At 55.6% G+C, this 54,421-nt stretch carries 61 protein-coding genes (2 of these 61 only partly in view); 34 read left to right on the top strand and 27 right to left on the bottom strand.

Annotated features, from left to right (window positions below; genetic code table 11):
• Nucleotides 1-829: the 5' portion of a polyprenyl synthetase family protein gene (locus tag PH7735_RS14365; RefSeq protein ID WP_058312085.1), read on the bottom strand. 173 nt of this gene lie to the left of the window's left edge; only the first 829 of its 1,002 coding nucleotides appear in the window; the start codon lies at nucleotides 827-829; its stop codon lies beyond the left edge, outside the window.
• A gap of 55 nt (nucleotides 830-884) precedes the next feature.
• Here PH7735_RS14365 and PH7735_RS14370 point away from each other — a divergent pair, with 55 nt between their 5' ends.
• The 3 genes from PH7735_RS14370 (at nucleotide 885) to PH7735_RS20355 (ending at nucleotide 2,218) form a co-directional block, all read left to right on the top strand.
• On the top strand, nucleotides 885-1,100 hold the full coding sequence (locus tag PH7735_RS14370; RefSeq protein WP_058312086.1) for a putative signal transducing protein: 216 nt from the start codon (nucleotides 885-887) through the stop codon (nucleotides 1,098-1,100).
• Between the two features lie 6 nt (nucleotides 1,101-1,106).
• On the top strand, nucleotides 1,107-1,856 hold the full coding sequence (locus PH7735_RS14375) for a tRNA1(Val) (adenine(37)-N6)-methyltransferase (protein WP_058312087.1): 750 nt from the start codon (nucleotides 1,107-1,109) through the stop codon (nucleotides 1,854-1,856).
• A gap of 191 nt (nucleotides 1,857-2,047) precedes the next feature.
• Nucleotides 2,048-2,218, top strand: coding sequence for a YdcH family protein (locus PH7735_RS20355; RefSeq protein WP_082645251.1), 171 nt, complete (start codon nucleotides 2,048-2,050; stop codon nucleotides 2,216-2,218).
• On the opposite strand, the gene yddG is transcribed toward PH7735_RS20355, so the two are convergent.
• Nucleotides 2,215-3,078: an aromatic amino acid exporter YddG gene (gene yddG / locus PH7735_RS14380; RefSeq protein WP_058312088.1), complete on the bottom strand. Its 864-nt coding sequence runs from the start codon at nucleotides 3,076-3,078 to the stop codon at nucleotides 2,215-2,217. The genes PH7735_RS20355 and yddG overlap by 4 nt on opposite strands.
• Entirely contained in the window at nucleotides 3,075-4,025 is a 951-nt protein-coding gene (gene gcvA, locus PH7735_RS14385; RefSeq protein WP_058312089.1) for a transcriptional regulator GcvA, read from the bottom strand. Before gcvA ends, yddG begins: the two co-directional genes overlap by 4 nt.
• Nucleotides 4,026-4,135: 110 nt before the next feature.
• Here gcvA and PH7735_RS20735 point away from each other — a divergent pair, with 110 nt between their 5' ends.
• Nucleotides 4,136-4,294 carry a hypothetical protein gene (locus PH7735_RS20735; RefSeq protein WP_158503241.1) on the top strand — a complete coding sequence of 53 codons (159 nt, stop codon included), beginning with the start codon at nucleotides 4,136-4,138 and terminating at the stop codon, nucleotides 4,292-4,294.
• A 154-nt stretch (nucleotides 4,295-4,448) separates the two neighbouring features.
• Here PH7735_RS20735 and PH7735_RS14390 read toward each other — a convergent pair whose 3' ends face one another.
• From PH7735_RS14390 to PH7735_RS14405, 4 genes are all read right to left on the bottom strand, one after another.
• Nucleotides 4,449-5,567 (bottom strand): DcaP family trimeric outer membrane transporter, encoded by a 1,119-nt coding sequence (locus PH7735_RS14390; RefSeq protein ID WP_058312090.1) that lies wholly within the window; start codon nucleotides 5,565-5,567, stop codon nucleotides 4,449-4,451.
• A 231-nt stretch (nucleotides 5,568-5,798) separates the two neighbouring features.
• A complete protein-coding gene (gene phbB, locus PH7735_RS14395) occupies nucleotides 5,799-6,524 on the bottom strand; it encodes an acetoacetyl-CoA reductase (protein WP_058312091.1) in 726 nt (241 codons plus the stop codon).
• Between the two features lie 193 nt (nucleotides 6,525-6,717).
• On the bottom strand, nucleotides 6,718-7,893 hold the full coding sequence (locus PH7735_RS14400; protein WP_058312092.1) for an acetyl-CoA C-acetyltransferase: 1,176 nt from the start codon (nucleotides 7,891-7,893) through the stop codon (nucleotides 6,718-6,720).
• Between the two features lie 149 nt (nucleotides 7,894-8,042).
• Entirely contained in the window at nucleotides 8,043-8,885 is an 843-nt protein-coding gene (locus tag PH7735_RS14405; RefSeq protein WP_058312093.1) for an EAL domain-containing protein, read from the bottom strand.
• 100 nt (nucleotides 8,886-8,985) lie between these two features.
• Here PH7735_RS14405 and PH7735_RS14410 point away from each other — a divergent pair, with 100 nt between their 5' ends.
• The gene (locus PH7735_RS14410; protein ID WP_058312094.1) at nucleotides 8,986-9,573 is read left to right on the top strand and encodes a DNA-3-methyladenine glycosylase I; all 588 of its coding nucleotides are present in this window, start codon (nucleotides 8,986-8,988) and stop codon (nucleotides 9,571-9,573) included.
• 1 nt (nucleotide 9,574) lies between these two features.
• Here the strand turns inward: PH7735_RS14410 and PH7735_RS14415 are convergent, their stop codons facing one another.
• Both PH7735_RS14415 and PH7735_RS14420 read right to left on the bottom strand, forming a co-directional pair.
• Nucleotides 9,575-10,504, bottom strand: coding sequence for a sterol desaturase family protein (locus PH7735_RS14415; protein ID WP_058312095.1), 930 nt, complete (start codon nucleotides 10,502-10,504; stop codon nucleotides 9,575-9,577).
• Nucleotides 10,501-10,890 carry a hypothetical protein gene (locus tag PH7735_RS14420; protein WP_058312096.1) on the bottom strand — a complete coding sequence of 130 codons (390 nt, stop codon included), beginning with the start codon at nucleotides 10,888-10,890 and terminating at the stop codon, nucleotides 10,501-10,503. The genes PH7735_RS14415 and PH7735_RS14420 overlap by 4 nt, the downstream gene beginning before the upstream one ends.
• A gap of 178 nt (nucleotides 10,891-11,068) precedes the next feature.
• On the opposite strand from PH7735_RS14420, the gene PH7735_RS14425 reads away from it, so the two are divergent.
• Complete coding sequence (locus PH7735_RS14425) at nucleotides 11,069-12,091, top strand: hypothetical protein (RefSeq protein ID WP_058312097.1); 1,023 nt, start codon at nucleotides 11,069-11,071, stop codon at nucleotides 12,089-12,091.
• A 3-nt stretch (nucleotides 12,092-12,094) separates the two neighbouring features.
• Here PH7735_RS14425 and PH7735_RS14430 read toward each other — a convergent pair whose 3' ends face one another.
• Nucleotides 12,095-12,694, bottom strand: a complete 600-nt coding sequence (locus PH7735_RS14430; protein WP_058312098.1) for a TlpA disulfide reductase family protein — start codon at nucleotides 12,692-12,694, stop codon at nucleotides 12,095-12,097.
• Nucleotides 12,695-12,721: 27 nt separating this feature from the next.
• On the opposite strand from PH7735_RS14430, the gene argH reads away from it, so the two are divergent.
• The 6 genes from argH to PH7735_RS14450 all read left to right on the top strand — a co-directional run bounded on the left by argH (nucleotide 12,722) and on the right by PH7735_RS14450 (nucleotide 15,359).
• Entirely contained in the window at nucleotides 12,722-14,113 is a 1,392-nt protein-coding gene (gene argH / locus PH7735_RS14435) for an argininosuccinate lyase (RefSeq protein WP_058312099.1), read from the top strand.
• Nucleotides 14,110-14,301, top strand: a complete 192-nt coding sequence (locus PH7735_RS14440; RefSeq protein ID WP_058312100.1) for a hypothetical protein — start codon at nucleotides 14,110-14,112, stop codon at nucleotides 14,299-14,301. Before argH ends, PH7735_RS14440 begins: the two co-directional genes overlap by 4 nt.
• A 48-nt stretch (nucleotides 14,302-14,349) precedes the next feature.
• The gene (locus PH7735_RS20740) at nucleotides 14,350-14,487 is read left to right on the top strand and encodes a hypothetical protein (protein ID WP_158503243.1); all 138 of its coding nucleotides are present in this window, start codon (nucleotides 14,350-14,352) and stop codon (nucleotides 14,485-14,487) included.
• Nucleotides 14,487-14,633, top strand: coding sequence for a hypothetical protein (locus PH7735_RS20745; RefSeq protein ID WP_158503245.1), 147 nt, complete (start codon nucleotides 14,487-14,489; stop codon nucleotides 14,631-14,633). The genes PH7735_RS20740 and PH7735_RS20745 overlap by 1 nt, the downstream gene beginning before the upstream one ends.
• A gap of 76 nt (nucleotides 14,634-14,709) precedes the next feature.
• Nucleotides 14,710-14,907: a hypothetical protein gene (locus PH7735_RS14445; protein ID WP_058312101.1), complete on the top strand. Its 198-nt coding sequence runs from the start codon at nucleotides 14,710-14,712 to the stop codon at nucleotides 14,905-14,907.
• A 134-nt stretch (nucleotides 14,908-15,041) separates the two neighbouring features.
• Entirely contained in the window at nucleotides 15,042-15,359 is a 318-nt protein-coding gene (locus tag PH7735_RS14450) for a DUF2834 domain-containing protein (RefSeq protein ID WP_058312102.1), read from the top strand.
• 38 nt (nucleotides 15,360-15,397) lie between these two features.
• On the opposite strand, the gene PH7735_RS14455 is transcribed toward PH7735_RS14450, so the two are convergent.
• Together PH7735_RS14455 and PH7735_RS14460 are read right to left on the bottom strand one after the other, a co-directional pair.
• Nucleotides 15,398-15,769, bottom strand: coding sequence for a glycine zipper family protein (locus tag PH7735_RS14455; protein ID WP_058312103.1), 372 nt, complete (start codon nucleotides 15,767-15,769; stop codon nucleotides 15,398-15,400).
• A gap of 24 nt (nucleotides 15,770-15,793) precedes the next feature.
• Complete coding sequence (locus PH7735_RS14460) at nucleotides 15,794-16,192, bottom strand: DUF8051 family protein (protein WP_058312104.1); 399 nt, start codon at nucleotides 16,190-16,192, stop codon at nucleotides 15,794-15,796.
• Between the two features lie 127 nt (nucleotides 16,193-16,319).
• Here PH7735_RS14460 and PH7735_RS20570 point away from each other — a divergent pair, with 127 nt between their 5' ends.
• The 3 genes from PH7735_RS20570 (at nucleotide 16,320) to PH7735_RS14475 (ending at nucleotide 20,888) form a co-directional block, all read left to right on the top strand.
• Nucleotides 16,320-16,913, top strand: coding sequence for a TetR/AcrR family transcriptional regulator (locus tag PH7735_RS20570; RefSeq protein WP_058312105.1), 594 nt, complete (start codon nucleotides 16,320-16,322; stop codon nucleotides 16,911-16,913).
• A 108-nt stretch (nucleotides 16,914-17,021) separates the two neighbouring features.
• Nucleotides 17,022-18,287, top strand: a complete 1,266-nt coding sequence (gene lysA / locus PH7735_RS14470; protein ID WP_058312106.1) for a diaminopimelate decarboxylase — start codon at nucleotides 17,022-17,024, stop codon at nucleotides 18,285-18,287.
• Between the two features lie 33 nt (nucleotides 18,288-18,320).
• Nucleotides 18,321-20,888: a TIGR02302 family protein gene (locus tag PH7735_RS14475; RefSeq protein WP_058312107.1), complete on the top strand. Its 2,568-nt coding sequence runs from the start codon at nucleotides 18,321-18,323 to the stop codon at nucleotides 20,886-20,888.
• An 18-nt stretch (nucleotides 20,889-20,906) separates the two neighbouring features.
• Here PH7735_RS14475 and PH7735_RS21050 read toward each other — a convergent pair whose 3' ends face one another.
• A complete protein-coding gene (locus PH7735_RS21050; RefSeq protein ID WP_082645252.1) occupies nucleotides 20,907-22,094 on the bottom strand; it encodes a zinc-ribbon domain-containing protein in 1,188 nt (395 codons plus the stop codon).
• Between the two features lie 151 nt (nucleotides 22,095-22,245).
• Between PH7735_RS21050 and PH7735_RS14485 the strand changes: the two genes are divergently transcribed.
• Genes PH7735_RS14485 through PH7735_RS14500 form a run of 4 tightly spaced genes read left to right on the top strand, consistent with a single transcriptional unit; the run spans nucleotide 22,246 to nucleotide 25,157 of the window.
• Complete coding sequence (locus tag PH7735_RS14485; RefSeq protein ID WP_058312269.1) at nucleotides 22,246-22,923, top strand: cell division ATP-binding protein FtsE; 678 nt, start codon at nucleotides 22,246-22,248, stop codon at nucleotides 22,921-22,923.
• On the top strand, nucleotides 22,920-23,825 hold the full coding sequence (locus PH7735_RS14490; RefSeq protein WP_058312109.1) for a cell division protein FtsX: 906 nt from the start codon (nucleotides 22,920-22,922) through the stop codon (nucleotides 23,823-23,825). Before PH7735_RS14485 ends, PH7735_RS14490 begins: the two co-directional genes overlap by 4 nt.
• On the top strand, nucleotides 23,825-24,565 hold the full coding sequence (locus tag PH7735_RS14495; RefSeq protein WP_058312110.1) for a lysophospholipid acyltransferase family protein: 741 nt from the start codon (nucleotides 23,825-23,827) through the stop codon (nucleotides 24,563-24,565). Before PH7735_RS14490 ends, PH7735_RS14495 begins: the two co-directional genes overlap by 1 nt.
• Nucleotides 24,552-25,157, top strand: coding sequence for a pyridoxamine 5'-phosphate oxidase family protein (locus PH7735_RS14500; protein ID WP_058312270.1), 606 nt, complete (start codon nucleotides 24,552-24,554; stop codon nucleotides 25,155-25,157). The genes PH7735_RS14495 and PH7735_RS14500 overlap by 14 nt, the downstream gene beginning before the upstream one ends.
• 322 nt (nucleotides 25,158-25,479) lie before the next feature.
• Here the strand turns inward: PH7735_RS14500 and lpdA are convergent, their stop codons facing one another.
• The 10 genes from lpdA to mdh all read right to left on the bottom strand — a co-directional run bounded on the left by lpdA (nucleotide 25,480) and on the right by mdh (nucleotide 38,247).
• Nucleotides 25,480-26,877 carry a dihydrolipoyl dehydrogenase gene (gene lpdA / locus PH7735_RS14505; RefSeq protein ID WP_058312111.1) on the bottom strand — a complete coding sequence of 466 codons (1,398 nt, stop codon included), beginning with the start codon at nucleotides 26,875-26,877 and terminating at the stop codon, nucleotides 25,480-25,482.
• 63 nt (nucleotides 26,878-26,940) lie between these two features.
• Nucleotides 26,941-27,210 carry a hypothetical protein gene (locus tag PH7735_RS14510; protein WP_058312112.1) on the bottom strand — a complete coding sequence of 90 codons (270 nt, stop codon included), beginning with the start codon at nucleotides 27,208-27,210 and terminating at the stop codon, nucleotides 26,941-26,943.
• 166 nt (nucleotides 27,211-27,376) lie between these two features.
• Nucleotides 27,377-28,867, bottom strand: a complete 1,491-nt coding sequence (gene odhB / locus PH7735_RS14515) for a 2-oxoglutarate dehydrogenase complex dihydrolipoyllysine-residue succinyltransferase (protein ID WP_058312113.1) — start codon at nucleotides 28,865-28,867, stop codon at nucleotides 27,377-27,379.
• A 3-nt stretch (nucleotides 28,868-28,870) separates the two neighbouring features.
• Nucleotides 28,871-31,831, bottom strand: coding sequence for a 2-oxoglutarate dehydrogenase E1 component (locus PH7735_RS14520; RefSeq protein WP_058312114.1), 2,961 nt, complete (start codon nucleotides 31,829-31,831; stop codon nucleotides 28,871-28,873).
• Complete coding sequence (locus tag PH7735_RS20580) at nucleotides 31,828-32,256, bottom strand: hypothetical protein (protein ID WP_145865341.1); 429 nt, start codon at nucleotides 32,254-32,256, stop codon at nucleotides 31,828-31,830. The genes PH7735_RS14520 and PH7735_RS20580 overlap by 4 nt, the downstream gene beginning before the upstream one ends.
• Before the next feature lie 121 nt (nucleotides 32,257-32,377).
• The gene (sucD, locus tag PH7735_RS14525) at nucleotides 32,378-33,259 is read right to left on the bottom strand and encodes a succinate--CoA ligase subunit alpha (RefSeq protein ID WP_058312115.1); all 882 of its coding nucleotides are present in this window, start codon (nucleotides 33,257-33,259) and stop codon (nucleotides 32,378-32,380) included.
• Nucleotides 33,260-33,263: 4 nt separating this feature from the next.
• A complete protein-coding gene (gene sucC, locus PH7735_RS14530; protein ID WP_058312116.1) occupies nucleotides 33,264-34,460 on the bottom strand; it encodes an ADP-forming succinate--CoA ligase subunit beta in 1,197 nt (398 codons plus the stop codon).
• Nucleotides 34,461-34,992: 532 nt separating this feature from the next.
• Nucleotides 34,993-35,676, bottom strand: a complete 684-nt coding sequence (locus PH7735_RS14535) for a competence protein CoiA family protein (protein ID WP_058312117.1) — start codon at nucleotides 35,674-35,676, stop codon at nucleotides 34,993-34,995.
• A gap of 234 nt (nucleotides 35,677-35,910) precedes the next feature.
• Complete coding sequence (locus tag PH7735_RS14540) at nucleotides 35,911-36,459, bottom strand: hypothetical protein (protein ID WP_058312118.1); 549 nt, start codon at nucleotides 36,457-36,459, stop codon at nucleotides 35,911-35,913.
• A gap of 825 nt (nucleotides 36,460-37,284) precedes the next feature.
• Nucleotides 37,285-38,247: a malate dehydrogenase gene (gene mdh, locus PH7735_RS14550; protein ID WP_058312120.1), complete on the bottom strand. Its 963-nt coding sequence runs from the start codon at nucleotides 38,245-38,247 to the stop codon at nucleotides 37,285-37,287.
• A gap of 206 nt (nucleotides 38,248-38,453) precedes the next feature.
• On the opposite strand from mdh, the gene PH7735_RS14555 reads away from it, so the two are divergent.
• On the top strand, nucleotides 38,454-38,663 hold the full coding sequence (locus tag PH7735_RS14555; protein WP_058312121.1) for an SHOCT domain-containing protein: 210 nt from the start codon (nucleotides 38,454-38,456) through the stop codon (nucleotides 38,661-38,663).
• A 46-nt stretch (nucleotides 38,664-38,709) separates the two neighbouring features.
• On the top strand, nucleotides 38,710-39,450 hold the full coding sequence (locus PH7735_RS14560; protein WP_058312122.1) for a sulfite exporter TauE/SafE family protein: 741 nt from the start codon (nucleotides 38,710-38,712) through the stop codon (nucleotides 39,448-39,450).
• Nucleotide 39,451: 1 nt separating this feature from the next.
• Here the strand turns inward: PH7735_RS14560 and PH7735_RS14565 are convergent, their stop codons facing one another.
• Nucleotides 39,452-39,763, bottom strand: a complete 312-nt coding sequence (locus PH7735_RS14565; protein WP_058312123.1) for a hypothetical protein — start codon at nucleotides 39,761-39,763, stop codon at nucleotides 39,452-39,454.
• A 183-nt stretch (nucleotides 39,764-39,946) separates the two neighbouring features.
• On the opposite strand from PH7735_RS14565, the gene PH7735_RS14570 reads away from it, so the two are divergent.
• From PH7735_RS14570 to PH7735_RS14625, 12 genes are all read left to right on the top strand, one after another.
• Complete coding sequence (locus PH7735_RS14570) at nucleotides 39,947-40,801, top strand: HpcH/HpaI aldolase/citrate lyase family protein (protein WP_058312124.1); 855 nt, start codon at nucleotides 39,947-39,949, stop codon at nucleotides 40,799-40,801.
• Nucleotides 40,802-40,838: 37 nt separating this feature from the next.
• The gene (locus tag PH7735_RS14575) at nucleotides 40,839-41,387 is read left to right on the top strand and encodes an NnrU family protein (protein ID WP_058312125.1); all 549 of its coding nucleotides are present in this window, start codon (nucleotides 40,839-40,841) and stop codon (nucleotides 41,385-41,387) included.
• 4 nt (nucleotides 41,388-41,391) lie between these two features.
• On the top strand, nucleotides 41,392-41,595 hold the full coding sequence (locus PH7735_RS14580) for a DUF1737 domain-containing protein (protein ID WP_058312126.1): 204 nt from the start codon (nucleotides 41,392-41,394) through the stop codon (nucleotides 41,593-41,595).
• Nucleotides 41,596-42,627 (top strand): MaoC family dehydratase, encoded by a 1,032-nt coding sequence (locus PH7735_RS14585; protein WP_058312127.1) that lies wholly within the window; start codon nucleotides 41,596-41,598, stop codon nucleotides 42,625-42,627.
• Nucleotides 42,628-43,004: 377 nt separating this feature from the next.
• Nucleotides 43,005-43,388, top strand: coding sequence for a succinate dehydrogenase, cytochrome b556 subunit (gene sdhC, locus PH7735_RS14590; protein ID WP_058312128.1), 384 nt, complete (start codon nucleotides 43,005-43,007; stop codon nucleotides 43,386-43,388).
• A gap of 13 nt (nucleotides 43,389-43,401) precedes the next feature.
• On the top strand, nucleotides 43,402-43,773 hold the full coding sequence (gene sdhD, locus PH7735_RS14595; RefSeq protein ID WP_058312129.1) for a succinate dehydrogenase, hydrophobic membrane anchor protein: 372 nt from the start codon (nucleotides 43,402-43,404) through the stop codon (nucleotides 43,771-43,773).
• Nucleotides 43,774-43,788: 15 nt separating this feature from the next.
• Nucleotides 43,789-45,594 (top strand): succinate dehydrogenase flavoprotein subunit, encoded by a 1,806-nt coding sequence (gene sdhA, locus PH7735_RS14600; RefSeq protein WP_058312130.1) that lies wholly within the window; start codon nucleotides 43,789-43,791, stop codon nucleotides 45,592-45,594.
• A 15-nt stretch (nucleotides 45,595-45,609) separates the two neighbouring features.
• Nucleotides 45,610-46,446 (top strand): hypothetical protein, encoded by an 837-nt coding sequence (locus tag PH7735_RS14605; RefSeq protein WP_058312131.1) that lies wholly within the window; start codon nucleotides 45,610-45,612, stop codon nucleotides 46,444-46,446.
• A 51-nt stretch (nucleotides 46,447-46,497) separates the two neighbouring features.
• Nucleotides 46,498-47,277, top strand: a complete 780-nt coding sequence (locus PH7735_RS14610; RefSeq protein WP_058312132.1) for a succinate dehydrogenase iron-sulfur subunit — start codon at nucleotides 46,498-46,500, stop codon at nucleotides 47,275-47,277.
• Nucleotides 47,278-47,298: 21 nt separating this feature from the next.
• A complete protein-coding gene (locus tag PH7735_RS14615) occupies nucleotides 47,299-49,119 on the top strand; it encodes a calcium-binding protein (RefSeq protein ID WP_058312133.1) in 1,821 nt (606 codons plus the stop codon).
• 154 nt (nucleotides 49,120-49,273) lie between these two features.
• Nucleotides 49,274-49,432: a hypothetical protein gene (locus PH7735_RS20750; protein ID WP_158503247.1), complete on the top strand. Its 159-nt coding sequence runs from the start codon at nucleotides 49,274-49,276 to the stop codon at nucleotides 49,430-49,432.
• A 156-nt stretch (nucleotides 49,433-49,588) separates the two neighbouring features.
• Nucleotides 49,589-50,443, top strand: a complete 855-nt coding sequence (locus PH7735_RS14625; RefSeq protein ID WP_058312135.1) for an urea carboxylase-associated family protein — start codon at nucleotides 49,589-49,591, stop codon at nucleotides 50,441-50,443.
• 71 nt (nucleotides 50,444-50,514) lie between these two features.
• Here the strand turns inward: PH7735_RS14625 and glyA are convergent, their stop codons facing one another.
• Complete coding sequence (gene glyA, locus PH7735_RS14630; RefSeq protein ID WP_058312136.1) at nucleotides 50,515-51,837, bottom strand: serine hydroxymethyltransferase; 1,323 nt, start codon at nucleotides 51,835-51,837, stop codon at nucleotides 50,515-50,517.
• 99 nt (nucleotides 51,838-51,936) lie between these two features.
• Between glyA and PH7735_RS14635 the strand changes: the two genes are divergently transcribed.
• A complete protein-coding gene (locus tag PH7735_RS14635; protein WP_058312137.1) occupies nucleotides 51,937-52,812 on the top strand; it encodes a LysR substrate-binding domain-containing protein in 876 nt (291 codons plus the stop codon).
• Here the strand turns inward: PH7735_RS14635 and deoD are convergent.
• Together deoD and PH7735_RS14645 are read right to left on the bottom strand one after the other, a co-directional pair.
• Complete coding sequence (gene deoD, locus PH7735_RS14640) at nucleotides 52,792-53,496, bottom strand: purine-nucleoside phosphorylase (protein ID WP_058312138.1); 705 nt, start codon at nucleotides 53,494-53,496, stop codon at nucleotides 52,792-52,794. The genes PH7735_RS14635 and deoD overlap by 21 nt on opposite strands.
• 139 nt (nucleotides 53,497-53,635) lie before the next feature.
• On the bottom strand, nucleotides 53,636-54,421 hold the 3' portion of the coding sequence (locus PH7735_RS14645) for an ethylmalonyl-CoA mutase (RefSeq protein ID WP_058312139.1). Its footprint extends 1,182 nt past the window's final position; only the last 786 of its 1,968 coding nucleotides appear in the window; its start codon lies beyond the right edge, outside the window; it ends in the stop codon at nucleotides 53,636-53,638.

Here is a 54,421-nt window from a genome sequence, read left to right on the forward strand (position 1 = left end):
CACCCTCGTCTTGCTTGCCTTTTTCGATGGTCTTCACCCAAAATGCCCGCTCTGCGTCATCCGCCTTGGCGACGGCCTTGATCACGGGCAGGGTGAGCTTGCGCTCGCGGAAATCATCGCCAACATTTTTGCCTGTGGCTTTGGTGTCCCCTTGGTAATCCAAAAGGTCGTCGACAATCTGGAACGCAATTCCGAGTGCATCGCCATAGTCAAATAGGGCCTGCACGATTTCAGGGTCGGCATCTGCAATAACACCACCGACTTCGGTCGCCGCCGAAAATAGCGCTGCGGTTTTGCCGCGTACAACTTGAAGATAGATGCTTTCATCAGTGCGCAGATCGGTTGCCGCGGTGAGCTGCAAAACTTCGCCTTCGGCAATGGTGGCCGAAGCGTTTGACAGGATGCGCAACACATCAATCGAGCCAGTTTCGGTCATCAACTGGAACGAGCGCGAAAACAGGTAGTCACCCACCAGCACCGAAGACTTATTGTCCCACAGCAAGTTCGCCGTTGGGCGGCCGCGCCGTTGGGCGCTTTCGTCGACAACATCATCATGAAGCAGTGTCGCCGTATGGATAAACTCGACCGTTGCCGCAAGGTGGACGTGGTAGGGGCCGTCATATCCGCAGAGTTTCGCTGCAGCCAGCGTCAGCATGGGACGAAGCCGTTTCCCTCCGGCGCCAACCAGATGCGCCGTGACCTCGGGTATGCGCGGGGCATGTCTGCTTGCCATACGCGCGGTGATCAGGTCGTTCACTAAGGTCAAATCGTCTGCCAGAATGGCGCTAAGAGCCTCGTGAGGTTTTGTTGCTGCTTGGTCCAGACCCATCAAATTCCCGTCACAGGCCTCGACATTGCCGTCGGCCTGCCCTTACATCCCCAGTATGAAAGAGCTTTTGCGCAGCAACGACCCGACGATCATTGCCTTTGCCTCGGCCCTGCTTCGAGGTGAGGGTATAGACTGCTTTGAAATGGACGTAAATATGAGCGTACTAGAAGGATCAATTGGTGTTTTCCCACGCCGGTTGATGGTTCCAAGTAATGACCATGCCGCCGCCCTTGTCGTCATGAAAGACAACGAGATTCCGTTAGGGAAATAGGCACCAATGCAGGTCAGTGAAAATGCGTTCCTGGACGGTCGGCTGACGATCACCCAGCCGTTGAACGGATATCGCGCGGGCGTGGATCCGGTGTTTCTTGCGGCGTCTGTGCCTGCACGTGCGGGGCAATCCGTGCTTGAGCTGGGATGTGGTGTCGGAACGGCCTCACTGTGTCTCGGGTGGCGGGTGCCAGATCTAGAGCTGAGCGGTGTTGAATTGCAGGTGCCTTATGCGGACTTGGCCAAAGCCAATGCCCAAAGGAATAACCAAACATTACAGGTGGTCTCGGCGGACCTGTCCGCTTTGCCGGATGAGTTGAAACAACGGCAGTTCGATCACGTAATTGCCAACCCCCCGTATTTTGACAGAACCGCCAGCACCGCGGCACGCGATTCCGGACGAGAGGCGGCCTTGGGTGAAAACACGCCGCTGGCGGTCTGGGTCGATACGGCGTCCCGTCGGCTTGTGTCCAAAGGCTATGCGACATTCATTCATCGCGCGGAACGCTTGCCGGATTTGCTTTTTGCGATGTCGGGGCGTCTTGGGTCTGTTCAGGTGTTGCCGTTGCAGCCCCGGATCGGGCGTGATGCGAATCTGGTTTTGGTGAGGGCGCGCAAGGGCGGGCGGGCTGATTTTCGCCTACATGCCCCTGTTCTGCTACATGATGGCGCGCATCACGAAAGTGACCGCGAAAGCTACACAGCTGCAATCAGAGACGTTCTGAGACACGGTAAAGCTCTGCCATTTCCCGCGTAAGCAGCCCGAAAACAACGGGAATCGCAAAATTCCTGAAATGCATAGAAACAAGACAGCTATGTGAACTGGGATATGCCGCTCTGCAATTTAGGCAAACTGCCGCCAAATTGATGCGGTTGCAGCGTGACAGCCGAGTTTTTTTGTGCTGCACTACATGTGTTGATTTTACTTTTCTGAGAGGAGGACTGCCAATGAGCGTGAGCTCGCATCTGGAAGAACTGAAAAGGAAACACGAAACCCTCTCCGAGCAGGTTGAAGCCGAACAGCGCGCACCCGCTTCGAGCGATTTCGATATTGCAGAAATGAAAAAGCAGAAACTCAAGCTCAAGGAAGAGATCGAGCGACTTTCGGTCTCGGCTTAACTCTTCAAGCTGGCGCGCGCAGCAATAACTGCGCCGCCGGTGATCAAAAGGGTTGCTGCCCCCAACAACCAACTGGGTTCAGCAATTCCAACAGCTACCAGAACCAGTGTCGACAACAGAGGCGCCGCATAGGATGCCGTGCCCAGCAATTGAATGTCGCCACGTTTCACACCGATATCCCAGACATAAAAAGCAAGACCAACAGGGCCAAGGCCCAGTGCGATTGCAGATGCCCAGCCCATTGCGCCAACTGGCCAGACCGTGTCTTCGAAAGCAACGTGCGTGATCGCCGAAAGAATCGCCGTTGCGATGCAGAACACAGCAACAGTTTCGGTCGGCGCATCCCCAAGACGGCGCGAAAACACCGAGTATCCGGACCAGGTCAGCGCACACAACAGGGCCAGAACATATCCGGGCAGTGCTTCTGCGTTGAACCCGTTGCCGCCCCCCTGAATGATCAGGGCCGCGCCGAAGAAACCGCATAAGGCCCCGATAAGATGGCCCGCTTTCAAATGTTCTCCGGGAAGAAGCCCTGAAAACAGCACGATGAGTAGCGGCCAGAGGTAGGCGATTAATCCCGCCTCGGCCGCGGGCGCCAGTCGAAGCGCGCTAAAATACAGGGCGTGATATCCAAAAAGCCCGAGCGTGCCAAAGACATACACTTTCCAGCTGACAGCGCGCAGAACAGAAAAGCCGCCATTGCGCATGGTCCAGATCAGCCCGATCGTTCCGCCGATGGTAAAGCAAATCGCATTCAGCAACAGGGGCGGGGTGGGGGCCGTGCCCACCGTGAACAAAGCCAGCAAGGCCCAAAGAAGGACCGCGACAAATCCTATCGCCGTTGCGCGCGTGCGGGTCATGGTGGGGGAATGTCCTCAATTGGGGTGATATTTAATGTGCGGGTTACAGATGATAGTTTGCCAATTTCGTCAAGCACCCATTCACGGAAAGCAGCAATATGCGGACGGTCTTCTGTGCCTTCCTGACACAGGAACCGAAACCGGGCCTGAAGCCCGATTGCGCGCCCGTACGGGGCGATCAGACGCCCTTCACTGATGTCTTTGACGACCAGGGCGCGGCGGGCCAAGGCGACACCTGCGCCGGCCAGCGCGGCATCTACCGCGTGATCGGCACCTGTGAACCTTGGTCCATGGGTTGCATCAATGTCCAAATCCATCATCCGAAACCATGCCGCCCAGTCGCTGCGGGGGGTTAGAAACGAAATTGAATCATCGTGGATGAGATTTGCGTCCTTGAGGCTGTCTGCGGTTGGGTAGCGTTCCGCCAACTCAGGCGTCATAACGGGTGTCACCCATTCGTTTGCCAAGGGCAAAGACCATAGTCCCGGCTCCGGTTTTTCCATCCCGAAACGGATCGCAACATCCACTTCGTCACGCCCGAAATCCAAGGCGCGCAACGTGGCCGAGAATCGCAGGTCGATATCAGGATAGGCGCGCACGAATTCATAAAATCTCGGGGCCAGCCATTTGGCTGTGAAAGCAGGGCCCGCGGTGACGATGAGAGTCGTTTCGTTTGTAATCCTTCGGGTCGCACGCCACGCGTTGTGCAGGGTTTGAAACCCTTCTGACATCCCCGGGGCCAGCGTGCGACCGGCCTCGGTCAATTCAACAGCGCGGTTCAGGCGTCGAAACACAGGTGTGCCCAGATGCTCTTCCAGAGATTTGATCTGAAAGGACAGCGCAGCCGGGGTCACATGCAGTTCCTCTGCGGCTTTGGCAAAGGACATGTGTCTGGCAGCGGCTTCAAAGGCGCGAAGGGCGGTGAGCGGCGGAAGGTGATCAGTCATTTCAGTTAAATACAATTTAACTGAAGGGGTGAAAAGTCTCGTTTGTATGAATTGAACCGCATCTGCATATTGGTATCAGTTCAATGATACTTGCCCCAGGAGGTTCCGCCATGATTGAATCCGCACAAAACGCCCGTATGCAAGAAGCTTTTGAAATTGCTCATGCGGAACGCGCACAGGCCTTTGCCAACATTTTCTCTTGGTTGTTCAAGTCACGCTCTGCCCCGCTGAACCAAACGGTTCTTACGGAGCCTTCCCGCTGCGCCTAAACCGCCAGGCACTTACGGGATTTTACACGGGGGACATCCCAAGGGTGTGCCCCGTGTGCTGTTTCAAACGCATACTAGACTGTTAAACCGGCGAGTTTTGGGACCACTGGCGCCCTAACAGCCAAATCACAGTCTGATTTGCGAACAGATCGATTTAGAAGTCATACTTCACAGCGAACTGAACCCTGTTGGCTTCAAAACTGTTTCCGTCACCCTGTTTGCGATCTCCGGTAAAATACTCGAGCATCAGCGTGGTGTTCTTTTGCACTTTGTAAAACGCGGATAGGTGAACCGACGTCAAGCTATCCGTGTCTGTTCCCGATGATTGATCCAAGGACACCCAGCTGCCTGTTGCGGCGAGTTTCAGCTTATCATTCACTTGGTGCGCGACGGTTACGGCGACCGCATCCGTGCCAACGGCGTTGCCGCCAATCGAAAGGGCCGTTCCGGTGAGACCCGCCGCAAGAACGTCGGCAATCCCTTCACCCGTGGTGTAGTTCAGCTTGACGGTGCCGCCATGCCAAGGGTTCAGCACGGTTGAAAGATTAAGACCCCAGCCGTCAACTTGGGAGCCGCCGACCATCGTATCGCGGGTCATGGCCGAGGCGCGGACCATTCCGGACTTGAAGCCATATCGGGCTGCGATGGTCAGCATATAGTCGTCATCGTTGCTGACATCTTCTTCGATTGAGGCAGACAGCGTGGTATTCTTGATGCCGCTGTAAGTGTATCTGATTTGGGGAAGGCGCGCGAAAGGCACGGCACCAGAGCCTTGGAAATCTACAGTGTCCGCGAGGTTTTCAACGGACATGAAGTTGGTCCAGTTCTGGCCCACGATGACGCCGTACCAATCGATATAGGCATGGCGCCAGCGCAGGCTGGTGTCCGCGCCGTAAAAATCCCCTTCCAGCCGTGCGAAAAATCCGTTCGGCCCGTCCACTTTCAGGCCGATGCGGGTTTCGTCCAACTGTTGATTGTCAAAGCTTCCGGCGGCTGGCCCACCGGGAAGGCCGATCGATTTGATGGACGAGGTCGTGCGCCCAAGATCGTAGCCGTCATCCCAGAGGAAGTCCGCTTTGACATAGCCATACAGAGTTGCGGAATACCCGCTGCCTAGATTGAAGGTCAGAGGCGATTTTTCTGCGTCAGAGGCGGCGGCGTTCTGGGGTGTCGACAATAAACAAACCGCTGACAGGGCCAGTGCGGAGCCGGTTTGAAGGAAACGGAAAGGGGTTGGGTTTTGTCCGCTAAACGGTGTGCCTTTATGCGTCACGACAGAGCCTCCTTGTCAAAGCGATTGGTCATTCCCAAAAGCCTAGGCGGCAAAACCAGCTTCACAAAGGACGAAATATCTTAATTTTCGTGCAGTGTTGTTTCTGCAATCGCGGGACAGCAGCAAAAACTGGGCCATTCCAAGAGCGACCAGCGCGAAACCTCTTGTCCAAAAAATGAAAAAAGGCCGCCCAAACGGGCGACCTCAAATGCGTTTGGCTTGTCTTCGAAATTAGACGAAGAACTGTGCGCCGTTGGCCGAGATGGTCGAGCCAGAGATGAAGCCCGCGTCGTCAGACACAAGGAAGGCCACACAGCGTGCGATTTCTTCCGGCTCACCCAGACGACCAACGGGGATCTGTGGGATGATGGCTTCGTTCAGGACCTTCTCGGGGATCGCGCGGACCATTTCGGTGCCGATGTAGCCAGGGCAAACAGCGTTGGCTGTGATGCCTGCGCGTGCGCCTTCCTGAGCCAGCGATTTGATGATGCCAAGGTCACCAGCTTTGGTTGCGGCATAGTTCACCTGAGCGAACTGACCTTTTTGACCGTTGATCGACGAGATCACAACGACGCGGCCAAATTTGCGCTCGCGCATGCCGGGCCAGATCGGGTGAACGGTGTTGAACACGCCGGTCAGGTTAGTGTCGATGACTTCCTGCCACTGTTGTGGGGTCATCTTGTGGAAAGGGGCGTCACGGGTGATGCCAGCGTTGGCAACAACAACTTCGATGGGGCCCAGTTCTTCTTCGACCTTGGCAATACCTGCAGCGGACGATTCGTAATCGCCAACGTTCCATTTGTAGGTCTTGATGCCGGTCTCTTCGGTGAACTTTGCCGCGGCTTCGTCGTTGCCAGCATAGGTGGCTGCAACTGTGTAACCTTCAGCTTGCAGTTTCTTCGAAATGGCTTCGCCGATACCGCGCGAACCGCCGGTTACGAGTGCTACTCTTCCCATGGTATTCTCCAGTCTGGTGTGGGTCTTCAGGTAATTCTGTTACGCAGAAAAAGCGGAATGTGCAATATTGTTGCGCGAGCATTTTGCCGCAATGCAGCTTTTTCTGGCAAATTGATGTGAAAAAAACGTGTCACTGGTAAAAGAAAAGGCGCCGATTTCGGCGCCCTTTCAAGAATCATCTTAATAAGGGCACTTAGGGGCGCTCAAGGCACATGGCCACGCCCATGCCGCCACCGATGCAGAGGGTTGCGAGACCCTTTTTGGCACCGCGACGTTTCATTTCGAACAACAGCGTGTTCAGAACGCGCGCACCGGACGCACCGATCGGGTGACCGATCGCAATGGCGCCGCCGTTTACGTTCACAATCGCCGGATCCCAGCCCATGTCTTTGTTGACTGCACAAGCCTGTGCCGCGAACGCTTCGTTAGCTTCAACAAGGTCCAGATCGCCAGCCGACCAGCCTGCTTTGTCCAGAGCTTTGCGCGAGGCATAGATCGGACCAACACCCATGATGGAAGGGTCAAGACCAGCAGTTGCATAAGACGCGATGCGGGCCAATGGCTCGATGCCGCGCTTTTCTGCTTCTTCAGCGGTCATCAGCAACGCACCAGCAGCACCGTCGTTCAGGCCCGAAGCGTTAGCAGCGGTTACTGTTCCGTCTTTGGTGAAGGCCGGGCGCATTTTTGCCATCGCTTCAAGAGTTGCGCCGTGACGGATGTATTCGTCCTGATCAACAACGATGTCGCCTTTGCGTGTTTTCACGGTAAACGGCGCGATTTCGTCAGCGAATTTGCCAGCTTTTTGAGCGGCTTCCGCTTTGTTTTGCGATCCAACAGCGAATTCGTCCTGCATGTCGCGGCTGATCTGCCACTGCTCTGCAACGTTTTCGGCTGTTTGACCCATGTGATAGCCGTTGAAGGCATCCCACAGACCGTCGCGGATCATCGAGTCGATGTATTTTACATCACCCATTTTTGTGCCGGCACGCAGATGGGCAACGTGGGGCGAAAGGGTCATGTTTTCTTGTCCACCAGCGGCTACAATCGCGGCATCTCCCAGTTGGATGTGCTGTGCTGCAAGAGCAACGGCACGAAGGCCCGAACCACAAACCTGGTTGATACCCCAAGCGGCGCTTTCTTTTGCAAAGCCTGCATTGATGTGCGCCTGACGTGCAGGGTTCTGGCCTTGGCCACCGGTCAACACTTGACCCAGAATGGTTTCTGACACTTCGGTTGCGTCGACACCTGCGCGCTCGACCAGTGCTTTCAGCATGGTTGCGCCCAGATCATGTGCGGGAGTGTTGGCGAAAGATCCGCCAAAGCTGCCGACAGCTGTCCGTGCTGCCGAGGCGATAACTACGTTGGTCATATGTTTTTCCTCTACCAAATGACTGGCCAAAAGGTGTTGGGAATGCGCTCGGAATGCAAGCGATCATTCCCGCCTTTGTCGCGTTCCTTACTAGATTCGCCGCATTGCGGCAACGGACAGCATGTCTCAGGCGAAAGATAGTTGCGTTGTTACGCGGCGCTTTTGTTCTTTTTTTTCTCTTTCCAGGGTGGCGTTACGGAAGGCGATCCAAACAGAAATCCTTGCAGGCAATCGAACCCCAAGTCGCGCAATACCTCTGCGTCTTTGGGTGTTTCGACGCGACCTGCCACTGTGTAGATGTCAAACTGATTGCCCAGAAAGGCAATTGATTTCGCGATGATCTGGTTTTCGCTGTCTGTGTGGATATTCTTGGTAAACTGGCCGTCCAGTTTGAGAATGTCGAAATAGAAATCCTTGAACACGCGAAAAGATGTCTTGCCCGCGCCATAGTCATCTAGGGCAAAGGAAACCCCCTGAAGTTGGAGGTCATCCATGAAATCCGCCACGATTTCTGGCAGCTCGTTCACAGAGCTTTCCGAGATTTCCAGAATAAGCCGGTCCGCAATGTCGGGCCAACGTTTCAACCCTCTTCGAAAGCTGTTCATCCAGCGCGAGTATCCGATCGACCGGCCGGACATGTTGATGGATAATCTGATCGTTGGCTGGGTGCCAAGGGTGTGCAGACCCAGTTCCAGCGCGAGGCAATCGAGCTGTCGGCCAAGGTCGGTATGCGCGACCGCTCCCATGAAATCCTTGGCGGGAATCACGCGACCGGTTTCATCCAGAACACGGATCAGGCCCTCGTAGAAGACGGGCTTTTTCGTATCTTTTGCACTGACCACGGGTTGGTACGCCAATCGCACCTGTTTGTGTTCGATCGCCTCTTTGACCATGTCCATTGTGGTGCCGTCCCTTGAGTGTACAGCAGACTCCAGCGGGCTGGTTTGACCCTCTGGTATATTGGCGAAACGGCCCTTTCTTTTGTGGCGCATCTGGCAAGCTCCTGTAGCGATCTTCGCCAGAATGTTGCCTAATGTCTGAAGGGCTGCTTAACGTGGGACTTTGTCTCAAACTTGATTGAAAGATAGGTAAATGGGTGAACGATGTGGTTGGGCCGGGTCAGAGCAGATCTATACAGATTACCACGACACCGAATGGGGTGTGCCGGAATATGACAGCCGCGCGCTCTGGGAAAAGCTAATTCTCGACGGGTTTCAGGCAGGGTTGAGCTGGATCACGATCCTCAAAAAACGAGACAACTTTCGCGAGGCTTTTCAAGGATTTGATCCCAACATTATCGCGGATTGGGGAGAGGAAGATGTGCTTCGACTTCTTGGAAATTCCGGCATTGTCCGGCACCGTGGCAAGATAGAGGCCACAATCGGGAATGCACGTGCCTGGCAGGTGATTGAAGCACGGGAAGGGTTCGATCATTTCCTGTGGAAGTACGTCGACTTCAAACCCCTGCAAAACCGGTGGGAGACGTTGGATGATGTCCCGACACAAACAGCTTTATCCCAACAAATTTCGAAAGATTTGAAGAAAGAAGGGTTCCGCTTCTGTGGCCCGACAATCGTTTACGCCTTTATGGAGGCTTGCGGGCTGATCAATGATCACCTTGTCGGATGCCCTTGCCATGACAAAGTCGTGGCGATGGAGCGCCCGTTCAGAGCGCTATGATCTAGCGAAAACCCGGCGTGCCGCGTTTTTCCGGATGTTGGCGCAGGTGCTTTTCCTTGATGCCGGCGGACCCGTCGCGGCTTCCATCATGGCTCCATCCCGGAGGGGCGACCGCGTACATAATGCGTTCGCGCAGTGTAAGCCCCCGCTGGGACATGTCCTGAAAAATGCCGACCCATTCGTGAAAGGCGACGCGCAGCGGATTGAACGTGCCGAGGTTGTGAACAAGGCCATAGTCGACCTTTTCGTCCTCTTGTTCGGGGACAAAGGTGCCGAACATCTTGTCCCAGATGATAAAGACACCCGCATAATTGCAATCAAGATAGCGCGGATTGCGCCCGTGGTGCGCGCGGTGGTGCGACGGCGTGTTCATAATGGCCTCGAACCAGCGTGGCATTCTGCCGATGGCTTCCGTGTGAATCCAGAACTGGTAGATGAGATTGAGGCCCCCGCAAAACAGAACCATGGCCGGATGAAACCCCAACAGGATCAGAGGGGCCCGCACAACCATCATAAACGTAAAGGTGTAAGTCCATGTCTGCCGCAGGGCCGTGGTCAGGTTGTAATGCTGGCTGGAATGGTGGTTCACATGGCTGGCCCAGACCCAGCGAATGCGGTGGCCGAACCGGTGCACCCAATAATAGCGCAGGTCGTCCAGAACGAAACATAACAGGACAATCCACCAGCTGTTGCCAAGATCCAAAGGTGTCATTTCCCAAAGAACCATGAAAAAGGCCCATGCAATGAACCCCATTGCGATACCGCTGGCCACATTGCCCGCGCCCATGACAAGTGATGTCACCGCGTCGCGGGTTTCATAGCGGCCCCCTTTGCCGGAGATCCTGATCCAAATGAATTCGATCAGGATCGCGGCGATGAAAAAGGGAACGGCAAGGGACACAACGTCCGGATAAGTCAGGTTTTCAGTCATGATGGGTCCAGCAACGTCTTCCAGTAAAGTCGGTCTGTTTCAGAAAGAGACAGCTCTGCACGCGGAGCGGAAAAGTCGTCGAATTTGATGTCGAGACCGTTTTCGGTTTCCAAAACCGCGAAGCCTTCCAAAGGGCGGGCAACGGTGTCAGCCCCGATGCACCAGACCAATCCGCCACCCCGTTCTGTGCGGATGACGGCATTTTGATTCTTGCGGTCGATGTGCGTTTCCAAGGGGCGCATGTCGGGAAATTCGCGCAGCCACGCGGCTTCTGCGTCTGCAATATCCTGAAAGCGGCGCGGCGCAGTTAATCCGGATCTATGTAGCAGTATCGCGATCCCAGCGATTCCGAACACGACCAGAGGCAGCAGAACGGTCAACGGCATGTCTTTTCTCCCTGCAACGGATTTGGGCATGTCAGGATGGGGCGTGTCAAAGGTGGCGTTGGGTCAAGTTGGGCGGATAGAGCGCGAAAATGGCCATTGCAAATTCACCCTTTTGCCAGATTTACGCGCGATGACGGTCTCTTATAGATATGTGAGTTTTTGTTGAGGGCAGGTCGCTGTGAGATTTTTGCTGGGTGTATTGTCAGCCTTGCTGCTGCTGGGAATCGCGGGGGTGGCGATTACGGTTGTGCAAGTATTCCATCGAGAGTTTGTCGCTTTTGAGACCGCCAGCGTGCCGGAATCAAAGCCCATAGAGATGTCCGAGGTCGAAACCGCCGAGGCTCCTTTTGCAATAGACGAGGTTCCGCTGCCTTTGCCAGTTGAAGAGACGCTTGACCCCGAAAAGGTGGCGCAAGCGCATGCCGTCCGGAACATAGAATTGGAAAAGGTCATCGCACCAGATGCGCCACTGGCCGAAGTGTCGGATCGCGAGGCGGTGCTGGCGGCACGGTTTGCCGATGCGATGCGGGTGGCGACCGGCGATATGCCCGACAAGACGGCGCGCGGCGGGTTGATTGATTTCTCCAGCGGGTCGAATTCTGGTGGATTTGAAAATCGCATGCGCGATGTTTATCCGGCCTATTACGACACGTGGGACGATCTGATGCGGCGATGTTACGATTTTGTCGCGGATCATGCGCGTGTGGATGGCACCGATTTAACCCCTAAGGACGAGAGGCGGATCGACTATGGCGCCGAGAACTCTCAACAAACGTGGCATTCGCGCGACAAAGCTTTTACGATCAAAGCCAGAGTTTTCGGTGCCTCGTCGCCGCGGGGCGTGCGGCGCAATTGCTCGGTGAAAAGCAACAGGTTTGCGTTGGCCTCAACCAAGGCGGTGGGACAGCTCAAAGGGCGATTCCACGACTGGTGGGCCAATTCTGGGAATGCGCGGGCGACCACTGCTATCGAGTACCCTTATACGCCACATCCAAAGCACAAATGGTATGGTGGCAAGACCAGTTTCGGAAGTGTTCAGGGCTGTGTTCTGAAGGTTGAGGTCAGCGAAATAACAATTGCTCAGGAAACCGACGTCACTTTCTTTATCGTCGAGCTGGAGGACAACGATTGTACTGCCGGTTCGGGCAGTTCTGGCGTACGCGGTGTGCGGGTGAATCGGCTGCCGCAGGTGAGAAACTGAAGCTCACTCCGCTGAGGAATTGATCACGTTGCGCAGAATCGCCTTGGCGTTGTCGCTGCTCCAGTCTGCATCCCCTGTCAGCCGTGCGATTTCGTTGCCGTTCTTGTCGATCAGCGCCGTAACGGGCAGGCCCAATACCGCCATGTCGCGGGCCACCGCGCTTTGCGGGTCGCGGTGCAGGGGCAAATTGTCGACGCCGATTTCATCAAAGAACTTCTTCATCGCGGGAGGGGCATTGCGGCCGGTCGCCAACGTGACAACCTGAAAATCGTCACCCCCGAATTCGGCCTGCAGGTCCGACAGCATGGGCATTTCCTTTCGACAAGGTGCGCACCATGTGGCCCAGAAGTTCAGCAAGACATATTGCCCTTCATAGTCGGCAAGAGTCATCTTCGTGCCATTCTCGGCATCAAAGGTCTTTTCAGAGACCTTTCTCAATTCCGGATGGAAGTTCAGCTTTTTCATATCGCCTTCTCGCATGGCGGCAACGGCCGACATATCAACCGCACCACCGGTGGTGGCAGGGTTGCGCAAGGCAACAAAGGCTACAGCTGCAATTGCGCACAGGGCAACGCCCATGTAAACCAACGCGGACTTCGACATTTATTTATTCCCTCCGAAGGGCAGACCATGACCAAAGATACCTCGAACCAGATGTGGGGCGGCCGCTTTGCCGCTGGACCGGACGCAATCATGGAGGCAATCAATGCCTCGATCGGGTACGATCAGCGAATGGCCGCTCAGGACATTGCCGGATCTCGGGCCCACGCGGCGATGCTCGCCAAATCGGGCATCATCACAGATAGCGACGCCGAAGCCATTCGGGAAGGGCTGCTCACCGTCTTGTCAGAAATTGAAAGCGGAAATTTTGCATTCTCGACCGCGCTTGAAGATATCCACATGAATGTCGAGGCGCGTCTCAAAGAGGTTATCGGCGAACCCGCTGGACGTCTGCACACAGGCCGCAGCCGGAACGATCAGGTTGCGACCGACTTTAAACTTTGGGTGCGCGATCAAATGGACGCGGCAACTGCTGGCATCGAAGCTCTGATCAAAGCACTGCTGGCGCAGGCCGAAGCCGGTGCCGATTGGGTTATGCCGGGCTTTACCCACCTGCAAACGGCGCAACCCGTCACATGGGGCCACCACATGATGGCCTATGTCGAGATGTTTGCCCGCGACAAAAGCCGCTTTGAAGATGCGCGCCGCCGGATGAACGAATCTCCGCTTGGTGCGGCTGCGCTGGCAGGGACGTCTTTCCCGATTGATCGCGACATGACAGCCGCGGCGCTGGGCTTTGACCGTCCGGCGGCCAACTCGCTGGATGCTGTATCTGACCGCGATTTTGCGCTGGAATTTCTGGCGGCCTCTTCCATTTGCGCGATGCACCTGAGCCGCATGGCGGAAGAACTGGTAATCTGGTCTTCTGCGCAATTTCGGTTTGTTACTTTGTCAGACCGGTTTTCGACCGGATCGTCGATCATGCCCCAGAAAAAGAACCCTGATGCGGCGGAACTGATCCGTGCCAAAATCGGTCGGATTTTCGGGGCGAACACGGCCTTGTTGATGGTGATGAAAGGGCTTCCGCTGGCCTATTCCAAGGACATGCAGGAAGACAAAGAGCAGGTCTTTGATGCCGCTGATAACCTGATGCTGGCTTTGGCGGCGATGGAAGGCATGGTCAAAGACATGAATGCCAACCGCCCGTCTCTCGAAGCGGCGGCAGGAAGTGGTTTCTCTACGGCGACCGATCTGGCCGACTGGCTGGTGCGGGCGCTGAACATGCCATTTCGGGATGCGCACCACGTGACGGGATCCCTTGTTGCGATGGCTGAATCTCGAGACTGTGATTTGCCGGATCTCTCGCTAGAGGATATGCAATCAGTGCACGCTGCAATTTCTGCGGATGTATTTGATGTGCTTGGTGTGCATAATTCTGTTGCGTCGCGTATGTCATATGGTGGCACCGCGCCAGCACGTGTTCGCGAGCAGGTTGCGCGTTGGAAAGAGATTTTGGGATGAAATATCTCGCGCTTCTTGGGGCTTTGGCTGTTTTGCCAGCCTGTGACCCAAGCGCAGGTCCCGCCAATCCGACGACGTCGCCCAATGCCCCGCCCACCGGGTCGGGGTCGGGTGTCTCGGTGAGCGGGTCTGCGCGGGTCGGGGCCGTTTATTCAAGCGGGTCCGGAACGCGCGTCGTTTCGCCCTAGGGGGCAAATACCGCGCCGGATGCGGGATGACCTTCGAAAGGAATGAGTATGAAAAGAGCTTTTTTCGTGTTTGGCATTCTTGGGGTGCTCGCGGCCTGTGATCCAACAGCACCGACAACGGTGCGACCCGGATACGAAGCGGGTGGTATGTGTAACGGAGGCGCCCATTGTGGCGGAGGACGCTGATGCGCTTTATTCTTGGAATGATGATGTTGACCCTTTTGGTGGCCTGTCAAACAACCACCAACTCTGATTGGGAAGATCCCTATCGCCCCGGTTATAGCAAGTCCGGCGTATGCATGGGCGGCGCAAACTGTGGTTGGGGACGTTAAAAATTCCCAAGAACCAACTTTGCGCAGTGCGCTGTTTGCGATAAGTTGATCTTGAGTTTTTTGGAGATAGACCCCGATGCGTATTTTGAGTGCTTTGATTGTGGCCGCTTTTGTGGCGGGTTGCGGCGTTGATGGCAAACCTTGGACACCGTCCATGAATGCAAATATCGGCATTTCGAACGGGGGTGTTTACACGTCGGCCAATGTTGGTGTGCACAAAGGTCCGGTATCGGTTTCGGTCGGCAAGGGGTGTAACACCCACGGATGCTGGTAACTTTTTCCGGAAATGACTGATGGGGTCGCTTTGTGCGGCCCTTTTTCATGGCCTGAACGCCCAAGAACGCCATATGAATCATGAGGCGGCATGCCTCTCAGAGTGTTTTGGCGATACTAAGAAGGACGGATAACATGTCATTCCTGCGTTTGATCTATCTGGCTTTGGCCGTTTGGGGGGCTGTGCACCCGATGGCCTATTTCGGGCCATGGATCGCCGAAAACGGATTTGACGTTGCCGCCCTCGTTGCCGAGTGGAAAGCCACAGGCGCGGTGACAGGTCTGTATTGGGATCTGGTCATCTCGGCGATTGCCTTGACGGTTTGGATTTTGGCCGAAGTCTCGGTGCGCCGGAACTGGCTTGCCTTGGTGGCGATTCCCGCAACGTTTCTGATTGGGGTCAGCTGCGGTCTGCCGCTTTATCTGTTCCTGAGGTCACGTCCGGTAAAGTAGGCGCCGTTTGAACAACGGCGCCCGCGTTCGTTTCTGGGTTAGCCTACAACCGGGTGCCCTTTGTCGCGCAGACATTGCACCACAATCGCTTTGCGCGCCGTCCGGACGTCTTCCTCGGCTGAAAGTCCGCCACCAATCAATCCGGCTACCGCACCGGCGGCAAGACCTTCTGCCGAACTCACACCATCATCTGCCAGACCGACCAGCGCCCCGATGGTTGCGCCTTTTGCCAGTGTGGTTTTTGTATCCGGAGACATAACTGGTTGGCTTTTGGCGAGAGACTGACAGGTCGACAGATCGGCGTCATAGGTCGGGCCCGACTTGGTGCTGAGCACTGGCTGATGTGATGCGCCAGTGCCGCTGCAGGCAGCAAGAGCAACTACGGGCATGAGAGCAAACAGGGTTTTCATTTCAAGTGTCCTTAAGAGAATAAATCACAGATGCCCAAGCGCACGATGCGCAAGGATGATGACGTATGCGGCAAGCATGACGTCGAGAATTTCGATCAGGCCCAAGGCAAGCGGAATTGGATCGGGAGAGGTCGGAAAGACTGCGCCAAGGTCCAGCAGAACCACGAAGACATAGGCCCATGCTGCGATGATGGCGCACCACATGGCTGTTCTGTTCTCCTTGCGCAGGCCGATACCGGCACAGATCGCAAGAATGGCGAGACCGATCAGGAAGGCGTTAAAGCCCCAAAAAGCCATGCCTCCAAGGTCGGTGAAGTCCCGAGTTTCAATGGGTCCACCGGGGACAAGCGTGGCGAATGTTGCCACCAGGCCAAACAAAAATTTGCTGGCCGCTTTACTGTTTTGTGCGACGGAAAGGGTCATTTCTGGTGTTCCATATTTTTAATGACTGACGGGTCATTAATTGGTGGATTTATAAATGACCGTCAAGTCATTAAAAATTTGAATTGTATAAGTGTATGTTGTAAAAGGCTGAAAAAGGGATGTGCGGATGCCGAAAATTGTAGATCGATCAGAAATGCAGGCGCGAATCATTGGGGCCGGTATGGCGGCCTTCCAGCGCCACGGGCATGCAGCGACCAAGATGACAGATATCGCTGAAGAGGCGGGTCTCGCGAAGGGGACTTTGTATCTCTACTTCAAGAGCAAGGAGCAGCTCACACTTGCACTCATGCAAAGTCTGTTTGCAGAATGGATCGCCGGATTAGAGGGGCTGCCTCAGCCGCGAAACCTCGATGACTTTGGTGCGCAGGTGCGATCAAATGTTGTTCTTGATGCAGATGAGCAAAAAGGCGTCCGGATGTTTTTCGAGATCACAAGCTCGGGTGTTGGGTCGGATGCGCTTTTGTCGGCAGCGGCAGAGTTCCAAGACGCATTGGGCGCTTTTCAGGCGGATCAACTGGCCTCTTTGAAAGATGCGGGGCATATCCGACAGGAAATCGATGTCGATGCGATGGGACGCACCCTTGCCGCGATGGTGGATGGGCTGGTGATTCATCGCGCGTTGTTTGTGAAGGACGAAAGCCGGTATCGCAGGATGGTGGATGAAACCATCCAGTTGTTTTTGCGCGGGCTGCAACGCTGATACTGCGATTGCGGCAAAGTTATTTCTCTCGGAAAGATGTCTAAGATTGATCGTGCGCGGTCTGATGGCTATGAGAGGCGCTGAAGTTCAGGCAGGAAAGGCTGGCCAATGGATCATTTTCTCTATCGCCACGGCGAACTCTACGCCGAAGATGTCGCGGTGAGCGAAATTGCAGCAGAAGTCGGCACGCCGTTTTACTGCTATTCCACGGCGACGCTCGAGCGGCATTTTCGTTTGTTTGACGAAGCGTTGGACGGGATGGAGCATCTGGTCTGTTACGCGATGAAGGCCGCCTCAAATCAGGCGATTCTGAAAACACTGGCCGCGCTTGGCGCCGGCATGGATGTGGTTTCCGGCGGGGAATATGCCCGTGCGATTGCCGCTGGCGTTCCCGGAGACCGCATCGTGTTTTCCGGTGTTGGCAAAACAGCTGATGAAATTCGCGCCACATTGAAGGGCGGGATTCGCCAGTTCAACGTAGAATCAGAGCCGGAAATGGAAGTGATCAATGCGGTCGCTCTCGAATTGGGCGTGGTTGCACCGATCACGGTTCGGGTGAACCCTGATGTGGATGCGAAAACCCACGCAAAAATTGCTACCGGAAAATCCGAGAACAAATTCGGCATTCCAATCAGCCGCGCCAAAGAAGTGTATGCCCACGCGGCAAGCCTTCCTGGTCTTAAGGTTATCGGGATCGATGTGCACATCGGAAGCCAGTTGACCCAGCTTGAGCCGTTCAAAATGGCTTATGAAAAAGTTGCGGCCCTGACCGAGGAGCTGCGCGCCGAGGGGCATGAGATCAAGCGTCTGGATCTGGGCGGTGGCTTGGGCATCCCCTATACACGTTCGAATGACGCGCCGCCTCTTCCGGTGGAATATGGCCAACTTATCAAGGATACACTCGGTCATCTCAACTGTGAGATCGAGATCGAGCCGGGCCGTTTGATCGCGGGCAATGCGGGCATTATGGTCAGCAAAGTCATCTATATCAAAGAAGGCGAAGACCGCTCATTTATGATTATTGATGGTGCGATGAACGACTTGATCCGCCCCGCAATGTACGAGGCACACCACGACATTATTCCGGTTGCCGAAGCCACGCCTGGCGTTGAAAAACAGCAATATGATATCGTCGGACCGGTCTGCGAAAGTGGCGACACCTTTGCCAAAGAACGAGTCATGGATCCGGTTGGGGCCGATGATTTGATCGCGTTCCGCAGTGCCGGTGCCTATGGGGCCGTCATGGCAAGCGAGTATAATTCGCGTCCTCTGATCCCCGAAGTTTTGGTGCATGGGGATCAATTTGCGGTTATCCGCCGACGTCCGACCTTGGACGAAATGATAAACCGAGATACCATTCCCGAGTGGCTGTAACGCAATTCCGCTTTACACCTCTTGGAAACGGCTATGGGTGAACCGACGACCGATCCTAAAAAAGTGCTAAAGCGTTTGGGTGTAGTCCTTGCCCTGACGCGACTAGGCATGGTGGCTGAAACCATCGGTCGCTGCTTTTGGCCGCTTTGGTCCTTGATGTTTGCCACCCTTGCCGCCGTGATGTTGGGCGTTCACGAAACCCTGAGCCTCGAGGCGCTTTGGACCATCGGGGTGGCCATTGGTGCCGCAGGGTTGGCGTTGTTTGTGCGCGGCATTCGCAGGTTCGTATTGCCCAGCTCGGACGACGCCTTCAATCGCCTTGATTCCACATTGCCGGGCCGTCCCCTGCATGCCTTGCAAGATCAAACCGCTGTCGGAGGCGCTGACGCCGGAACGCGGGCCTTGTGGGAGGCGCATCAGAAACGCATGGCCCAGCAGGCAGAAAAGGCCCGCCCGATCGAGCCTGATCTTCGCTTGCAGCATCTTGATCCCTTTGGTCTGCGCCATCTCGCGCTTTTGGCATTGGCGGTGGGGCTTCTCTTTGGGTCCGTCGCACGTGTCTCCAGTTTGGGAGACCTTCAAACCGGACCCGCCGGTGTTGTTGGCGGGCCAAGTTGGGAAGGCTGGGTTGAACCTCCGGCCTATACCGGAAAACCTGCGCTTTATCTTGCTGATCTGCCCGCCGGTGAACTTGAGCTTTCTGAAGGCAGCCGTGTCTTGATCCGTCTTTACGGAGAAGTCGGCGCCTTAACTGTGTCAGAAACCGTTTCCGGACGCACAGAGGACATTCCGAGTGCCGCCGCGCCTGAGCAGGAATTTATTATCAACCAATCCGGTGAGGTTTCCATTCTGGGCGAAAACGGGCGCAGTTGGGCTATTTCGATGCTGCCTGACGCCGCCCCATCCGTGACGTTTGTTGGCGGGGCAGATGTATCCGGTCGCGGTGAGATGTCTTTGCCCTTCGCGGCGGAAGATGACTATGAGGTGGTATCGGGCACGGCGACGATTGCGCTTGATCTGCAAGAATTGGATCGTCGCTATGGGCTGGCGGTAAATCCGGAAACAGTTGTGCCTGTGACTGTTGAACTGCCCTTGCCAATTGCGGGCGACCGGTCCGAATTCGAAGAAGCACTGATAGAAGATTTCTCGCCGCATGTTTGGGCGCATTTGCCGGTCTTGATCACACTTGAAGTTGAAGATGCCAAAGGTCTGACGGGTCTTTCGGACACGTTGAAAACAGAGCTGCCCGCCCGCCGTTTCTTTGATCCCATGGCGGCAGCCGTGATCGAGCTGCGCCGTGATCTTTTGTGGTCGCGTGAAAATGCAGCACGGGTTGCACAGCTTATGCGGGCGATTTCACACCGTCCCGAAGACGGTGTTTTTGACGAAGAAACCAATTACCTGCGATTTCGGATGATTTTGCGGCGGCTCGAGAACATGACGGCCTATGGGCTGACCGAGGAACAACGTGACGAGCTGGCCCAAGCGCTGTGGGATCTTGCGATGTTGGTCGAGGAAGGTGACCTTGGCGATGCGCTTGAACGTATGGAACGTGCGCGCGACCGGCTTGCCGAAGCGATGAAAAACGGCGCAAGCGATGAGGAAATCGCACGCTTGATGCAAGAACTGCGCGAAGCCACCCAAGATTACATGCGTGAACTGGCCCGCCGGAACATGGAAGATGGCGGTGAGTCTGGCGAACAGCAGCAGCTTTCTGAAAACACCATGATGCTCAATCAGGACGATTTGCAGCGGATGATGGACCGTATTCAGGAACTGATGGAGCAAGGTCGCATGGCCGAGGCTTTGCAGGCGCTCGAAGAGTTCCAGGAAATGATGGAAAACATGCAGGTTGCGCAAGGCGGCGGTGAGGGGCAGCAATCCCCCGGCGAGCAAGCCATGGAGGGTCTCGCAGAGACATTGCGCGAACAGCAGGGCCTGTCTGACGAAGCGTTCCGCGAATTGCAGGAGCAGTTCAATCCCAACGCCAATCGCGGCCAGTCGCAAGGCAACGAAGGCTATAGCGGTGGCGAGGGACGTGGACAGTCGCATGATGGCACAGGCCAAGGCACCGGACAGGACGGGCAAGACGGAGAGTCCGGACAATCACCCAGCCAGGGAACCTTGGCAGACCGCCAACAGGCATTGCGCCAACAGCTGGAAAATCTACAAGGTCAGATGCCCGGTCGCGGAACACCAGAGGGCGATGCAGCAGCCGAAGCATTGGGACAAGCCGGCGAGTCGATGGATCAAGCCGAAGACTCATTGCGCGGTGACAATCTTGCCGACGCGATCGATCAACAGGCCCAAGCAATGGAAGCGATGCGCGAAGGCATGCGCAACCTTGGCGAAGCCATGGCCCAGCAGCAGGAAGGGCAGGGGGAACAAGGCAGCGAACAGGCCCGTGGAAACGCCTCGGACCCGCTTGGGCGCAGTCGTGGCGCGCGTGGTCCTGCCGGAACGGAAGAGGGCCTTTTGCAAGGCGAAGATGTCTATCGCGAAGCCCGCGAACTATTGGATGAAATTCGCCGTCGTGCCGGTGAAACCGAACGCCCCGAGATCGAGCGTAACTATCTTCGCCGACTGCTGGACAGGTTCTGATCCACTTTTTTCCGCCGCCTAGTTTTCGCCAGACGCCCCGGATCCCGCAGCGTTCTGCAAAGCCAGCATCATTTTTGTGACCTGTTCATCCAGCCAGACCCGTGCGCTGTTTGCATTCTCTAGGTAGGTGTCGATATAGGGCGCGGCCTCAGGAGCACTTGCCGAAATCTGTTCGTGATAGACATAGACCAGCAAAGCGCCCGCAGCCACAAGCAGTACCAGAGCGAACCCAAGACGGAAGCCGCGCCGCCGCTGGCGCTCGCCAAAAATAGCGGGCTCTTCCGAGGCGGCATATTCACGATCTTCCGTGGCGCGCAGTGACGAATTGATTTCCTCGATATCAGGCAGCAGATCTCGGCGGGATGCGTGAATATCGTGGTCCTGAACGGGATCCGGCTCAGCGTCCTGTTCCGGCTCTTGGGCCGGAATGCCGCGCAAACGGCGCATTCTTTCACGGGCTTCGCGGGCACGTTTGTTCGTTTCCGGCACATGTTGAGGGGCGCTCAGCCCCAAATCAGGCTGGGATTCCAGACCGACAGATGCTTCCTCGGCGCGCACGCGCGCTTCGTGCTCGGCTTCTTCCCGCAGGATTTCCGCGATCTCGGGGTTCAATGACTTGCGAAGTTTCTCGGGGGCCTCGTCGATGTCATCAAGATCCTCGTCATCAAAGTCAGATGTCTGCTCTTCCCAGTCGTCTTCTTCGAGATCATCGTCATATGATGTTTCTTCAACGTCCGGCTCGTCCGCGGTGTCACGCAGAACATCATCAAGGCCGGTGGTTTCCTGATCAAACGACAGCGCTCTTCCGATGGCGTCATCGAGGTCATCGGGGGCGTTGTCTACATCGTTTTCTTCGAAGTCAGCGCTAACCTCGCTGTGAGGTTCGACAAACACCTCTGGTTCGATGTCTTCTTCTTCATCGTTCAGATCAACAGACGGGGGCTGAACCTCTTCTTCCTCCATAGGAGGCGATTCTTCGGGCTCGATTTCGGGTTCGACGTCCACGTCATCGGCAATATCTTCGGGTGTCCAGTCCTCGACAGGAACAGATCCCCCCAGCTCTTCTGTCAGGCTGACGTCCTCTTCCGGAGGACCCTGGAACCATGTATGACCGCAATTAGAACACTGCACGTCGCGTCCGGCTTGCGGAATGACGTCGTCGGGCACTTCGTATTGCGCTCCGCAATTTGGGCAACTTAGCCGCATAATGTCCCCTTGATGTCCCTGATCGTGCACTTTTATTGGTTAGCATATGTTGTAACATTCGCCCACGAAAGAGCAAAGCCTTGCCACAGCGCATTGAATCCTGCCCGATGCTCGGGCACAACAGGGCAAACCGTCAGAAGGGGCATTGGTTTTGATCGAACTGGACAATACGGCCTATAGTTATGGCGGTGGTGAATTGCTGAGCAATATTTCGTTAAAACTCGCCCCCGGCTCGTTTCATTTTCTGACCGGACCTTCTGGCGCGGGCAAAACGACTTTTCTCAAACTGTGCTACGGTGCATTGATACCGACATCGGGCCACGTGCGCCTGTTTGATCAGGACGTGCGCGATATGGATCGTGATGATCACGCGATGGCGCGGCGGCGGATCGGGGTCGTGCATCAGGATTGTCAGTTTCTGGACCATTTGCCGATCGCGGACAATGTTGCCTTGCCTTTGATGGTGTCGGGGCGCGAAACACTGGAAAACCATTCCAACCTGAAAGAGCTGATGCACTGGGTTGGGCTTGGGAACCGTGCGAATGCATTGCCCCCGGAAATGTCAGGCGGTGAACGTCAACGCGCGGCACTGGCGCGTGCCGTGATCATGTCGCCCGATGTAGTTCTGGCCGACGAGCCAACGGGCAATGTTGATTGGGAAATGTCGCAACGTCTGCTGCAATTGCTGATCGAACTGAACAAAATGGGTAAAACGATCATGATCGCGACCCACGACATGAACCTGATCCGTGCGGCCAAATCACAGGTGCAGGCGCGGGTTTTGCGCATTGCAAACCGTAAATTGCAACTCGCGGGGGCAGATCTATGAGCGTTCTGCCAACCGTGGTGAAGGAATTTATTGTTGGAGATGTGCAGGCAGACCGCGTTGTTCCACCTTCGGGGTTTACCGCGACGCTGACGACCTTTGCAGCTGGCGCGATGGCGTTCCTTGCGATCTTTGCTTTGGCACTTTCATTGGCCACGGGTCGTCTGGCGGCGCGGTGGGGTGACGACCTCGCCCACAGTTCGACTTTGCGCATTTCCGCACCCGAAGGACAAATGGCAGAGCAAACGGCGGCCGCTTTGCGATTGTTGAAAACCACACCGGGCGTCGAGTCCGCGCGTGCGTTAACAGCAGAAGAGCAAGGCGCTCTTCTTGAGCCTTGGTTTGGGCCCGATCTTCCGATTGAAGACCTGCCCATTCCGCAGCTGATCGAAATTCAGGAAACCCAAAGCGGCTATGACGCGGCGGGTTTGCGCCTGCGTCTTCAGGGCGAAGTCCCCGGTGCGGTGCTTGACGATCACAACCGGTGGCGGCGTCCGCTAGAGCAGGCCGCAGGACGCCTGCGTCTTTTGGGATTGGTTTCCATTCTGCTCATTGCGGCCACAACGGCGACGATTATCACGCTGGCTGCAAATGCTGCACTGGCCGCTAATGCTCAGGTGATTGCCGTGTTGCGGGTCGTTGGTGCACAAGACAGCTATATCGCAAAAGCCTTTGTGCGCCGTTTTACCCTGCGCGCCTTGCTTGGGGCTGCCATAGGTGTGGTTGCCGGGATGGCGGCGGTTCTGCTTTTGCCTGCGGCCCAACCCGAAGGTGGTTTCCTCACGGGGCTTGGCTTTCAGGGAGGCAGTTGGCTTTTGCCCATGTTAATACCGCCGCTGGCCGGTGTTGTGGCGTACTTTGCCACACGTCATGCCGCACGGCGTACTTTGTCGGAGCTTGATTGATGCGATATGCTTTTCAGTGGATCAGATCCCTGTTTTTCATCATTCAGATGTATTTTGTTATGGCGATTATGGCGGTCTTCTTTACGCCATTCGCGATTTTTTCGCGGGACTGGGTATATCGGGCCGTTCATACCTACTGTCGTTGGGTGCGTTGGAGCGCGGGCTGGATGGTCGGGCTCAAGTCCGAAATCCGTGGCGAGGTCCCGACAGAAGAGGTTCTGATCGCCGCAAAACACCAAAGCTTCTTTGATATCATCATGATTGTGAGCGTGGTGCCCAAGCCGAAGTTCATCATGAAAAGCGTTTTGCGTTTTGCGCCGATCCTTGGCTGGTACGCGATGCGGTTGGGCTGTGTTCCCGTTGATCGTGGCAAGCGTGCAGAGGCGATCCGGCAAATGATGGACGGCGTCAAAGACGGCTCTGCGCCTGCCGGACAGCTCATCATCTATCCGCAGGGCACACGTGTCGCGTGGAACGCCAAGACCAATTACAAGGTGGGGATCAGCGTTCTCTACCGTGAAACCGGCCAGAAGGTTGTGCCGGCGGCCACCAACGTCGGTGTATTTTGGCCACGCCACGGGATTTACCGTCGTCCGGGTCTGGCCGTTGTCGAATTTCTCGAGCCGATCGAGCAGGGCATGGAAGCCAAACCCTTTATGAAGCATCTGGAAGACGAGATTGAAACGCGCTCTATCGCCCTGATGAAAGATGCGGGGTTTGATCCTGATGCAGTGGATTGAAGACATTTCCGAGCTTGAGGCGCTTTATGGCACGCCCGGTGCGCCTTCGCTGCGCAAGGTTGCGCAAAAACTGACGCCCGAGTACCGCCAGTGGATCATGGCTTCGCGCTTTTGTGTTGTGTCTACCGTCGGCCCGAATGGCACCGACGGAAGCCCGCGAGGCGACGAAGGCCCCGTCGTGGCCGAACTGGACGAACATACACTTGCGATGCCGGACTGGCGGGGAAACAACCGCATGGATACGCTCCGCAATATCGTGGCGGATGGGCGGATATCTCTGATGTTCATGGTGCCGGGGTCCAACACGATTGTCCGCGTCAACGGGTTTGCCCGTGTGACCGTGGATGAAGACACCCGTGCCACTTTCGAACACAATTCAAGGCTGCCGCGATCTGTCATCGTGATCCGTATCGGTGAAATCTATACGCAATGCGCCCGTGCGCCGATGCGGGCGGGTCTGTGGACCAGCGGTGACGAAAGCGAAGGTTTGCCCACGGCTGGCGAGATCCTTGCCGCAATGACAAATGGGGAAGAGGGTGGCCAGCCCTACGATGAGGCCTGGCTTGCGCGGGCCAGAGAAACCATGTGGTAGGTTTCGGAAGCTTCCGCACGATCTGCTCTCAAAAAAATGAAAAAATGGCGACGGAAGTTTTGGGTCCGCGCGTATCACGTCTATCGGTACTTCGAGCCGGTGAACGCATACCACTCACGGAACGCGTAACTTGGTAACGAGTAGGGCGGCGGTTCTTGGTCGGGCCGCCGCTTTTGTATTGTAAAAACTCGGGGCGCGCCTTTGGCTGTATAGGCGTGTTCAGGTGGCCCTTTGATCATTTTGACGTTGGTATGTGATCCGTGCACATAGAAAAAGGCGCCCCGATGAGGGCGCCTTTTCCATGTGTCTGTCTGATGTTTGATCAGGCGTGGATGGGGCCGTCACCACAGGCCAGAGCGGCTTCGCGCACGGCTTCGGAATACGTCGGGTGCGCGTGGCAGGTCAGGGCGATGTCCTGCGCCGAGGCACCAAATTCCATCGCAACACACAGTTCGTGGATCATGTCACCAGCGGCTGGGCCGATAATCGCAGCGCCTAGAACACGATCGGTTTCGGCATCAACGATGATCTTGGCAAAGGCGCCTTCGGCCTGATGCACAGCTTTGGCGCGCGCATTACCCAGGAACATGAATTTGCCAACCTTGACCTTGCGACCTTCCGCTTTGAGGGCGGCTTCGGTTGCACCAACGGTCGCAACTTCGGGTGTTGTGTAAACAACGCCAGGGATCACGCCATAGTTCACGTGGCCATGGTTCCCTGCAAGAACGTCTGCGACGGCCATGCCTTCGTCTTCGGCTTTGTGAGCCAGCATCGGACCTTCGATAACATCACCGATGGCATAGATACCGGGAACATTGGTGGCCCAACTTCCGTTCACGGCGATCTGGCCGCGCTCGGTCAGGGTAACGCCCAGCTTGTCGAGGCCAAGACCTTCGTAGAAAGGCTTACGGCCAGTGGCGACAAGAACGACATCAGCGTCGAGAACTTCTTCGTCGCCGCCTTTCTTGGGCTGGTATTTAACCTTGGCTTTGGTCTTCGTGGTGTCGACGCCTTGAACAGCCGCGCCCATGATGAACTTGAGTCCCTGCTTTTCAAGAATGCGCTTAAAGCTGCGCTGAACATCTGCGTCCATACCGGGGCAGACAGCGTCCATGTACTCGACAACAGTCACTTCGGAACCGAGACGGGCATAGACCGAACCAAGCTCGAGACCGATGACGCCAGCGCCAATCACGGTCATCTTTTTGGGAACTTTCGGCAGATCAATCGCACCGGTCGAATCCACAACAATGCCTTTGTCGTTGTCGACTTCGACACCGGGAAGAGAGGCCGGAACCGAACCGGACGCAATCACGATGTTTTTGGCTTCGTGGGTCTCGTCGCCAACCTGAACCTTGCCAGCGGCGGGGATTGTCGCCCAGCCTTTGATCCAGTCGATCTTGTTCTTCTTCATGAGGAACTCAACACCGCTGGTGTTCTGGCCAACAACGTCGGAACGGTAGGATTTCATCTGGTCCCAATCAACCGACTGGGTTTTGCCCTTGAGACCCATCGAAGCAAAGTTGTGCTCGGCTTCGTGCAGCATGTGTGTTGCGTGCAAAAGGGCCTTTGACGGGATACAGCCCACGTTCAAACAGGTCCCACCCAAGGTTTCACGACCTTCGACGATTGCGGTCTTCAGGCCCAGTTGGGCACAACGAATCGCGGACACATAGCCGCCAGGGCCGGCGCCGATGATGATGACGTCATATTGGGACATGGGTTTTCTTCTCCTTGGGCGGACCGTGGTCCGTTCGAATTGCGCGCCGTTCTGTGCCAACAGTTAGGCGGGGGTCAGCATTTTGACCGATACGTTTATAACGCCGTCACGCTCCAGATGCATCGCCAGTTCCTCAGAGTCGAAAAAGGACTTTGCCTTTTCCAAATCAGCCACGGCGAATAGAGCGACGGCATGGTTCAATTTGTCTGGATCGCTCCAGACGTGAAGATCAACGATGCCCGATGCCTTGCGGTTCTTTGCGTCTTGTTTGAAGACGGTCAACCATGCACTGAAATCAGCGACGTCTGCTTGCCAGAGTATGTGGGTTGCCATTGGTCAACTCCCTTTGTTTCATATGAGGAGAAAATGGACCTAATTGGGTGGGTCCGCCTTGATCCCTCTCAATTCCGGCGATGGTATTTCGTCTGTCGCGTGTTCTTTCAGGCTCGGGCAGGAAAGTAGGGCGTCGACCGCAAAGGGCCGACGCCTTGAGTTTTTTTTACAGATCCATCAGAAGGCGACGGGGATCTTCCAGCGCTTCTTTGACGCGCACGAGGAAGGTCACGGCGCCTTTGCCGTCGACGATGCGGTGATCATACGACAGGGCCAGATACATCATTGGGCGGATTTTGATTTCGCCGTTGATGACCATTGGACGGTCCTGGATCTTGTGCATGCCAAGGATACCCGACTGTGGCGGGTTCAGAATTGGCGAGGACATCAGCGAGCCGTAAACACCACCGTTGGAGATGGTGAAGGTGCCGCCCTGCATTTCTGCCATGGACAGTTTGCCGTCACGGGCGCGGCGGCCTTTTTCGGCGATGGCTTTTTCGATGTCAGCAAAAGACATTTTGTCGGCGTCACGGATGACGGGAACAACCAGACCGGTTGGCGTGCCTGCAGCGATGCCCATGTGTACATAGTTTTTGTAAACAATGTCTGTGCCGTCGATTTCGGCGTTCACTTCAGGCACTTCTTTCAGAGCATGACAGCATGCTTTGGTGAAGAACGACATAAAGCCAAGACGCGCGCCGTGCTTTTTCTCGAACTCGTCTTTGTACTGCTTCCGCAGAGCCATCGTCTCGGTCATGTCCACCTCGTTATAGGTGGTAAGCATGGCGGCGGTGTTCTGGCTGTCTTTCAGACGCTTGGCGATGGTCTGGCGCAGACGCGTCATTTTCACACGCTCTTCACGCACGGCATCTTCCGCAGCCGACGGCGCACGTGGCGCAGCGGCAGGGGCCGGAGCAGGTGCGGCGGCCGGCGCCAGAGCAGCTTTGAGCACGTCTTCTTTCATGATGCGACCGTCGCGACCGGAGCCTTGGACGTTGGCAGCAGAGATGCCTTTTTCGGCCATCAACTTGTTCGCAGAAGGCGCGTTCTCGACGTCTTTGCCAGCGGCGGCAGGTGCCGCAGCAGGCGCAGCAGCTGGGGCAGCAACAACTGCACCCGAAGACGAGATCACAGCGAGTTTCGCAGATGCATCGACAGTTTCGCCTTCTGGCGCAATGATTTCGGCCAGAACGCCAGCGGCGGGCGAAGGTACTTCGACAGACACTTTGTCGGTTTCCAGCTCACACAGCATTTCGTCTTGTGCAACGGTGTCGCCGACGGCTTTGAACCATGTCGAAACGGTTGCTTCCGACACAGACTCGCCCAGGCTTGGAACCATGACATCAACGCTGTCGCCGCCAGCGGCAGGGGCCGCAGCCGGTGCAGGCTCTGCTGCAGGTGCAGAGGCCGCCGCAGCGCCGTCGCCGGCAACAATCGTGGCCAACAGTGCGTCTACACCCACAGTTTCGCCTTCAGCGGCAATGATTTCACCCATGACACCGGCAGAAGGTGCAGGCACTTCAACCGTTACCTTGTCGGTTTCCAGCTCGCACAGCATTTCGTCTGCTGCAACGGCATCGCCGGGCTGTTTGAACCATGTGGCTACTGTGGCTTCGGTGACGCTTTCACCGAGGGTGGGGACTCGAACTTCGCTCATGGGTCAGTTTCCTTCCATGCTAAGCGCGGCATTCACCAGCGCCTCTTGTTGTGCTTTGTGTTGGCTGGCCAGACCGGTTGCAGGCGACGCAGAAGCGGGGCGGCCTGCATATACCGGACGGGTGTGTTTTGCTTTGATGCGGGTCAGGGCCCACTCGATATTGGGTTCGATGAACGACCAGGCACCCTGGTTCTTGGGCTCTTCCTGACACCAGACCATTTCGGCCCCTTTGAAGCGATCCAGCTCTTTGATGAGCGAATGCGCGGGGAAGGGGTAATACTGTTCGATCCGCAGCAGATAGACGTCGTCGATACCACGAGCGTCACGCTCTTCCAGCAGGTCATAGTAGACCTTGCCCGAACACATAACGACACGTTTGATGTCAGAGTCTTTCTTCAGCTTGGTGTCCGAATGACCTTTTTCTGCATCGTCCCAAAGCACGCGGTGGAAGGACGAACCATTGGTAAAGTCCTCTGCCTCCGAGATGCAAAGCTTGTGACGCAGAAGCGATTTCGGTGTCATCAGGATCAGCGGCTTCCGGAAGCTGCGGTGGATCTGGCGACGCAGGATGTGGAAGTAGTTTGCAGGCGTTGTACAGTTTGCAACAATCCAGTTGTCACCACCGCACATCTGCAAGAAGCGTTCCAGACGGGCCGACGAGTGTTCCGGGCCCTGGCCTTCGAAACCATGCGGCAGCAGGACCACAAGGCCCGACATCCGCAGCCATTTCGATTCACCGGAACTGATGAACTGATCGAACATGATCTGGGCACCGTTGGCAAAGTCGCCAAACTGGGCTTCCCACAGGGTCAGCGCATTTGGTTCTGCCAGCGAGTAGCCGTATTCAAACCCGAGGACCGCGTATTCCGACAGGGCTGAGTCGATCACTTCGTAGTTTGCCTGACCCGAACGGATGTTGTTCAGCGGATAGTAGCGCTCTTCGGTGTCCTGATTTACGATACCCGAGTGGCGTTGCGAAAACGTACCGCGGGTCGCATCCTGACCCGAAAGACGCACGTTGTACCCCTCGGTGAGCAATGAGCCAAAGGCCAGAGCCTCGGCGGTTGCCCAGTCAAAGCCTTCGCCGGTTTCAACCATCTTGGCTTTGGACGTCAAAAGACGCCCAACAGTTTTATGAAGCGGGAAACCTTCCGGCACGGTGCTGAGCGCGGTGCCGACGTCTTTCAGAGTGTCCTCGTGGATCGAGGTCTTGCCACGCTGATAATCGCCATCTTCGCGGTCCAGACCAGACCAGCGGCCATCCAGCCAGTCTGCCTTGTTCGGTTTGTACTCTTTTCCGGCTTCGAATTCGTCATTCAGTTTGGCTTGGAAAGCCGCCTTCATGTCTTCGATTTCGCCTTCGGGGATCAGGCCGTCTTTGACCAGACGCTCGGTATAGAGCGACAGGGTGGTTTTGTGACCTTTGATCTTTTTGTACATCACCGGGTTGGTGAACATCGGCTCGTCGCCTTCGTTGTGACCAAAGCGGCGATAGCAGAAGATGTCCAGAACCACGTCTTTGTGGAACTTCTGGCGGAATTCGGTGGCAACCTTTGCGGCGTGAACAACCGCTTCCGGGTCATCTCCGTTGACGTGGAAGATCGGCGATTCAACGACCAGCGCGTTATCCGTTGGATAAGGCGACGAGCGCGAGAAGTGCGGCGCGGTGGTAAAACCGATCTGGTTGTTCACAACGATGTGCATCGTGCCGCCGGTCTTGTGACCACGCAGGCCTGACAGGGCAAAACATTCCGCGACAACACCTTGACCTGCGAAAGCCGCATCACCGTGCAACAGGATGGGCAGGACGCTGATCCGTTCGTCGTCTTTAAACTGGTCTTGCTTGGCGCGCACCTTGCCCAGAACAACCGGGTTCACCGCTTCGAGGTGCGACGGGTTGGCTGTCAAAGACAGGTGAACGTTGTTGTTGTCGAATTCACGGTCCGAAGACGCGCCGAGGTGATATTTCACATCGCCCGAGCCATCAACGTCTTCGGGCTTGAACGAACCGCCCTGGAATTCGTTGAAGATCGCGCGGTAAGGTTTCTGCATCACGTTGGCCAGAACCGAAAGTCGGCCGCGGTGAGGCATACCGATCACGATGTCACGCACACCCAATGCGCCACCCCGTTTGATGATCTGCTCCATCGCCGGGATGAGGCTTTCGCCGCCATCCAGACCAAAACGTTTGGTGCCCATGTATTTGACGTGCAGGAACTTTTCGAAACCTTCGGCTTCGACCATCTTGTTCAGGATGGCTTTGCGGCCTTCACGGGTAAACTGGATTTCTTTGCCCAGCCCCTCGATCCGCTCTTTCAGCCAGCTGGCCTCATCAGGGTTCGAAATGTGCATGTATTGCAGCGCAAATGTACCGCAATAGGTGCGCTTCACGATGTCGACGATCTGGCGCATGGTGGCGATGTCGAGGCCGAGAACCTTGTCGATAAAGATCGGACGGTCCATGTCGGCATCGGTAAAGCCATAGGATTTCGGGTCCAGCTCGGGATGCGGCGTCTGATCGCGCATGCCCAGCGGGTCAAGATCGGCCACAAGGTGGCCACGAATACGATAGGCGCGAATGATCATCAGCGCACGGATCGAGTCCAGCACGGCCTGACGGACCTGAGCGTCGGTGATTTCAACACCTTTCTCGGTCGCTTTCGCTTTGATTTTGTCTCCGGCGGCTTTCGCCTCGACGGGCTGTGCCCATTCTCCGGTCAATGCGCCGGTCAGGTCATCGTTGGGTTGTTGCGGCCAGTCGGCGCGCTGCCACGATGGGCCCTTGGCTTCAGCTTTGACATCCAGTTCGGCGTCGCCCAGCTGGCGGAAGAAGTCCTGCCATGCTTCGTCGACCGCATTCGGGTCGTTGGCATAGCGGGCATACATCTGCTCGAGGTATTCCGCGTTGTGCCCCTGCATAAAGGAAGAGGCGTGGAAGATGTCGTTGGGTGACTGTTCAGTCATTGGGAGGCCTCCTTAGAAGCGGATGTTTGGCTCGGAGATTGTATCATTGGAACATACGCTAAGCTGACTACGGCGAGAAAAAGCAGCACCGAAAAGTCCGCATGGCGTACTAGAGAAGCAAGAAACGGAGGTATGATTACAGTCGACGCTCCCGCTGCAGCGGCTGAAGCAAAGGTCGCAGGCAACAGACCGGAAATCGGGCTTATTGGTTGGTCGATCAAAGATGGAAAAGGATGATTGACCGGCCTTAGTTGGACTCCGGCAGTGTTAAGATGAACAACCCCAAACAGGAAAACAATTGAGGAAACCAATGCCGATGCGCCTCGTACCGCTCCTTTTGCTTCTGGGTTGGCAATAAACCACCAAGAGATTGTCAAAATCAGCAGATAGGCGCCGGAGATGGCAAAATAGTGAGTACGGGTCATTGCAAGGCTCCCACCCGGCGGCAACGCCGGGCAGCGCCCGACCCGCCCCCATGGGCGGGCGCATTGCGCCCCCCCTCGGGTCCGGCGCTGCCCTCAGCACCTATGGCGGGTCGTTGCATCATTAGCCGATTGCCTTCAGCACGGCTTCGCCGAGACCAGCAGGGCTGTCAGCGACAACGATACCAGCCTCTTTCATGGCTTCGATCTTGTCTTCTGCGCCACCTTTGCCGCCGGCAACAATCGCGCCAGCGTGACCCATGCGGCGGCCGGGAGGGGCCGTACGACCAGCGATAAAGCCAGCAGTTGGTTTCCAACGGCCTTTCTTACGCTCGTTGGCGAGGAATTCAGCGGCTTCTTCTTCTGCAGAACCACCGATCTCACCGATCATGATGATCGACTGGGTCTCATCGTCCGACAGGAACATGTCGAGTACGTCGATATGCTCGGTGCCTTTGATGGGGTCGCCACCGATACCAACAGCGGTCGACTGGCCAAGGCCGATGTCAGCAGTCTGTTTCACGGCTTCGTATGTCAGTGTACCCGAACGCGACACAACGCCAACCGAGCCACGTTTGTGGATGTGGCCGGGCATAATGCCGATTTTGCAGGCGTCAGGGGTAATCACACCGGGGCAGTTTGGTCCGATCAGACGGCTCGACGAGCCTTCCAGAGCACGCTGAACGCGCATCATGTCCAGCACAGGAATGCCTTCGGTGATGCAGACGATCAGTTCCATGTCCGCATCGATCGCTTCCAGGATCGAGTCAGCCGCGAAGGGCGGAGGAACATAGATCACCGAGGCGTTTGCTTCGGTTTTCGCTTTTGCTTCGTGGACCGAGTCGAACACGGGCAGGCCAAGGTGGTCAACGCCGCCTTTACCAGGTGTTACGCCGCCAACCATTTTGGTGCCGTATGCGATTGCCTGTTCGGAGTGGAAAGTACCCTGCGAGCCGGTGAAGCCTTGGCAGATTACTTTGGTGTTTTCATCAACGAGAATTGCCATGGTCTTAACCTTTCACCGCTTTCACGATTTTTTCTGCGCCGTCCGACAGGTTGTCGGCTGCGATCACATCAAGACCAGAGGTGTTGATGATCTCTTTACCGGCTTCCACGTTGGTGCCTTCGAGACGGACAACCAGTGGAACCTGCAGGCCAACTTCTTTTACCGCAGCGACAACGCCCTCGGCGATGACGTCACAGCGCATGATGCCGCCGAAGATGTTCACAAGGATGCCTTTTACGTTTGGATCCGAAGTGATGATCTTGAACGCTTCGGTCACTTTCTCTTTGGTGGCGCCGCCACCGACGTCGAGGAAGTTGGCAGGCTCAGCACCATAGAGTTTGATGATGTCCATAGTGGCCATCGCCAGACCGGCGCCGTTCACCATACAACCGATTTCACCGTCCAGAGCGATGTAGTTCAGGTCGTACTTGGACGCTTCCAGCTCTTTGCTGTCTTCTTCGGTCTCGTCACGCAGTTCCGCGATGTCGGGGTGACGATACATGGCGTTGCCGTCAAAGCTGACTTTGGCGTCGAGCACTTTGAGGTCACCGGACCCTTCGAGAACGATCAGCGGGTTGATTTCCAGCATCTCCATGTCTTTCTCGACGAAAGCACGGTAGAGGTTGCCCATCAAAGCCACACACTGTTTGATCTGTGCGCCCTTGAGGCCCAGCGAGAATGCAATGCGACGGCCGTGGAACGCTTGGTATCCCGTGGCAGGATCAACCGAGAAAGACAGGATCTTTTCAGGGGTCGACGCGGCGACCTCTTCAATGTCCATGCCGCCTTCGGTCGAACATACGAACGAGATGCGCGACGTCTGACGATCTACCAGCAGAGCGAGGTAGAGTTCGTTTTCAATGTCGGAACCATCTTCGATGTAGATGCGGTTGACTTGCTTGCCAGCCGGACCCGTCTGGTGGGTCACAAGGGTGCGGCCCAGCATCTTCTTGGCTTCTTCAGCGGCTTCTTCAACCGACTTGGCCAGACGAACACCGCCCTTTTCACCAGCGTCAGCTTCTTTGAAGGAACCTTTGCCGCGTCCACCTGCGTGGATCTGAGCTTTGACAACCCAAAGTGGGCCGTCCATCTCACCGGCTGCAGTTTTGGCGTCCTCGGCCTTCAGGACAGCACGTCCTTCAGAAACCGGGGCACCGTAGGAGCGAAGCAATGCCTTCGCCTGATATTCATGGATGTTCATGGAACTGTCCCATCTTGCTACGATTGCAGGAGGTTCTGGCACAGCTTTGGGCCGCAACTAAGCACTTTTTGCAAGACTGCGGCGATTTGGTGCGATTTTCCGAATTTTGTGATCACACTCAGAAAATTAGTGATCACAAAAATGCTGCAAGAACACATTCGAAAGAATCAATCCAGGAAAACTTCATGGATATAAGGATATTGCGCTGCTTTCAGAGGCTGCGAAAGGTGACGTTAACGTCATGTCGTGAATTGGCAAAAAGAAATGGGGCGGTGCAGGTATGCGTCTCTGATCGATTGAAACTAATTGAAGTGGGGGCGACCCCTCAATTGCGGACTTGAGGTCAATGGTGTCACCAATTCAGAATGCGGATATCGCCAAGAGGGGAAAAAAAGCGGTCGGTCGCTGAATTTTGACGGGAGGGTGTTTATGCGGGACCTTGCGGATATTCGCTGCAATCTCCGCTTAAGTCTTCAATGGGTCGAATTCTGCCCCAATACCCAAAGTTGCTTTATGTGTCCTTGCCGAACATTTAAGAACGCTTTCCTAAAAGACGAAAGCGGTAATCCTCGGTGCTCTCTCCGGGTTGCTTTTTCAAACGCTCTTTCGCTGTCATAGAATTTTTCGGTGGCTTACGTCGCTGAATAAAGAATTGCTTTTGGCCCCCTTTATAGAATTCAACGAACAACTTGTTCGTGTCGATTCCTATCTTGAACAATTTAACAAGGTTTTGCTCACCACGCGCCTGTGCAATCTGGGCATCTACACCGATACAGAAGCCTTCCATGTGCTTAAGCATTTGCATGTCAGTTTCGCGCCGCGAAACCACTACATCAATCTGACCCACCTTTGTTCGAAACCGTAAATCTACCCGAAACCCGCTGTTAGTTTCATGTTGCTCAAGTACCGCGTCAGATTTTGCTAGGTTGATTACCTTACCACCCGGCACAATCAAATCGTACGGTTGGTTGTTTGCCTGACGCTGCCTGTGGGAATGTGCGATCGTCTTCTCAATAACTTGGGCGAAGTAATCGCTGCAGTGTTCCCCAACCTTATGTCTGAAGTGCGATTCAACCACTTCACCTACAGCAGCAGTCATCGGCTCCTTGCAGCCCGGACACACCAAATCCGCATACTTGTGGCGATCTTCTGGCACAATATCTGCCGCCTCGACAATCTCGCCATCGGAATTCTCTGCATAATAAAATTGAACCATTTCATCCTCTTTGACGCTCTAATCGGAAACCAATTCAATCCGAATATCGAATGGGCAGAACTCGCCAAATGTAGGTAGGAATTGCTTCTGCGTGCAAGGGCAGAGCCTACAATGTTGCTAGATTTCCTAAAGCAGACATTGGTGCAACCTGCAGCATTAGTAGAATGGGCTCGAACCAGACCTTAGCCGCGGGAGGCCTTAAGGTCTGCTGTGCGGACAAACTCCCGCAATGATCTATGGGCGCAGGTCTGTTTTCGACAGCTGCATCCATTTGGAACCCACTAGAATAACAAGTACCACGGTCAAAGTTGTTGCACCGGACTTCAGAATTGTGGCCGTACTGACAGCGTAAACCAGAGGCGCAGAGACCTCTGGCCAGCTCCGGATCATGGTCACGATGCCAAGGTTTTCAGCATAGTCGAGCAAAGCGCTGCCGATGGAAAGTGCGACCCCAATGTGGATAAGCCTTCTGTTCGACAGTCTCCGTCCAAACCAGAGGATTGTCGCGCTTAATGACAACGCGAGCATTGCCGGATAAAGTGTGTCCAAGGTGATCTGACGGCTTAGATAATATTCGCGTCCATCTGCGCCTAGCGATGCAAGCAAAATACCAGCCTCTTTGGGGGCATAGCCAAACGGGCGCATGTCAAAGGGGATCTGTCCCGAAACTGTTTGGATTTCGGCGAGCGTGACAGTTATCATAAGATAATAAAGTGATGCAGCAATAAATCCTGAACCAACTGCGATAGGTCCGGCGTGCTTTGACAGAATTCCGTTTGTCATTTTGTAAACTCCTCGATTTGTGCCATATCTGCCCTCAGACAAAGTCGGCTGCATTATCATTTGATAAGGGACTCCAAAATGGATTTACGGACGTTTCTAATGCAGTCACACGACCTTTCGGATGCGGGTTGCGTTGACGAATTCTCGTCAGTTTGGAAACGAATTCGTTTGGACAAAGGGGCGCATCTGGCGCGGCAGGAGCAATCCGAAACAGATGAATTTGTTCTTTTGTCAGGGTGTTTGGCGAGTAGTATTTGTGACCAAGACGGAAAAGAAGTTTGCGTCGGATTTTATGTCGGACCATGTGTCGTCACACCAAACATAGCGAGAACGCGCGACGGGTTGTCACTCGTTTCTATCGTCGCAACGACCGACGCCTTGTTGGCGCGCATTGACAGTGATCTGCTTTCAAATCGGATGATTTCGTCTGAACCCGTCCGGAATTGGGCCAATGGTATTCTGCGTGAGGCCTTATGCCGGAAGGTGGATCGAGAGTGGTGCCTCGCCGCACTTAGCGGGGCTGATCGGCTCGCCTGGTTTCGCCAAGAATTTCCTGACTATGAAGACACGTTTCCCCATAGTTTGATCGCCTCTTATTTGGGGGTCACACCTGTCACAATGAGCCGCTTGCGGGCCAGGGATAAAAATCGATTGTAAGTCGACCTTCGAGCTTTAGCTGCGACAACACTCAAAGTTGTCTCCGGGCAGAGGCGACCGTCTGGTCAAGGTAAGTAAAAGTGGTTTGTGTCGAAACCAAACGTTTCAACAAAAAACACCCCCGCAGTTTCCTGCGAGGGTGTTTCTTAAATCTTATGACGCGTGAACTTAGTTCAGCGAGCCGTCGATGCCTTTGCAAGCGTCGACCAGACCTTGAACAGCCTTCACCGATACGTCGAACATTTCCTGCTCTTCTTTGTTGAGCTTGATGTTGACGATTTTTTCGATGCCGCCAGCGCCGATCACGGTTGGAACGCCAACATACATGTCTTTCACGCCCAGATCGCCGTCACAGTATGCGGCACATGGCAGAACGCGTTTCTGGTCTTTCAGGTATGCTTCGGCCATTTCGATTGCCGATGCAGCTGGAGCATAGAAAGCCGAACCTGTTTTCAGCAGGCCAACGATTTCCGCGCCGCCGTCACGGGTGCGCTGAACCATTGCGTCCAGTTTCTCTTGTGTGGTCCAGCCCATTTCGATCAGATCGGGGAGCGGGATACCGGCAACGGTCGAGTAACGAACCGAAGGTACCATGGTGTCGCCGTGGCCACCCAGAACAAATGCAGTCACGTCGCGCATAGACACGTTGAATTCTTCTGCAAGGAAGTGACGGAAGCGTGCCGAGTCAAGAACGCCAGCCATGCCGCAAACTTTGTGTGCTGGCAGGCCCGAGAATTTCTGCAGAGCCCAAACCATCGCGTCGAGCGGGTTGGTGATGCAGATAACGAATGCGTCAGGTGCGTGGGCTGCGATGCCTTCGCCAACCGACTTCATCACTTTGAGGTTGATGCCCAAGAGGTCATCACGGCTCATGCCTGGTTTACGTGCAACACCAGCGGTCACGATGCAAACGTCTGCGCCCGCGATGCCAGCATAGTCGCTGGTGCCGGACATGTCGGCGTCGATTTTCTCGACTGGGCCGGATTCAGCAATGTCCAGCGCCTTGCCTTGTGGCAGGCCGTCGGCGATATCGAAAAGAACAACGTCACCCAGTTCTTTCAGGGCTGCGAGGTGGGCGAGCGTGCCGCCGATGTTACCTGCGCCGATAAGGGCAATCTTGGGTCTGGCCATAGGATTAGTCTCCGGTCCGGTTGAATTGTCGCGGGTGGCTTAGGCGCAAATCACATTTGACGCAAGTGTTTGCAGGCGCGGCGAAGCGTTGCACTTTGCGCAAAATGGCTGAAAACTCCTTGGACTCTAAGGCTCTAAGTCACTTGCCCGAGTCGCTGCCGGACGGTAGAAAGTTTGGAAAAGGCATGATCGGGAGAAAAATTCGAATGGAATCGATTGCAAAAATTGCAGGAGCTTTGGCCGTGGCCGGGTTGCTTTTGAGCGCCTGTGGCAATGGGGGCAATACAACGAACAATGTTTCGACAACCACGGTTGGAGAAGAGTTGGCATCGCTGGAAACCGCATATGCGTCCGGGTTGCTGACCGAAAAAGAATACGAAGCACAGCGCAAGAAAATTCTGGAAAAGAAAAAGTGATTTTTTGCCAAAGGGCGGGGTCACAACGATGTCCTGAAGCAGTTGTATGACTGACAGTCCAGAAGTTTTTGCCCTCGCTGTTCTGGCGACGATATTCGCGGGTGTTTCCAAAGGCGGTTTCGGGTCCGGAGCCGCCTTTGCCAGTTCTGCGCTCATGGCGCTGGTCCTGCCTCCGATGCAGGCATTGGGCCTTATGTTGCCGCTTTTGATGCTGATCGATGTTGTGTCGCTGCCCCATTATTGGCGGCGGTGGAGCTGGCCGGAATCCAAAGTCCTGTTATTCGGATCAATACCGGGTGTTGCGCTTGGCGTAGCGCTTTTTTCAGTGGCGAACGATGATGTGCTGCGTCTTCTGATCGGTGGCGTGGCGTTGGGGTTCGTTCTCTGGCAACTTTGGCCGCGTAAACAAGCCCGTGCAAAGCTTCCCAACTGGGTTGGTCTGATTGCCGGTGCGACTGCCGGTTTCACCAGTTTTGTGAGCCACGCAGGTGGCCCACCGGTTGCGGTGTTTTTGTTGACCCGTGGCATTGATAAAACAACATATCAAGCCACGACCGTTCTTATCTTCTGGGTCATCAATATCGCAAAAGCGATCCCCTATGCCTTTTTGGGGGTGTTTTCACTTGAGGTTCTGATCGCTGATCTGTGGTTGGCGCCATTTGCCATTCTTGGAACATGGATTGGGGTAAAGGCGCATTATCTCGTCTCAGAACGCGTATTTTTCGGCCTGACCTATTTGTTGCTGACAGTCACAGGCTCAAAGCTGTTCTGGGATGCCCTGACCTAGCTCAGGCTTCCGGATCGAGCTGCGCAAGATCTGCAACGTCCAGTTCAAAGGCCTGCCCGGACGCCAGAAGGCAGGTCATGCCGTCTGGAAAGGTTACCGTGATGGTCCAGCTGCTTGTTTCGGAGGCAAACACTTCGACAATGGCATTGTTGGAGGCAAGACCGGCTGCCTTGCGCAGTTCTTTGTGCTTCTGGCTTAGTTGTTCCAGAACGATAGCACGGGGGGCACAATTTGCGGGCTGTGACGCGGCCTGATCTGCGGCCAAAGCCATAATCCCGAGCCCCATCGTTGCTTTCAAAAACGTATTTTTCATTTGGGCACCTTGCAATAATCTGAGAAATTTCGTGCTGCTTGGGCCTGCAATCCTGCCTGAAAACGGCTCAAACCTGGATTAACGCTGCGTACGGCGCGGTTTCTTCTGCGCTGCGGCATTTTTCACCTTGAACTTATCGGTAAAAAATGGCCCATTCCGCGCAACTTTATTTCGGAGAGACTCATGGATCAGCGCGCACGTCCTTATCGTTCGGTACTCTATATTCCCGGCTCGAAAGAGCGGGCCTTGGAAAAAGCCAAAACATTGCCGGTGGATGCCGTCATTTTTGACCTCGAGGACGCCGTTGCCGTTGATGAAAAAGAAAACGCGCGCGGGATTCTGAAAGATGCACTGGCCAACGGTGGTTATGGCAGCCGCATGCGGATTGTTCGTATCAACGGGCTTGATACTCAATGGGGCGAGGCGGACGCAAAAGCCGCTGCAAGCATGGATTGTGATGCTGTGCTGCTTCCCAAAGTGGAAAGCGCCGCTCAGGTGGATGCGCTGGCAGCTTTGGTTGGAAATAAGCCGATCTGGGCCATGATGGAAACGCCACGCGGCATGCTGAATGCTGCGGAAATTGCCGCTCATCCGCAGTTGACCGGTTTCGTCATGGGGACCAATGACCTTGCAAAAGAGTTGCAGTGCCGGTTCCGTGCGGATCGCCTGCCGATGCTGACGTCACTGTCGCTGTGCCTGCTTGCGGCCAAGGCCGAGGGCATTGTTATCGTTGATGGCGTATATAACGCCTTCAAAGATGCCGAAGGTCTGAAGGTTGAATGCGATCAGGGCCGTGACATGGGCATGGACGGCAAAACGCTTATCCATCCGGCGCAGGTCGAAGTGGCCAACGCCGCGTTTGCTCCGACCGAGGCCGAGATCGATTTGGCACGCCGCCAGATTGCCGCTTTCGAAGAAACCGAAGCAAAAGGCGAAGGCGTCGCGGTGGTTGATGGCAAGATTGTCGAAAACCTCCATGTGGTGACCGCCAAGGAAATCCTCGCGAAAGCAGATGCAATCGCCGCGCTTGAAGGGTAAGCCTGTCTCCAAGACCAAATAACCAGCGGAGAGCGAGATGATACTTTTGGTACTTGGGGTTTTGCTGTGGGCCGGTGCTCACTTTTTCAAACGGTTGATGCCTGACGCGCGGGCAAAAATGGGCGATGCCGGCAAGGGCGCCGTAACGGTGGCCCTTGTGATCAGCATCGTCTTGATGGTGATCGGTTATCGCAGTGCGGAAGTGATTGATCTGTGGATCGCTCCGGGCTGGATGGTGCATGTGAACAACTTTTTGGTGCTTGTCGCGATTTTCATGATGAGCCCTGCACCGAAAAAAGGGAAAACCCTGAACGGAATGCGCCACCCGATGCTTGCGGGTTTTCGCGCCTGGGCCTTTGCGCACATTCTGGTGAACGGTGATGTTGCCTCTTTGATCCTGTTCGGTGGATTGTTCGTCTGGGCGCTGCTTGAGGTGGTGATCATCAACAAAAGCGAACCTGAATGGACACCCGGACCTGCCGGTAGCTATGCCAAGGACGGTATGTTCCTTGTGGCGTCTTTGGTTTTGATGGCGGTCATCGGGTACATCCACTATTGGGTCGGTCCTTGGCCATATCCGGTGTAAGCACATGAAACTTTACAGGTTTTTAAGCGAAGAAGATACGTCGGCATTCTGTCACAAGGTGACAGATGCCCTAAACAAGGGATGGGAGCTGCATGGCTCTCCGACCCAGACGTTTTGCCAACAGACGGGCGTGATGCGCTGCGGTCAGGCGGTCGTCAAGGAGGTCGAGGGAACCTACACCCCTGACACAAAACTAGGAGAACACTAAATGGCCAAGACCAATCCGGGCCGGTTTTTTGAAGACTACACGCTGGGGCAGGTGATCGAGCACGCGGTGCCGCGCACCGTGTCTGGCGGCGAGCGCGCCTTGTATCATGCGCTCTATCCTGCACGTCATGCATTGTATTCCTCGGATGCGTTTGCACAGGCAAGCGGTTTGCCAAAGTCACCGATTGATGACTTGGCTGCGTTTCATGTTGTTTTCGGGAAGACGGTTCCGGATGTGTCGCTGAATGCGGTGGCCAACCTTGGATATGCGGAAGGGCGCTGGCTCAAACCTGTTTACGAAGGGGATACACTGCGCTCGACTTCGGAAGTTATTGGTCTCAAGCAAAATTCGAACGGGAAAACCGGCGTTGTTTATGTGCGCACCCGCGGGATGAACCAGAACGATGATGTCGTGATGGAATATGTGCGTTGGGTGATGGTGCGTAAACGTGATGTGGATGCACCCGCACCTGAAACGGTTGTTCCCGCGTTGAACAAAGTGATTGCGGCCGAGGATCTGGTCATCCCTGAAGGGTTGGATTTCTCGAACTATAACTTCGCCTTGTCAGGTGAAGCGCATCGTTGGGGAGACTATGAAGTCGGTGAAACCATTGATCACGTCGACGGCGTGACGCTGGAAGAAGCGGAACATATGCTGGCGACACGTCTTTGGCAGAACACTGCCAAAGTGCACTTTGATGCTACGTTCCGGCCAGACGGTCAGCGGCTTATCTATGGTGGGCACATTATCTCGTTGGCACGCGCGTTGTCGTTCAACGGCTTGGCCAACGCCCAGATGATCGTGGGTCTCAACGGCGGCGCCCATGCAAATCCGGCCTTCTCGGGTTTGACGGTCAAGGCGTGGTCCGAAGTTCTGGACAAGGCCGAGACCAATGTGCCGGGTGTCGGGGCGATCCGGTTGCGGCTTGTGGCCACAAAAGGCGGCGCTCCGTTCGAACTGCGCGGCGAAGACGGCAAGTATCTGCCAGATGTTCTGCTGGATTTGGACTATTGGGCGCTTATGCCCATTTAATCACAACTTTGCTGTGTGATGCCAAGAAGCGCCCCTTTTGTGGGCGCTTCTTTTGGTTTCGGAGGCCGAAAAAGAGGCTGATTGGCAGGCAAATTCGAGCGCGCCCATTTTTGTGATCACAACTTGGGCGACCCATTCGCGACGCAAGAGAATCTCTGAATGTCGCAGGTTAAGGCTCTGCGCTGTTGTTTTTGTGAAATAAACCTGAGTGTTTTTGTGCGATTTAAATATGTGATCACGTTTTTTTTCGCGTGATCACAAAACTTAAAGAATCTACAAGGTTGCGCCAAAAAACCGCGCCTTTAGCGCTGCCACAGCCGTGACAAGTAACAAAAAACCCTTAGTAAGAGTATTGAGGGAAACCGAAAGGATTCAACATGGCTGATGTGAACCGGGGCAATCGCCCGCTTTCGCCGCATTTGTCGATTTACCGGCCGCAGCTGACGTCTGCGACATCGATTTTTGCACGTATTACCGGCGTGGCCCTTCTGGGCGCTGCCGTTCTTGTTGTTTGGTGGTTCTTGGCCGCCGCTTCAGGACCAGAATATTTTGATCTAGTGAACGGCTTGATGACGTCGTTCCTCGGAGATTTGGTGATGTTCGCCGCACTTTGGGCGATTTGCTATCACTTCTTGTCGGGCCTGCGCCACTTGTATTGGGATACAGGTCGCGGACTTGAAATTGAAACTGCCGAGAAGCTGGCCAAGGGCGTGATCATCGGATCATTTGTTCTGACCTTTCTCTTTGCGTTGATCGTCTGAGGGAGATTTACACATGGCATTCCTGACCGACCGCAAACGCGCCGAATATCGTGGCTCTTCGCGCCATGGCACAGAGCACCTCTGGGGCCAGACCATTAGCGCTGTTGGCCTCGCGATCCTTGTTCCCCTGTTTATTCTGACCTTTGGCAGCATTCTGGGAAGCACCTATGAAGAAGCGATCGCTTATTACCAGCGTCCGTTCCCGGCGATTATCGCTGGCATGACAATCACTGTGGCGATGATTCACTTCCGTCACGGCATTCAGGTTGTCATCGAGGACTATACGCGTGGTCTCACGAAGAAATTCCTGATCATCGCGTGTACCTGCATCGCATACGCCATCGCGGCCACCGGGCTTTTTGCCTTGGCCCGTATCGCACTTTAATACCGGAGCCCGAACATGGCTGCTTACGAATACGAAACTCATGAATATGACGTGGTTGTGGTCGGCGCCGGCGGCGCTGGTCTGCGCGCCACGCTGGGCATGGCCGAACAAGGCCTGCGCACCGCTTGCGTCACCAAAGTTTTCCCGACCCGCTCGCACACTGTTGCCGCCCAAGGTGGTATCGCTGCGTCGCTGGCCAACATGGGGCCGGATAACTGGAAATGGCACATGTACGACACCGTAAAAGGGTCGGACTGGCTGGGTGATACGGACGCGATGGAATATCTCGCGCGTGAAGCCCCCAAAGCGGTTTATGAACTGGAACACTATGGTGTGCCGTTCTCGCGGACCGAAGAAGGTAAGATTTACCAGCGTCCCTTTGGCGGACACACCACCGAATTTGGTGAAGGTCCTGCGGTTCAGCGGACCTGTGCCGCGGCGGACCGGACCGGTCACGCTATCTTGCACACGCTTTATGGCCAGTCGGTCAAAAACAACGCCGAGTTCTATATCGAATACTTCGCGATTGATCTGATCATGTCGGAAGACGGTCAGTGTCAGGGTGTTGTTTGCTGGAAGCTCGACGACGGCACCATGCACGTCTTCAACGCCAAGATGGTTGTTCTGGCGACAGGTGGTTACGGTCGTGCGTACTTCTCGGCGACCTCGGCCCACACCTGCACCGGCGACGGTGGCGGTATGGTGGCCCGCGCGGGTCTGGCCCTGCAGGATATGGAATTCGTTCAGTTCCACCCAACCGGAATTTACGGCTCGGGTTGTCTGATCACCGAGGGTGCCCGCGGTGAAGGCGGTTACTTGACCAACAGCGAAGGCGAGCGGTTCATGGAGCGTTATGCGCCCCAGTACAAAGACCTCGCGCCACGCGACTATGTTTCGCGTTCGATGACCATGGAAATCCGTGAAGGCCGCGGTGTCGGCGAACATGGCGATCACATTCACCTGAACCTGAACCACTTGCCAGCCGAAGCACTGGCCGAGCGCCTGCCGGGCATCTCGGAAAGCGCCAAGATTTTTGCTGGTGTTGACGTGACCAAAGAGCCGATCCCGGTTCTGCCGACGGTGCACTACAACATGGGTGGTATCCCAACCAACTATTGGGGTGAGGTTCTGAACCCGACTGCCGAAGATCCAACCGGTGTTGTACCGGGTCTGATGGCCGTGGGTGAAGCGGGTTGTGCGTCGGTTCACGGTGCAAACCGTCTGGGCTCGAACTCGCTGATCGACCTTGTTGTCTTTGGCCGCGCCGCCGCGATCCGCGCTGGCAAGGTTGTTGACGCAGACAGCGCCAATCCGGTTCTGAACCAGGCTTCTGTTGATGCCGCGTTTGACCGCTTTGATGGTCTGCGCAACGCAAAAGGTGGTACGCCAACTGCTGAGCTGCGTCTCGAGATGCAGCGCACGATGCAGGCAGACGCCGCAGTCTTCCGTACAGACAAGACCTTGAAAGAGGGTGTCGAGAAGATGACTGCTATTGCTGCAAAAATGGATGACCTGCACGTCACCGATACGTCGCTTGTCTGGAACTCGGACCTGATGGAAACTCTCGAGCTGGGCAACCTGATGCCAAACGCTCTGGCGACAATCCATGGGGCAGAGGCACGCAAAGAATCTCGCGGTGCACATGCGCACGAAGATTACTCGACGCGTGACGACGAAAACTGGCGTGTTCACACCGTTAGCCGTGTTGAAGGAAACAAGGTTGACCTGAGCTATCGTCCAGTTGTTGTCGATCCTTTGACGACAGAAGATGAAGGCGGCATTAACCTCAAGAAGATCGCGCCCAAAGCGCGGACTTTCTAAGGTAGGGTCTCGCTTGTGGCTGTGATCAACGACATAAACGCACCCCAGAGGGTCATCGTACATATCGGTGCCCAGAAAACCGGGTCGACGTCGTTGCATCATTTTCTATCGCGTAATCAGGATGCGCTTGCCGCGCGTCTTGATATCCGTGTGCCGGTCAAGGGCAGCATTACCCGCGAACTTGGCCGCACATGTGCGCTTTACAGCCTCAAACCGGAAACGCACGAGGATGATCTCAAAGATCTGATTTGTACGGTTCGCGACGACCTGACGTCGGACGACCGTGTCTGCATCATCTCGCATGAAAACATATGCGGGGCGATGATGGGACGGGCAGGCGTGACCGATCTTTATCCGGCATTGCCAAAGATCATCGCGTTGTTCGAACAAAACCTCGCGCCGTATTCTCCCGAATACGTTTTCTATACCCGCGAGATGCAAAGCTGGAAATCAAGCGTCTACAATCAGGCGGTCAAGTCAGACAGTTATGCCGGAACCCGTGAAGAGTTCCTTGAGCAAACCCGCGCCAGCAAACGTTGGACCGAGTTGCAGCATGACCTTGAAGCGCGCCTTGGCAAAGACCGCGTTCGCTTTTTTGCTCTGGAAGACGAGCAGACACCTGATCGGCCCGGACGCCAGCTTTTGCGCTTTGCGGGTCTGACAGACGCAGACATCGACACGCTGCAACCGGTCGCCGGTCGCAGCAACCAGAGCCTCAATGATGGCTCGCTTGAATTCATGCGCCAACTAAATGCGCTTGGGCTGGCTCGTCCTGCTCGCAGGCAGGTGGCGGAACTGGTGAAAAACAATCAAACGCTTTTTGCGGCAGAAGAAACTGCGCGAAAGCTCTGACAAGGACTAGGAAGCGTATACCTTGGGTATGCGCCACCGAAAGGAGAGATCATGGTTGAATTTGCATTGCCGAAGAACTCCAAGATTACCGTAGGTAAAACTTGGCCCAAGCCGGAAGGCGCGACCAACATTCGCAAATTCCAGATCTATCGCTGGAACCCGGACGACGGCAAAAACCCATCGGTCGACACCTATTTTCTGGACATGGACAAATGTGGTCCCATGGTTCTGGACGCGTTGATCAAGATCAAGAACGAGATTGACCCGACCCTGACCTTCCGCCGCTCGTGCCGCGAAGGGATTTGTGGATCTTGTGCAATGAACGTTGACGGGATCAACACATTGGCCTGTATTTATGGTCTCGACGAGATCAAAGGCGACGTGAAGATCTATCCACTGCCGCACATGCCGGTTGTGAAAGACCTTATTCCAGATCTGACACACTTTTACGCTCAGCACGCCAGCATCATGCCGTGGTTGGAAACCAAGACCAACCGTCCGGCCAAAGAATGGCGCCAGTCGATTGAAGACCGCAAGAAACTTGATGGTCTGTATGAGTGTGTGATGTGCGCGAGCTGCTCGACCTCATGCCCAAGCTATTGGTGGAATGGTGACCGGTATCTTGGACCAGCAGCGCTGTTGCACGCGTACCGCTGGATCATCGATAGCCGTGACGAAGCCACGGGCGAGCGTCTGGACAGCCTTGAAGATCCCTTCAAACTGTATCGCTGCCACACGATCATGAACTGCGCAAAAACCTGCCCCAAAGGCCTGAATCCGGCCAAGGCGATTGCTGACATCAAAAAGATGCTGGTTGAACGCAATATCTAAACCCTTCGTTTCGGTGTTTGAATGGTGACAGGTTTTAACGGGTTTTCGACGCCCATTGATGTTGCACATGGCAACGCCGAAGTTTGGGGAATTGACCAAGTGGTGCTGGCTGATGGCCGTGCCGCTGTGGTCTGGACAGAAGACGGAAACGCAGCCACATGGCTGCGTTTCTTCGATTCAAACGGTGTGCCGCAAGGTGCCGCGGTGCGGGTCACCGGAGAGAGCAATCGCGGATCGGTGACCCAACTGGCAGATGGCTCGTTGATCGTCGCATATTTGGATCTGGACGAATCCTATGGCGATATTCTCGCACGTCGATATTCGCCAAACGGCACTTTGCTGGGACAGGAACAGATCGTGTTCAACGATGCGTCTGCAACGATCTCGATTTCTCCCGAACTTACGGCATTGCCAGATGGCAGCTATCTCGCGGTCTTCACTGTTTGGGGGCTGGATGCTGATCGGTATGGCGTTTTTGCCCAACGTATGTCTGCGACAGGGAATGCTCTGGGTGATCTGATTCAGGTGAACCAGACTGAAGAAAGCTTCCAATCCGGAGGGAGCGCGACACGATTGAACGACGGTGGGTTCGCGATAACGTGGAAATCCAGAGACGTCGATGGCAGCTTCTATGCTGTGATGGTGCGCCTTTATGATCAGAACGGCACGCCCACCAGTTCCGAGATGCAGGTGAACCAGTACAGCCGCAATAGCCAAACCGACCCGTCCATAGCAGCGCTTGAGGGTGGTGGCTTTGCGATAGCATGGCAAAGTGAAGCGCAGGACGGCTCGGACTACGGGATCTATGCCCGTGTCTATTCCGAAGCGGGCGTGGCTTTGGGGTCAGAGTTTCTCGTCAACCAACACATCTGGAACGATCAGGCCGATGCGTCGATCGCGGCGCGGCCGGACGGTGGTTTTACGATCGCATGGCAAGATGAAATCTCTTCGTCCCAATCCGAATTCCGGCTAAGGGATTTCGACAGCGAAGGATCGCCTCTGGCGGATGAATACGCGGGGCCTGTCACGGACGCCGATTTTCATGTTGGACCAGAAATTGGAATCGGTCCTGATGGCGCGGCCTACCTGGTTGGTCTGACCCGAGACAATGGCGCCGACACGCTTGGCGTTGTGGTGAGCACGGCCGGTTTGCTGGCGGTTGGTGATGCGACAGACAACACGTTGCAGGGCAGTGGTGGTGCCGACCGAATTGAGGGTCACGGCGGACATGACACCATCCACGCCGGCGACGGGGCAGATACGGTCTTGGGTGGCGCCGGTGACGATAGGATCTGGGGTGGCCAGACAGAAGCGGATCGCCGCGACCTGATCTATGCCGGAGTAGGCGATGATCTGGTGAATGCGGGCTATGGGAATGATGAGGTACGCGGCGACGCAGGCAACGATATTCTCAACGGTCAGGTTGGCGCAGATACGTTGATTGGTGGACTTGGAGATGACACCCTGACCGGGGCGTCTTTGGGGGATGTTCTGTTCGGAGGCAGCGGTCAGGATTTTCTGAACGGTGGATTTGGGTTTGACCGCCTCAACGGGGGCGCGGACGCAGATCGCTTTTTCCACTTGGGTGTTTTCGATCACGGCTCGGATTGGGTCCAGGATTTTTCCAACGAAGATCGTTTGGTTTTTGGACAAACGGCCACCTTTGATCAGTTTCAGGTGAATACCGCACAGACACTTGGGGCAGGGGACAGCGACATTGACGAAGCCTTTGTTGTGTTCCGCCCCTCCGGACAGGTGCTTTGGGCGTTGGTCGACGGTGCCGCGCTGGACAGTGTGACTCTGCAAATCGCGGGGCTGGGTGAAGCGGAGCTTCTTCTTTAGAAACTGCGGGAAAATCACGCAGCATCAATTGGTTGACCCTTGGTCACGATTGCAACTGCTGCATGGCGCAGATGCAATATTGTTGGATGAAAACGGCGTTTCAAAAAGCTACAACCGGCCACGGGAGGACGTTCTGACAGATATGGAGCACCCAATGTCGAACTCGAACAGCACTCAAAAAAGCTCTGCCAAACAGGCACTGGACTTGCTAGAGCAATCATATGCTTACTATCAGCCCCCTCTGAAAACGGTAGCCAAAGGCCAATCCGCACTGGAAGCCGAGACATATTACGAATACGTCAAAGCTGCCTGAGAAAAACACGCCCCTGAAACGGGGCGTTTTTTTTCGAAGATTTCACGAAATGGGCACGATAGGCGGCAGCCGGCCCATTCCGTTTGCTATCCTTGTTAGACCCGCTCACAACATTGGGGATTGCCCTTGCGTGCGGCACAAGGCAGAGTTTTCTGTATGAGTGACTTACATAAACCGCCCCTTGATGCCGAAGATCGCCGCGCTGTTGCGCCGGTCATTTGCTATCCGAATGAAACGCTTCCGGTTCCCCAGATTGACCTGTATCGGTCTGCGCGCGCGACGGCGCAAAAGGTGGACGAAGTTCTTGTTCCACCGCGGGACGCCTGCAGCTTTCGGGTGCCAGCAGGTCAGTTTTTTCGCATTTCTTCTGTCGAAGGGTCGCAGGTTGGGGATCTCAACTTGTGGAATGCAAATAATCTGAGCGAACGGTTCTATTCCGGTAAAACGAGGGCGCTGCACGGCACGCATATCACCACAGGTGAACGCATGTGGACGGCCTTTCCCTATCTCAGACCGATGGCGACCATCACAGAAGACACCTTGGGGTGGTATGGCATCGATGCGTTTGGAGGGTCTGTGCATGATGTCATTGGGACGCGATGCGATCCCTACACGGGCAACCTTTTGGCGGGATCACAGTATCACTACTGCTGTCATTCGAACCTGACACGCGCGCTGGCCGACGCGACAGGAATGTCTCTGGCAGAGGCCGAACCCTTTGTGCATGACGTATTGAACGTGTTCATGTGTACGGGGTTCACGCGGGACACCGGACAGTACTTTATGAAAGCCAGCCCTGTGCGCCCCGGCGATTATCTTGAGTTTTTTGCCGAGATCGACCTTCTGGGCGCCCTGAGCGCATGTCCGGGCGGGGATTGCTCTAGCGAACACAGTTCGGACACTGCGGCATGCTACCCTCTCAAGGTCGAGGTCTTTGCCCCAGCAGACGGGGCGCTTGACGGGTGGCAAAGCCCCGAACCGAATGGATACGATCAGAGCCACGGGCGCTAGGGCGCATGTCTTGCAAGCAACCGGCAGTCCTGCCTGATGCTTGCAAGTGAGCCGGGATAAACCACCGATCCCTAGCTGTGCACATAGTGCAGTTTGCTAAACTCCCTGCGCCAAGCGGCCGTTTCGGCGGCAAGGTCTTCTGGCGCATTGCTTCGCAGCGCCTTGGCAATCAGATGGGCAAGTTTTGGCGCGTGTTCTGCCGTCATGCCCCAACGCACAAGTTCTGGCGTGCCAATGCGCAACCCGTTCATGTCACCTTCGACTTCGTCGATGGGCAGGCCAATACCGCAAGCAAGAAACCCGGCCTTTCGTAGTGTTTTTGAAGCAGCTTGTCCTCCGCCAAACATGGCGGCCTCAAGTGCGAACTGATGAGACTGTGTGGCACCGTCCTTGGTCTGAAACAACGGAAGGCCTTCCGCCTTGAGAGCTGCGGCAAGGGCCTTGGCCATGCTGATCATCGCATCAGCGTAGGCTGCGCCGAAGTCTCGCCAATCCAAAAGGCTCATGGCAAGTGCTGCGGATTTGGCGACGTCAAAGTTTGCCGTCATGCCGGGAAACGCAATCGCATCCAGGCGTTCGGCAATGGTTGCGTCGTTGGTGACAATCAAACCCGAGGGTGGACCACCAAGGCTTTTGTATGTGCTCATGGTCATCATATGCGCGCCTTCCGCCAGCGGGTTTTTCCACGCTTTGCCAGCGATGATCCCGCATTGGTGGGCTGCATCAAACAGAACATGTGCGCCAACCTCGTCGGCGATGGCGCGAATTTCCGCTACAGGGTGTTCGATCAGGTTTAGGGATCCCCCGATGGTAATCAGTTTTGGTTTTACGGTTTGGGCCAGCGCGCGAAGCCCATCAAGATCTACCGAGTAACCATCGCTATCAACCGGGGCCTGATGGCTGTTTAAACCATAAAGGCCCGCGCAACCCGCAGCATGGTGTGTGACATGCCCGCCCACCGCCGCAGAGGGCGTAATGATCGCATCGCCGGGTTTGGTCAGGGCCATAAACCCATAGAGATTTGCGATGGCACCGGACGGGACACGGATTTCCGCAAACTTTGCGTCAAAAACTTCTGCGGCAAGTTCGGCGGCGATCACCTCGATTTCTTCGACCGCTTCGAGCCCCATTTCGTATTTGTCACCCGGATACCCAAGAGAAGGTCGGCTGCCCATGCCGCTGGCCAAAAGAGCCTCGGCGCGCGGGTTCATGACATTGGTCGCGGGGTTGAGATTAAAGCAATCCCGTTCATGTATCTGCCGGTTGTCTTCGGCAAGCTGTTCGAGCCGCGCGGCAACGTCGGCGCTGCTGTGCGTGGCAGTTTCGCCAGCGATTTTTTGTGTCAGGGTTTCTGTGAGTTCGGGCACCCACTGGCGCAGGGAAAGGTTGGGCATGATCTGTCTCCGATTGGCTTGCAGGGATTGAAGCCAAATGTGTGGTTTGACGCAAACGAGAATTCATGATTTCTAGGGGTAGAAAAGCTAGGTCTAAGAATGGCAATCAAACCCCCACGACCCAAAGGTCCCCCTTTGAATGCAATGCGCGCCTTTGAGGCAGCGGCACGTCTGGGTGGGTTCACCAATGCCGCCGATGAACTGTGTGTGACGCAAGGCGCCGTGGCGCAGCAGATCAAGACGCTCGAGGGCTGGGCAGGCGCCCCGTTGTTCGAGAGGAAAGCGCAGGGGGTCGTGTTATCGCGTGTGGGTCAGCAGGTGCTGCCGTCGGTCATTGAGGCGTTTGATGCGATGGGCCACGCGGTTCTTGAGCTGCAACAGGCGGCAAGTCCACACCGCATACATATCGCGGCCTTGCCCGCCGTGGCCCAGCTTTGGCTGTCTCCACGGTTGCCCGAGTTGCGGGCCATGATGCCGGAAATCGAAATCTCGGTAACGGCTCTAGAACAGGCCCCAAACCTCGCGCGCGAGCCCTTTGATTTGGCGTTGTTCTATGGCGCGAATGCGGACCAGGATATCGTGCGTGACCGGATTTTCCCGGTGTGTACGCCAGCACTGGGGCGCAAGGTGACATCAGTGGCGGATTTAAAGGGCGTGCCCTGTTTGTCAGATGCCGTTTGGGCCGACGACTGGACCCTTTGGCTGAGAACGGAAGCGCCGCAAGAGGACGTGATCCCAAGGGGGCCGGTGTATTCGCTCTATGCGTTGGCGGTCGAAGAGGCGCTAAACGGGGCCGGTGTTCTCATGGCGCACGAGGCCTTGGTCCAGCGGCATTTGGAAAGTGGCGCGTTGATCGCCCCGTTTGAAGGGGCGGTAGAAACAGGGCAGACATTGGGGATGCAGCTTCGCGATGGAAAACCGCGCCCCGCATTGGCCGCCCTGATCAAGTTGCTGTTAAGCGAAAGCAGCCTCTAGCGCGATTTCGACCATATCTCCGAAGCTACGTTCGCGATCTTCCGAAGGCAGGGCCTCGCCGGTCAAAAGGTGGTCCGAAACGGTCAGCACAGCAAGGGCACGGCGCCCATGGCGGGCCGCCAGATTATAAAGTTCGGCCGCTTCCATTTCGACGCCAAGGATTCCGTGGCGCGTCATCTGTTCGTTGATGTCGGGACGTTCATCATAAAACACATCCGAAGAGTAAATCCCGCCGACATGCGTTGGCGTGCCTTTGGCTTCGGCTGCGGACACCGCCGCGCGCAATAGGGACCAGTCTGCGCAGGGCGCAAAGTTGAGTTCTTTGAAAATGCCCGAAGAAGGCGTTGAAAGGCTGGAAGCGGTCATTGCAAGAATTACGTCACGCACCGCCACTTTGCGTTGCATGCCACCACAGGACCCAATCCGGATCAGGGTCTGAGCGTTATAGTCCCGGATCAGTTCGTTCACATAGATCGACAGCGAGGGCATGCCCATGCCAGACCCGTGGATCGTCACGCGATTGCCTTTCCATGTGCCAGTATAGCCCAACATGCCGCGCACTTCGTTTACGCAGACAGGGTTTTCAAGAAATGTTTCCGCCGCCCACTTTGCGCGATAAGGATCGCCCGGCATAAGAACGGTTTCCGCGATGTCGCCGGGCTTGGCTCCGATATGAATAGTCATGGTATGCTCCCTTGTTGGCGGCACGATAACACCGATGACGGGGGCGGCAATGTCCGGTTTTCCCCATCACGGGCAATCAGACACGAAAAAGGCCCCGAAGTTTCCCTCGGGGCCCTCAAATCCAAAACCCGCGAGGGTCTTATTCGGCGGCGACGGCCTTTGGATCGACCAGCGTCACCACATCCATCATGATTGTGTTCAGCTCAAAGTCTTTTGGCGTATAGACGCGGGCCACACCCATCGCACTCAGGCGTGCTGCATCGTCATCAGGGATGATGCCGCCAACAATCACAGGCGTTTCGCTCAGGCCTGCCTCTTTCATGCGTGTCATCAGTTCTTCGACCAGCGGAATGTGCGATCCCGACAGGATCGACAGACCCACCACATGTGCTTTGGTTTCAAGCGCAGACGTCACGATTTCTTCGGGTGTCAGGCGGATACCATCATAAGAAATGTCCATGCCACAGTCGCGGGCACGGAACGCAATCTGTTCCGCACCGTTCGAGTGACCGTCCAGACCGGGTTTGCCGATCACGAACTTCAAACGGCGACCAAGGCGATCCGAGGCGGCGTCAACTGCTTGGCGGATGTCGTCCAGACCTTCGGTTTTGTTCGATGGCGAACCAGAAACACCGGTCGGGCCACGATATTCGCCGTGGACGCTGCGCATTTGTGCGGCCCATTCACCGGTGGTCACACCAACTTTGGCAGCAGCAATAGATGCGGGCATGATGTTCTCACCAGCCTGAGCAGCAGCGCGCAGATCAGCCAGTGCAGTGCGAACGGCGTCGTTGTCGCGCTCGTTGCGCCACTCGTTCAGACGATCAATCTGTTGTTGTTCGACAGCCGGATCAACGACCATGATGCCACCGTCGCCTGTCATCAGCGGCGAAGGTTCGCCCTGTTGCCATTTGTTGACGCCAAC

It is taken from the genome of Shimia thalassica, assembly GCF_001458215.1.
Classification (GTDB): Bacteria; Pseudomonadota; Alphaproteobacteria; order Rhodobacterales; family Rhodobacteraceae; genus Shimia; species Shimia thalassica.

What these genes read in the sequence shown, in the direction of transcription:
- PH7735_RS14370 (WP_058312086.1), top strand. Translation starts at nt 885, where the DNA reads ATGAAAGAGCTTTTGCGCAGCAACGACCCGACGATCATTGCCTTTGCC.
- PH7735_RS14375 (WP_058312087.1), top strand. Translation starts at nt 1,107, where the DNA reads ATGCAGGTCAGTGAAAATGCGTTCCTGGACGGTCGGCTGACGATCACC.
- PH7735_RS20355 (WP_082645251.1), top strand. Translation starts at nt 2,048, where the DNA reads ATGAGCGTGAGCTCGCATCTGGAAGAACTGAAAAGGAAACACGAAACC.
- yddG (WP_058312088.1), bottom strand. Translation starts at nt 3,078, where the DNA reads ATGACCCGCACGCGCGCAACGGCGATAGGATTTGTCGCGGTCCTTCTT.
- gcvA (WP_058312089.1), bottom strand. Translation starts at nt 4,025, where the DNA reads ATGACTGATCACCTTCCGCCGCTCACCGCCCTTCGCGCCTTTGAAGCC.
- PH7735_RS20735 (WP_158503241.1), top strand. Translation starts at nt 4,136, where the DNA reads ATGATTGAATCCGCACAAAACGCCCGTATGCAAGAAGCTTTTGAAATT.
- phbB (WP_058312091.1), bottom strand. Translation starts at nt 6,524, where the DNA reads ATGGGAAGAGTAGCACTCGTAACCGGCGGTTCGCGCGGTATCGGCGAA.
- PH7735_RS14400 (WP_058312092.1), bottom strand. Translation starts at nt 7,893, where the DNA reads ATGACCAACGTAGTTATCGCCTCGGCAGCACGGACAGCTGTCGGCAGC.
- PH7735_RS14405 (WP_058312093.1), bottom strand. Translation starts at nt 8,885, where the DNA reads ATGCGCCACAAAAGAAAGGGCCGTTTCGCCAATATACCAGAGGGTCAA.
- PH7735_RS14410 (WP_058312094.1), top strand. Translation starts at nt 8,986, where the DNA reads ATGGGTGAACGATGTGGTTGGGCCGGGTCAGAGCAGATCTATACAGAT.
- PH7735_RS14415 (WP_058312095.1), bottom strand. Translation starts at nt 10,504, where the DNA reads ATGACTGAAAACCTGACTTATCCGGACGTTGTGTCCCTTGCCGTTCCC.
- PH7735_RS14420 (WP_058312096.1), bottom strand. Translation starts at nt 10,890, where the DNA reads ATGCCGTTGACCGTTCTGCTGCCTCTGGTCGTGTTCGGAATCGCTGGG.
- PH7735_RS14430 (WP_058312098.1), bottom strand. Translation starts at nt 12,694, where the DNA reads ATGTCGAAGTCCGCGTTGGTTTACATGGGCGTTGCCCTGTGCGCAATT.
- argH (WP_058312099.1), top strand. Translation starts at nt 12,722, where the DNA reads ATGACCAAAGATACCTCGAACCAGATGTGGGGCGGCCGCTTTGCCGCT.
- PH7735_RS14440 (WP_058312100.1), top strand. Translation starts at nt 14,110, where the DNA reads ATGAAATATCTCGCGCTTCTTGGGGCTTTGGCTGTTTTGCCAGCCTGT.
- PH7735_RS20740 (WP_158503243.1), top strand. Translation starts at nt 14,350, where the DNA reads ATGAAAAGAGCTTTTTTCGTGTTTGGCATTCTTGGGGTGCTCGCGGCC.
- PH7735_RS20745 (WP_158503245.1), top strand. Translation starts at nt 14,487, where the DNA reads ATGCGCTTTATTCTTGGAATGATGATGTTGACCCTTTTGGTGGCCTGT.
- PH7735_RS14445 (WP_058312101.1), top strand. Translation starts at nt 14,710, where the DNA reads ATGCGTATTTTGAGTGCTTTGATTGTGGCCGCTTTTGTGGCGGGTTGC.
- PH7735_RS14450 (WP_058312102.1), top strand. Translation starts at nt 15,042, where the DNA reads ATGTCATTCCTGCGTTTGATCTATCTGGCTTTGGCCGTTTGGGGGGCT.
- PH7735_RS14455 (WP_058312103.1), bottom strand. Translation starts at nt 15,769, where the DNA reads ATGAAAACCCTGTTTGCTCTCATGCCCGTAGTTGCTCTTGCTGCCTGC.
- PH7735_RS14460 (WP_058312104.1), bottom strand. Translation starts at nt 16,192, where the DNA reads ATGACCCTTTCCGTCGCACAAAACAGTAAAGCGGCCAGCAAATTTTTG.
- PH7735_RS20570 (WP_058312105.1), top strand. Translation starts at nt 16,320, where the DNA reads ATGCCGAAAATTGTAGATCGATCAGAAATGCAGGCGCGAATCATTGGG.
- lysA (WP_058312106.1), top strand. Translation starts at nt 17,022, where the DNA reads ATGGATCATTTTCTCTATCGCCACGGCGAACTCTACGCCGAAGATGTC.
- PH7735_RS14475 (WP_058312107.1), top strand. Translation starts at nt 18,321, where the DNA reads ATGGGTGAACCGACGACCGATCCTAAAAAAGTGCTAAAGCGTTTGGGT.
- PH7735_RS21050 (WP_082645252.1), bottom strand. Translation starts at nt 22,094, where the DNA reads ATGCGGCTAAGTTGCCCAAATTGCGGAGCGCAATACGAAGTGCCCGAC.
- PH7735_RS14490 (WP_058312109.1), top strand. Translation starts at nt 22,920, where the DNA reads ATGAGCGTTCTGCCAACCGTGGTGAAGGAATTTATTGTTGGAGATGTG.
- PH7735_RS14495 (WP_058312110.1), top strand. Translation starts at nt 23,825, where the DNA reads ATGCGATATGCTTTTCAGTGGATCAGATCCCTGTTTTTCATCATTCAG.
- PH7735_RS14500 (WP_058312270.1), top strand. Translation starts at nt 24,552, where the DNA reads ATGCAGTGGATTGAAGACATTTCCGAGCTTGAGGCGCTTTATGGCACG.
- lpdA (WP_058312111.1), bottom strand. Translation starts at nt 26,877, where the DNA reads ATGTCCCAATATGACGTCATCATCATCGGCGCCGGCCCTGGCGGCTAT.
- PH7735_RS14510 (WP_058312112.1), bottom strand. Translation starts at nt 27,210, where the DNA reads ATGGCAACCCACATACTCTGGCAAGCAGACGTCGCTGATTTCAGTGCA.
- odhB (WP_058312113.1), bottom strand. Translation starts at nt 28,867, where the DNA reads ATGAGCGAAGTTCGAGTCCCCACCCTCGGTGAAAGCGTCACCGAAGCC.
- PH7735_RS14520 (WP_058312114.1), bottom strand. Translation starts at nt 31,831, where the DNA reads ATGACTGAACAGTCACCCAACGACATCTTCCACGCCTCTTCCTTTATG.
- PH7735_RS20580 (WP_145865341.1), bottom strand. Translation starts at nt 32,256, where the DNA reads ATGACCCGTACTCACTATTTTGCCATCTCCGGCGCCTATCTGCTGATT.
- sucD (WP_058312115.1), bottom strand. Translation starts at nt 33,259, where the DNA reads ATGGCAATTCTCGTTGATGAAAACACCAAAGTAATCTGCCAAGGCTTC.
- sucC (WP_058312116.1), bottom strand. Translation starts at nt 34,460, where the DNA reads ATGAACATCCATGAATATCAGGCGAAGGCATTGCTTCGCTCCTACGGT.
- PH7735_RS14535 (WP_058312117.1), bottom strand. Translation starts at nt 35,676, where the DNA reads ATGGTTCAATTTTATTATGCAGAGAATTCCGATGGCGAGATTGTCGAG.
- PH7735_RS14540 (WP_058312118.1), bottom strand. Translation starts at nt 36,459, where the DNA reads ATGACAAACGGAATTCTGTCAAAGCACGCCGGACCTATCGCAGTTGGT.
- mdh (WP_058312120.1), bottom strand. Translation starts at nt 38,247, where the DNA reads ATGGCCAGACCCAAGATTGCCCTTATCGGCGCAGGTAACATCGGCGGC.
- PH7735_RS14555 (WP_058312121.1), top strand. Translation starts at nt 38,454, where the DNA reads ATGGAATCGATTGCAAAAATTGCAGGAGCTTTGGCCGTGGCCGGGTTG.
- PH7735_RS14560 (WP_058312122.1), top strand. Translation starts at nt 38,710, where the DNA reads ATGACTGACAGTCCAGAAGTTTTTGCCCTCGCTGTTCTGGCGACGATA.
- PH7735_RS14565 (WP_058312123.1), bottom strand. Translation starts at nt 39,763, where the DNA reads ATGAAAAATACGTTTTTGAAAGCAACGATGGGGCTCGGGATTATGGCT.
- PH7735_RS14570 (WP_058312124.1), top strand. Translation starts at nt 39,947, where the DNA reads ATGGATCAGCGCGCACGTCCTTATCGTTCGGTACTCTATATTCCCGGC.
- PH7735_RS14575 (WP_058312125.1), top strand. Translation starts at nt 40,839, where the DNA reads ATGATACTTTTGGTACTTGGGGTTTTGCTGTGGGCCGGTGCTCACTTT.
- PH7735_RS14580 (WP_058312126.1), top strand. Translation starts at nt 41,392, where the DNA reads ATGAAACTTTACAGGTTTTTAAGCGAAGAAGATACGTCGGCATTCTGT.
- PH7735_RS14585 (WP_058312127.1), top strand. Translation starts at nt 41,596, where the DNA reads ATGGCCAAGACCAATCCGGGCCGGTTTTTTGAAGACTACACGCTGGGG.
- sdhC (WP_058312128.1), top strand. Translation starts at nt 43,005, where the DNA reads ATGGCTGATGTGAACCGGGGCAATCGCCCGCTTTCGCCGCATTTGTCG.
- sdhD (WP_058312129.1), top strand. Translation starts at nt 43,402, where the DNA reads ATGGCATTCCTGACCGACCGCAAACGCGCCGAATATCGTGGCTCTTCG.
- sdhA (WP_058312130.1), top strand. Translation starts at nt 43,789, where the DNA reads ATGGCTGCTTACGAATACGAAACTCATGAATATGACGTGGTTGTGGTC.
- PH7735_RS14610 (WP_058312132.1), top strand. Translation starts at nt 46,498, where the DNA reads ATGGTTGAATTTGCATTGCCGAAGAACTCCAAGATTACCGTAGGTAAA.
- PH7735_RS14615 (WP_058312133.1), top strand. Translation starts at nt 47,299, where the DNA reads ATGGTGACAGGTTTTAACGGGTTTTCGACGCCCATTGATGTTGCACAT.
- PH7735_RS20750 (WP_158503247.1), top strand. Translation starts at nt 49,274, where the DNA reads ATGTCGAACTCGAACAGCACTCAAAAAAGCTCTGCCAAACAGGCACTG.
- PH7735_RS14625 (WP_058312135.1), top strand. Translation starts at nt 49,589, where the DNA reads ATGAGTGACTTACATAAACCGCCCCTTGATGCCGAAGATCGCCGCGCT.
- glyA (WP_058312136.1), bottom strand. Translation starts at nt 51,837, where the DNA reads ATGCCCAACCTTTCCCTGCGCCAGTGGGTGCCCGAACTCACAGAAACC.
- PH7735_RS14635 (WP_058312137.1), top strand. Translation starts at nt 51,937, where the DNA reads ATGGCAATCAAACCCCCACGACCCAAAGGTCCCCCTTTGAATGCAATG.
- deoD (WP_058312138.1), bottom strand. Translation starts at nt 53,496, where the DNA reads ATGACTATTCATATCGGAGCCAAGCCCGGCGACATCGCGGAAACCGTT.